Origin of the sequence: Georgenia satyanarayanai (assembly GCF_023715365.1) — a bacterium.
Classification (GTDB): Bacteria; Actinomycetota; Actinomycetes; order Actinomycetales; family Actinomycetaceae; genus Oceanitalea; species Oceanitalea satyanarayanai_B.
On sequence record NZ_JAMBNZ010000011.1, the window covers coordinates 56,371 to 110,761 of the forward strand.

Below are 54,391 nucleotides of genomic sequence, written 5' to 3' on the forward strand. Positions count from 1 at the left end.
ACGTCCTCACGGCCGAGCAGCCGGTCGGCGTGGGTGGAGGCCACCGAGGACAGGTGGGTGATGAGGACCGACACGCGGTCGACGACGGTCGCCCCGGCCATCTCGGCGCTGTGGCGCAGCTCGGTGGGGATCCACTTGCCGGGCAGGCCGAAGACCGGCTCGACGACGGTGCTGCCGGGCAGCCCCTCGAGGCCCTCACCGAGCGCCAGGACTCGGCCGCGTGGCGCCGTGCCGCGTGCGACCTCGACGCCGGAGAGCCGGATCGCGTAGGTGCCGGCGGGCAGGTCGACCGAGTCGCGGGTGCGGACCGGGGGCAGGACGTAGCCCATCTCCAGGGCGGTCTTGCGGCGCAGCGCCCGGACCCGCCCGAGCAGGTCCTGGTCGGCCGAGCCACCGACCATGTCGACGAGGTCGGGGGCGAGCAGCACCTCGAGCGCGTGGACGCGCATCTGCTCGATGAGCGCCTCCGGGGTCTCGGCAACGGGCTGCAGCGCCGCAGCGGTCTCGGTGGCGGCGTCGGCGTCGGCGACCTCCGTCTCCTTGGCCTTGATCCGCTGGGCGAGGACGAGGAGAGCACCACCGACGAGGATGAAGGGGAGCTTGGGGATGCCGGGCACCAGCGCGAGGATGACGGCAGCGCCTCCCGCGATCGTCAGCGCCGTGCGCGACTGCGTGAGCTGGGAGGTGGCCATCGTGCCCATGTCGGAGTCCGACGTCGCGCGGGTGACGACGAGGCCGGTGGCCACGGACATGAGGAGGGCCGGGATCTGGGTCACGAGGCCGTCACCCACGGTGAGGAGGGAGTAGGTCTCGATGGCCTCACCCGGGCTCATGCCGAGCTGGACCATGCCGATGACGAAGCCACCGACGAGGTTGATGACCGTCGTGATGATGCCGGCGATCGCGTCACCCTTGACGAACTTCGCGGAGCCGTCCATCGCGCCGTAGAAGTCGGCCTCGGCGGCCACCTCCGCGCGGCGGCGGCGGGCCTCGTCGTCGTCGATGGCGCCGGCGTTGAGGTCGGCGTCGATGGCCATCTGCTTGCCGGGCATGGCGTCGAGGGTGAAACGTGCCCCGACCTCCGCCGCGCGCCCGGCGCCGTTGGTGATGACGACGAACTGGATGACGACGAGGATGAGGAAGATGACGAGGCCGATGACGATCGAGCCGCCGACGATGATGTGGCCGAAGGCGTTGATGACCTCACCGGCGTAGCCGTCGCGCAGCACGAGGCGGGTGGAGGCAACGTTGAGCCCCAGCCGGAACAGCGTCATGACGAGCACGAGCGCCGGGAAGATCGAGAAGTCGAGGGACTTCTTGATGTACATCGTCGTGAGCAGCACGAGCATCGCGCCCATGATGTTGACCGCGATGAGGACGTCCAGCAGCGGCGCCGGCAGCGGGATGACGAGCAGCATGATGATCCCGACGACTGCGGCCGGGGCGGCGAACTGGGTGACCTTGCCGTTCTTCATCGGCTGTCCTTCCTGGACTGGGGCATGCGGTGGGTCCCGGTGGCGGCGCCGCGACGGCGCAGGGACATGACGAAGGCGAGGACGCGTGCGACGGTCTCGTAGAGGTAGTCGGGGACCTCGTGCCCGACCTCGCACATCGCGTGAAGCGTGCGGGCCAGCGTGATGTCCTGGACGACGGCGACCCGGTGCTGGGCCGCGCGTTCACGGATCTTGGCGGCGACGTGGCCCTGTCCCTTGGCGACGACGCGCGGTGCGCCCTTGCCGGGCTCGTAGCGCAGCGCGACGGCGACGTGCGTGGGGTTGACGACGACGACGTCGGCGTCGGCCACCGCGGCGAGCATGCGGTTGCGGCTCATCGCCCGGGCCTTGGCCAGGCGCTGCCCCTTGACCATCGGATCACCCTCGGAGCGCTTGTGCTCCTCCTTGATCTCCTGCTTGGACATGCGCGTGGTCTTGCGGTTGCGGCGCATGACGACGAGGAGGTCGACGGCGGCGAGCGCGAGGCCCGCGGCCACACCCCACGTGAGGAGGGTCTGGATGCGGGAGCCGACCTCGCCGAGGATCTGCATGACCGACAGGCGGCCGGACTGCGCGACGATCGGGATGAGGCCGACGATGGCGGAGTACAGCACGGCACCGACGACGGCGGTCTTGAGGAACGCCTTGGCACCCTGCCACCACGCCTGCGGGCCGAAGAGCCGCTTGGCCCCCTTGCCGAGGTTGAACTGCTCGAAGCGGGGCTTGAGCTTCTTGGTGGAGACGTGGACCCCGCCCTGCGCGGCGCCCGCGACGACGGCCGCGAGCGCCGCGACGGCGAGGAGCGGCGCGACGGCCAGGATGGCGCTGAGCAGCCCCTCCCCCAGGGCGCGCACCGCGAGTGCCGGCTCGGGCGTCGCGATGATCTCGCGCAGCCCGAGCACGTGGCCCGCAGCGGCGTCGGAGCCACGCGCGACGACCGTCGGCACGGTGAGGACACCCGCCCCGACGACGACCCACGCGGTGAGGTCCTGGGACTTGCCCAGGCTCCCGTCCTTGCGGGCCTTCTTCATCCGTTCCGGAGTGGCCTTCTCGCTCTTCTCACCGGCGCTCTTGCTCATCGCACGACCTCCCCGATGCCGCGGATGGCCTGGTCGGCGAGCCAGTCGACGATGCCGGGAAGCGCTGCGAGCGTGATGGAGCCGAGCGTGAGGGTGATGAGGATCTTGAGCGGGAAGCCGAGGGCGAAGGCGTTGAGGGCGGGGGCGACGCGGGTGAGCAGGCCCAGTCCGACGTCGGCAAGGAAGAGGACGGCGATGAGCGGCCCGGCGACCTGGATGGCGGCAAGGAAGAGCTGGCTCACGCCCTCGGCGAGCTGACCGGCGAGGGCGCCGAGGTCGAGCGTCGCCCCGAGCGGGAGCGCGTCGAAGCTGCGGGCCAGCCCGCCGACGACGAGCTGGTACCCGTCGGAGACGAAGAGCAGGACGACGGCGATGAGCTGGTAGAAGCGGCCGAAGGGGCCGCTGTTCGTCATCGTCATCGGGTCCAGCGCCTGGCCCAGCTCGAAGCCACCGAGCATGTCGATGAGGCGCCCGGCGGACTGGACCGCCGAGAAGATCAACGCGACCAGGACGCCGAGGCCGGCGCCGGTGACGGCCTCCGACAACGCCATCGCGATGAGCGTCGCGGCGGACACCTCGACCGGCACGGTCATGGAGGAGGCGAGCGCCAGGGCCAGGCCCACCCCGAGCATCGCCTTGACGGTCGCCGGGATGGCCCGGTGGTTGAAGGGCGGGGCGATGACGAGGAAGACGGTCACCCGGACGGCCGCAAGAACGACGGGGAGCACCACGAGTGCCGCGTCCACGCCTCAGCCCCCCAGGAGACCGGGGATCCGGTCGAAGAGCTCGTGGGTGGTGACGACCAGCTCGGAGATCATCCAGTTGCCGCACACGACGATCGCGACGGCAACGCCGATCGCCTTGGGCACGAAGCTCAGCGTCACCTCCTGGATCTGGGTGACCGACTGGAGCAGAGAGACGGTGAAGCCGACGACGAGGGCGGTGACGAGGAGCGGCGCGGCGAGCTTGGCGGCCAGCCCGAGCGCCAGGGTGGCGATGTCGATGACGCCTGCGGTGTCCACTAGTAGCTCCCCACCAGCTGCGTGATGATGAGGCCCCAGCCGTCGACGAGGACGAACAGCAGGATCTTGAAGGGCAGCGAGATCATCGAGGGTGGCAGCATCATCATGCCCATCGCCATGAGCGCGGAGGCGACGACGAGGTCGATGACGAGGAAGGGCACGAAGACGACGAAGCCGATGATGAAGGCGGCACGCAGCTCGGAGAGCATGAACGCGGGGATGAGCGTCTGCATGGGTACGGTCTCCGGGCTCCCCGGGTTGGGCATGTCCGCGGCGCGGGTGAGCAGGGCGAGGTCCTCCTCCCGGGTGAGACCGACCATGAACTCCCGCAGCGGCACCTGGGCCGCCTCGAGGGCAGCGCCGAAGTCGATCTGCCCGTCGAGGTAGGGCTGGACGGCGGCGCCGTTCACGTCACCCAGGACGGGGGACATGATGAAGATCGAGAGGAACAGCGCGAGCCCGGCGAGCACCTGGTTGGGGGGCACGCCCTGGAGACCCAGCGCGTTCCGGGTGAGGGCGAGGACGACGAAGATCTTGGTGAAGCTCGTCATCATGAGGAGCAGCGACGGCGCGACTCCGAGCAGCGTGAGCGCGAGCAGCGCGATGATCGACGTCGAGGGGGTGCCCCCCGCGACGTCGACGTCGATGCCCAGGCCGGGCTCGACGGGCGCGGTCGGCGCGGTCGGGTCCTCAGGAGGCACCGGCGCGCCGTGCGCGAGGGTCGCACCGAGGACGAGCAGGGCTGCGGCGAGGGCGAGGACCGCCAGCAGCCGGGGCAGCCAGGCCGCGCGCGGGCGGCAGACCGCGGCGCTCACCGGCGCACCCGGCTTCGCAGGACCTGCCACGAGGTGCGCCACGTGTTCGGGGACAGGACCGAGCCGCCGAGGGCCGAGGGCGGGGTGGACATCGGTGCGGGCACGGTGGACTCCGGGCCCTGCGGCCCGGCGTCCTCCAGGACGAAGGGAGCGGACTCGAGCTCGGTGAGGAGGCGGACCTCGGTGTCACTGACGCCGAGGACGAGGGTCCGCCCGGCGACGTCGACGACGGTGATGCCGGAGCGGCGTCCCAGGGTCTGCCGTCCGAGGACGGTGATCGGCAGCCGCCGGACGGCGCCCCCACCGGCACCCAGCCGGCGGGCGAGGAACCACAGCAGCGCGAGGACGAGTCCCAGCGAGACCGTGACCCGCAGCGCGAGCTCGAGCGTGTCGCTCACTGGGCCGAGGTCTCCGACACGATCTCGGTGATGCGGACGGCGTAGTCCTCGTCGACGACGACGATGTCACCGCGGGCGACGAGGCGGCCGTTGACCATGACGTCGGCCGGGCTGCCGGCGGCGCGGTCGAGCTCGAGGACAGTGCCGGGGGTGAGCGCCAGGACGTCGCGCAGCGGCATCCGGGTACGGCCAATCTCGGTGGTGAGGGTGAGCTCGACGTCGTAGAGGACGCGCATGCTGCCCGGTGTGAGCGGGGCGCTGCTCACCGGGGCGGCGGTGGACACGGTGCGGATGCCGAACCAGGCCTGGACCCCGCTGCCGGCGGTGAGCGCGAAGAGCTGGACGTCGCGACCGGTGAGCGCGTCCCCTGCGGGCCGCTCCTCGGCGGCGCTGAGCACGCCGGTGCCGAGGCGCTGCGAGGCGGCCTCGAGGGCGGGGCGCAGCGCCTCGGCGAGGGTCAGCGCCGCGGCGCCGGCCATCGCCTCCGCGACGGCCTCCTCGGCGACGACGACGAGCTCGGCGCTGCCCTGCCCGACGAAGCTCGCGACGACCGCGACGGCCTCGGCGGCGGGACGCTCTCCGGGCTCGGCGCGGCGGGCGACGAGCGGCTGGGACGACGGCAGGAGCCGCGCGAGCTCCTCGGCGACGGCGTGGGTGTCGACGGTGGTGGTGCTCATGAGTTCTCCTTGACGTTGACGACCAGCCCGGCGAGGCGGGACCCGTTGGTCCCGGCGACTGCCTGGGCGAGGACGCGGTCACCGACCACGACGTCCATGGGCTGGGAGCGGGGGTGGTGAAGCGGGAGGAGGTCGCCCACGGCGAGGTCGACGACCTCCCTGGGGTGGACGGGCACGGGGGTGAGGCGGACGGTCAGCTCGACGGGCGCGTTCTGCACGGCTCGGTCGAGGAGCTCGCGCTGCTCCTGCTCGGCGGCCTCCTGGGAGGCGCTGCGCTGGTCGGGCGCGCTGTTGTCCCGCAGCGCCCCGATGATCCCCTCGGCCGGGGCCATGAGGGTGGCCGTGGCGCGGTGCTCCCCAGCGGAGACTGAGAAGCTCGCGGAGATGACCGCCGTCGTCGCCGTCATCAGCTGGAGGACCTGCGGGGAGTGCTGGAAGCGGCGCAGCTCGACGTCGACGTCGATGATGCCGGCAAAGGCGTAGTTGAGGTCCCCCAGCACACGGACCATGAGGTCGCTGAGCAGCGCCTGCTCGATCTCGGTCAGCTCCCGGTCGGGGACCGCGCCGGGTTTGCCCGGACCACCGAGCATCTGGTCGACCCAGGTGAGCGCAGTCTCCAGGGGGAACTGGACGATCCCTGGGCGGCGGTTGCTGCCGACGGCGCACACGGCGAGCGTCGTGGGCGAGGGCAGGCCACTGATGTACTCGTCGTACGTGCCCATGCCCACCGCCTCGAAAGCGATCTGGGTGGGCACGCGCAGGCGCGCCATCAGCTGGTTGGACCACTGGCGGGCGAAGGTGCCGAGCGCGACCTCGAGGGTGCGGGCGTGCTCGCGCGCCAGGGTCATCGGCCGACGGAAGTCGTACACGACCGTGCCGTCAGCACCGGGAGAGGGGGGAACCGTCACGTATGTCCCCATCGGCGGCGCCCGGGTGATGTTGAGGAGTCGCTGCGCGCCCGGCCGCAGCGGGCAGGGCGCGCGTCGTGTCACTGCGTGACGAAGTCGGTGAAGTAGACCGTCAGCACCTCCCCGTCGTAGGCCTCGACGAGCCGCTCGGAGAGCTCGGACTTCAGCTGCTCTCGCCGGTCGGGGTCATTGACCTCCGCGACGGTGCGGCCGGTGAACAGGGCAATGGCGATGTCCGTCGCGTGCGCCGTCGCGACCTCCTCGACCTCCGCGACGAGCTCGATCGCGAAGCCGAGGCGCAGGTAGTGGCCGTCGGCGAGGTTGATGTTGCGGGGCTCGATGGTGACCGTGTCACCCACCTCGGGCTCCACGGGGGCAGCCGGCTCGGCGGGACGCAGGAAGACGAAGGCGCCGGCAGCGAGCACCGCCACCACGGCCGCGAGGACGATGAGCAGCCGGCCGCGGCCGCGGCGGGAGCCGGGCTCCGGCTCCGGAGGTGTGGGCGCCGGTGCGGCCTGGCCGCCCCCGATCTTGCGGGACTGGCCCCCGATCACGCGCTTCTCAGTCATCTCAGGCTCCTTCCATGTCGTGAGCGGCCTCGGGCAGCAGCGTGCGGACCGACTCGGGCTGGGTACTCAGGACGACGACGTCGACGCGCCGGTCGAGGTCGAGGGCGTCGGGCCCTTCCGCCGCCGGGTAGGCGTCGCCGTAGCCGATGGCCCGCACCCGGGTGGGGGCGATGCCGTCGTGCTCGACCATGCGGCGCAGCACCTTGGTGGCGCGGTCCGCGGAGAGCTCCCAGTTGGTCTCGTAGGGCTCGGTGTAGGGCAGCGGGTTGGCGTGGCCCTCGAGGAGGATGTCGTTGTCCAGGGGCCGCAGGGTCGCGGCGATCGTGTCGACGACCTCGAGCGACGTGCGCGGCATGGCCGCGCTGGCCGGGGAGAAGAAGGTGTTCTCACTGACGAGGCCGATGACGAGCCCGCGCTCGGTGATGGCGAAGCGGACCTCGTCCTCCAGACCGGCCTCGTCGAGCCCGGCGCGGATGCTCTCCCGGACTGCGTCGAGGTTCCTGGCCTCCTGGCGCGCCAGCTCCTGGGGGCTGCCCTGCAGGGGGGACAGGCCGGCCGCCTCGTCGACCGGGGCGATGTCGGCGGACGGGGCGTCACCGCCGTCGAGGACGCCGCTCGAGCCGTCGACGACCGTGACGGACGCGGACGCATTGCCGAAGCCGGCGGCGAGCGACTGGGACAGGTCGTTGAACTTCGCCTGGTCGACCTGGCTGATGGCGAACAGGACGATGAACAGACACATCATGACGGTGACCATGTCCATGTAGCTGACGGTCCAGCGCTCGGAGTTCTCCTCCTCCTCCTCCTCGTGGCCGCCACGGCGGCGTCGCGAGCTCACGCCGCCTGCCCGGTGTTGTCCTCGACCAGCTCGCCGGCCGGGACCATGCTGCGCAGGCGCTCACCGACGGTGCGCGGGTTGGCGCCCGCCTGGAGGGCGAGGAGCCCCTCGAGGCTGATCTCCATCTGGGCGCACTCGAGGTCGGAGATGCGCTTGAGGCGGCTGCCGAGCGGCAGGAAGATGAGGTTCGCGGAGAGGATGCCCCACAGGGTGGCGACGAAGGCCGCCGCGATCATCGGGCCGAGATTGCTCGGGTCGGAGAGGTTCTCGAGCACGTGGACGAGGGAGATGACGGTGCCGATGATCCCGATCGTCGGCGCGTACCCGCCCAGGGAGTTGAAGAAGCCGGAGGCGACGCGGTCCTGAGCGCGCTTGGTGTCGATGCGGTCCTCGAGCATCGTGCGCAGGTCCTCGGGATCGGCGCCGTCGATGGCGGCCATCAGCCCGTCGCGGAGGAACTCGTCCTCGACGTCCTGGGCCGCGTCCTCGAGGGCCAGCAGCCCCTCGCGCCGGGCCCGGTCGGACAGGGCGACGACGGCGGCGATGGTGGCACCGCGCTTGGGGGCCTTGGCGGTGAAGGCCTTGGGCAGCGTCTTGAAGGCGTGGATGGCGTCGCGGAGAGCGCCGCCGGCGATCGAGGCACCGAGGCTGCCGACGAAGACGATGGCGAGCGGGCCGGGCAGCAGGATCGCGGTGAGGTGGACCCCCTCGGCGGTCATGAGGACGAGGACACCGCCGAATGCGACGGCCAGTCCGATGAGAGTTGCCGGATCCATCATTCCCCCTGGAGTCGAGTCGGCAGGGGAACGACGGGGCGCAGCTCGGCGCGGGCCGTGGGGGGCTCCTCCGCCGGCTGCAGCGCGCGGGAGATGACTCCGGCGCGGTACTCCTGGACCATCGCGACGACGTCGGGCATCGTCTCGGCCACGAGGTAGCGCGTGCCGTCCATGAGCACGAGGATCGTGTCGGGAGTGCACTCGATCCGTTCGATCAGATCAGGGTTGATCGCGAACGGTTGTCCGGTGAGGCGGGTCACGGTGATCACGGGTCGGTTCCATCCTGGTTGCTTCGGGCCCATCCATGAGCCCTGCACACTGACTATCGACCGCCGGGCCCGGACCTTGAGAGGTCCGGGCCCGCCGGACGTCAGCGCTTGAGGTTGACGAGCTCCTGGAGGAGCTCGTCGGAGGTGGTGATGATGCGGGAGCCGGCCTGGAACCCGCGCTGGGCGATGATGAGGTTGGTGAACTCCTGGGAGAGGTCGACGTTCGACATCTCCAGCGCACCGCCGGTCAGTGCACCGCGGCCGCCGTCGCCGGCGGCGCCCACCGTGACGTCACCGGAGTTGACGCTGGCGCGGAGCAGCGAGCCGCCGACCTTCTCCAGGCCCTCGGCGTTGGCGAAGCTGCCCACCGCGACCATGCCGACGGCTCGCTTGAGGCCGTTGGAGAAGGAGCCCATGAGGGTACCGTCGGCGCTCATCGAGAAGGACTGCAGGACCCCCGCGCCCTGACCGTTCTGGCTCGCGGCCTCGACCGTGGTGAGGGAGGCGAAGCCGGTGAGGCCGCTCATGTCGAGGTCGATCGGCGCGCCGGCAACGGTCACGCGCGGGACCGTGACGTTCTGCAGCCCGCCGCGTGCGTCGAAGGCGATGCTGCCGGCGCCGAGCTCGGTCTCCCCGTCCAGGACCTGCACGTCCCACGTCGCGCCGGGCGCGGTGGAGCGCAGCGTGTAGCGCACGTCCAGCGAGGTGGCGGTGCCGTCGGCGGCGTGGACGTCGATGCTGCGCAGCAGGCTCGTGCCGGTCTCCGCGTCGGAGGGCAGGTTGCCGGCGAAGGTGACGGTGCTCGTCGCGCGGGCGCCCATCGTCGTCGACACGGGCAGGGAAAGGTTGGTCAGCGGCCCGTTGGGGTTGACGACGCCGTTGGCGTCAGCCGCCCAACCCATGACCTGGGCGCCGGAGGAGGTGACGAGGCGGCCCAGGCCGTCGAGGGTGAAGGCACCGGCGCGGGTGTAGAGCTGCTCCCCGCCCTGGTTGACGACGAAGAAGCCGTCGCCGTTGATCATCATGTCGAGGCTACGGCCGGTCTGCTGGGCGGCGCCGGGCGTGAAGTTCGTGCTGATGCCGGCGACGCGCACACCGAGGCCGACCTGCGCCGGGTTGGTGCCGCCGTTGTTGCCCTGCGGAGCGCCGGGCGCGTTGAGCATCTGGGACAGGGTGTCCTCGAAGCGCGTCTGGGAGGCCTTGAAACCCGTGGTGTTCGCGTTGGCGATGTTGTTGCCGGTGACGTCGAGCATCGTCTGGTGGGAGCGGAGGCTGGAGATGCCGGAGAAGAGTGAACGAAGCATGGTCTGGTGTCCTTCGGGTCAGGCGGCGGGGTCGGTGGGGGTCCCGCCGGCGGGCGGGGTGACGGGCGGCAGGGCACCGACCGTGGCGAGCAGGTTCATCGGGACGACGGCGTCGCCGACGACGGCGCCAGGAGGAGTGACGGAGAAGTCGACGGCGCTGACCACGCCGCTGTGGCGCACGCCGTCACCGTCGAGATAGCTGACCTCCTTGCCGACGAGCTCGGTGGCCGAGCTGCGCATCTGCAGGTGGAAGGCCTCCTGCGTGAGCGTGGTCAGCTCGGTGAGCTGCTCCATCGTCGACAGCTGGGTGGTCTGGGCCATGAGCTCGCTCGTCGAGAGCGGCTCGGAGGGGTCCTGGTAGCGCAGCGAGGTGACGAGCAGCTGGAGGAAGTCGTCCTTCTTCAAGCCGCTCGGCGGCGGCGCGGACGGGGGCGGGCTGACCGGGGGTGTGTGGCCCGCGGAGACGGGGTCGATGGGCATGGTCGTGCTCCTTAGGCGAGGAGGTCCAGGCCGCCGTGGCGGACGGGCGTGGTCGGGGCGGCCGCCGGGGCGGCCGTGGTGACGGGACGCGCGCCGTCCCGCGCCGGCGCGGGTCTCTCGGCGGGGCCGCGCTGGTGGTTCTCGGACCCGAGGTCGAGGTCGGCGCGCAGACCGGTGGCCGCCAGCTCACGGCGCAGGTCGTGCAGCGCCCCACGCAGCGCGTCCTTGGCGGCGTCGGTCATGCCCTGCAGCTCGATGCGCACGCCGTCGGCCCCGATGTGGGCCGAGACCCGGACGGGCCCGAGGTCCTCGGGGTCGACACGGACGTGGAGGACGTGGTGGCCCTCCGGCGCCGTGCGCAGGCGCGACAGGGCCGAGGCCAGCTGCGTGCCGAGCGGCTGCTGCGGCGGGGTGGCTGGCGTGGGGGCGGCGAGCTGCTCGGCGCGGGTGACGCCGTCGGTGCGCGCCGGCTGGTCGACGCGGACGGTGCCCTCGACGGCGAGCGTGGGCGCTTCGGGTGCCGTCCGTGGCTGCTCGACTGCCACGGGCGGCGTGACGACGGGCGGCGCGCCGACGGTCGGCACGGCCGGCGCTGCGGGGCTGGCCGCCGTCGGGACGGACTCGGCGGGCGCGGCGACGACGGCGGGAGGGCCGGGGGTCACCGGCGCCGCGCCCGCAGAGGGCTCGGGCTCCGTCACGATGGCGACGGCGGGGAGGCGCGCGGCGCCGGAGACGGCAGGAGTGGCGCCGTCCGCCGGGCGCGGAGGGACGGGGGCGGGCTCGGGGGGCTCGGCGGGCTCGGCGGGCTCGTCGGGTCCGGCAGGCCGACCGGCAGGCACCTGGGCGGTGAGGGGCGCGGCCGCGGTGGCCGGGTCCGCCGAGCCGGCGGGAGCGGCGGGAGCCGTCGTGACGGCCGGCACGGGAACCGGCACGGTGGTGGGTACGGGACCAGCGGCCGCGCCATCGGCGCCGTCCCCCTGCGCCGTGCCGACGGTCCAGCCGGGGACGGCGGGGAGCTCGAGCACCGGGAGCGGGGTGCCGGTCGCGCTTCCGTCGCCCTCACCGCTCTCGGTTCCCTCCCCCGCGACCGCTGTGGCGGTCTCCGTGGCGGGCGTCTGGGTGCTCGCGGCGTCCTCGGGCTGGGTGGCGGCCGCCAGGCTGGCGGCGAAGGCGTCACCGCTGCCGCTGCGGGCGGCCGTGGGCCGGCCGGGAGCCGTCGGCGCCGGGGCGGGCGCGGTGGGGATGGTGATGCTCATCAGGCCCCCGTCGGCAGGACGCGGCGGATCGTCGTGGGCGGCGTCGTCATCTCGGCGAGCTTGACCTTCTCCCCCGGGTAGGGGGCGTGGATCCACTTGTTGCCACCGGCGTAGATGCCGATGTGGCCGCCGCCGCGGGTGACGACGAGGTCGCCGGGCCGGGCCTGGTCGATCGAGGGCACCTCGGTGCCGATCTTCATCTGGTCGCGGGCCACGCGCGGGACGTCCACGCCGAGGTCCTTCATCGCGAGCTGGACGAGCCCGGAGCAGTCCAGGCCGCCCTCGGAGAGGCTCTCCCCGCCCCAGACGTATGGGACGCCGAGGTACTTCTTGGCGGACTCCACGAGGGCGTCGCCGGTCCCGGGTGCGGCCGGCGTGGCGGCGCCGGTCGCGGCGGCGGGGGTGGCCGCCGTCGTCGTCCCACCGGCGAGGGCGGAGGCGACGGAGGAGGCGACCGAGGACGTCCCGGTGGCGGCCTCGCTGGTGAGCGCGGCGGCGAGCGCGCCGCCGAAGTCGGACGCTGGCTGCGCGGTGGCGGTCGTGGTGACGGGCTGGCTGACGGCGCTGATGGCACCCTGCAGCTCGACCATGCGGGCCTGGACGGCGGCGATGCTCATCGCGCGGCCTCCCGTAAGCGGACGCGCTGGGAGGCGACCTCGTCGAGCGTGAGCTGCTCGGCGTGGTTCTCCTCGTCGAGCTCGGCGAGGCGGTGGCGCTCGGCGAGCTTGCCGATGGTCGTGCTGCGGCGGCGGGCTGCCGACCACTCCCCCTGCGCGGCCTGCTCGTCGGCCTGCGCGAGCTCGGCCACGGTGGCGGCCTCGACGGCCGACGCGCTGGCCGCGGCGCGGGCGGCGACGGCGGCCTGCCAGCTGAGCACGTCCACCTGGGTGGGCAGGCTCGCGCTGTCGAGGGCCGCCAGGGCCTGCACGGTGCGGGAGTCGGCGGTGCGCCGGAACTCGCGGCGCTGCACGAGGGCGGCTGTCGCGCGGTCCTCCTCCATCTGGCGCAGCCGCGCCACGCTCTGCAGCCGGAACGGCTTCATGACATCACTCCCATTCCCGCGACGAGCGCGCTCAGGTGGGCCCAGGACTGCTCCGCGTCGACCGTGTCGGCGACGTCCTGGCGGAGGAAGGCGTCGATCGCGTCGGCGTGTGCGACGGCCGCGTCGACCCTGGGGTTGGAGCCGGCGACGTAGGCACCGACGTCGATGAGGTCCTGCGCCTGGCGGCGGGCCGCCAGGACGGAGCGCAGGGTGGTGGCCGCGGCCCGCTGCTCCGCCGTCGTCACCCGGGAGGCGACGCGCGAGATGGAGGCGATCGCGTCCACGCTGGGGAAGTGGCCGGTGACGGCGAGCTTGCGGTCCAGGACGACGTGGCCGTCGAGGATGGACCGGGCGGCGTCGGCAATCGGCTCGTTGTGGTCGTCGCCGTCGACGAGGACGGTGTAGATACCCGTGACGGAGCCGGTCGAGCCGGTCCCCGCCCGCTCGAGGAGCTGGGCGAGCATCGAGAACGTCGACGGCGGGTAGCCGCGCGTGGCGGGCGGCTCGCCGACCGAGAGACCGATCTCGCGCTGCGCCATCGCCGCGCGGGTGAGGGAGTCCATCATGAGGACGACGTCGGTGCCCTGGTCGCGGAAGTACTCCGCCACGCGGGTGGCGGTGAACGCCGCCCGCAGGCGGACGACCGGGGGCTCGTCGGACGTCGCGACGACGACGACGGAGCGGGCCAGGCCCTCGGGGCCGAGGTCGTCCTCGAGGAACTCGCGCACCTCGCGGCCACGCTCGCCGACCAGGCCGATGACGTTGACGGTCGCGTCGGTGCCGCGAGCGATCATCGACAGGAGCGAGGACTTGCCCACGCCGGAGCCCGCGAACAGGCCCAGCCGCTGACCGCGGCCGGCGGTGACGAGCGTGTCGAGGACACGCACGCCGAGGGACAGCGGCTGGTCCACGCGGGCGCGCTCCAGGGCGGAGGGCGCCTGCGCGGTGACGGGCACGGATTCCTCGACGCGCAGCGGGCCCTTGCCGTCGATGGGCCGGCCGAGGCCGTCGAGCACGCGCCCGAGCAGCCCCTGGCCGACGCCGATGGTGAGCGGGTGGCCGGTGGAGCGGGCGGGAGCGCCGATGCGCAGCCCGTCGACCGGTCCGAGTGGCATGCAGCGGCTGGAGTCGCGGCCCAGGCCGACGACCTCCGCGCCCACGGTCCAGCCACCGGCGTCGATGTCGACGAGGTCGCCGACGGCGAGGGGCAGGCCGGTCACCTCGACGGTGAGCCCGACGACGGAGCGGACCACGCCCACCCGCTGGGGCCGGGCAACGGTGAGGGCGCGCTGCCAGCGGCCGGCGGGCCGGGCGGTGGGCGCCGCGAGCTGGACGGTCACTCCGTGACCCCCAAGGCGTCGCGGACCCGGGAGAGGGCGGCGTCGACGCGTGCGTCGAGGTAGCCCTCCTCGAGCTCGCTCAGCGCGTCCCCTCGTCCGAGGGTCGGGTCCGGGACGAGCTCGACGCCGTCGGGGAGGTGGAGCTCGATCGGGAGAGCACCGAGGGTCGCCGCGAGGTGGGCGAGGTCCTCCGGGTTGAGGCGGACGCGGACCAGGCCCTCGTCGCGCACGGACAGCGCACGCCGCAGGGCGGACCGTGCCGATGCGTCACCGTCCCGCAGCTCCGAGCCCAGCACGGTCTCGGCGAGGTCGACGGCCGCGCGGGTCAGCGCGTCCTGCGCCTCGGTGAGGACGGGGGCGGAGCGGCGGCGGGCGGCCTCGGCGGCCTGGGCCAGCACACCGAGCGCCTCCTGGGCCGCGGTCGCGGCCTGCTGGGCGCGGACGGCCAGCTCCTCGGCGCCCCGACGGCGCTGCTCCTCGGCATCCTGGGCGGCGGCCCGGGCACCGGCCGACCAGCCGGCGGTGTACCCGCTGGAGTAGCCGGCCGCCACGGACGCCGCCTCGGGGCGAGAGGCATGGAGCGGGGTGAACACGGGACCCGTGTGGGTGACCTCAAGAGACATACTCGTCCTCCCCGTCCCGGCGCACGACGATCTGGCCGGACTCCTCCAGCGTGCGGATGACCTTGACGATGGCGCCTCGGGCGTCGTGGACCTCCGAGAGGCGAACGGCACCGGCGATCTCCATCTCGTCCACGAGGTCGAGGCGGGCACGCTCGGACAGGTTGCGCTTGATCTTCTCGGTGAGCTCCGCGGACGTGCCCTTGAGCGCGAGCGCGAGACCGCTCGTGTCGGTCTGGCGCAGGACGAGCTGGACGGCGCGGTCGTCGAGGTGGATGACGTCCTCGAAGGTGAACATGAGGCTGCGGACCTGCTCGGCGAGGGCCTCGTCGCGCTGGCCGAGCTCCTCGAGGATCTGCTTCTCGGTGCTCGGGTCGGCGCGGTTGAGGATCTCGACGAGGGGCTGGATGCCGCCCACCGCCGTCGTCGCCTCACCGGCGGTGAGGACGTGGCCGGCGCGTCGCTGAAGGCTCTCGGCGATGGTCGACACGGCCTCCGGGCTGGCCTGCTCCATGGTGCCAATGCGCATGGCGACGTCCGCACGCTCCGTGGGCGGCAGTCCGGCCATGATGGCCGAGGCGCGCTCAGGACGCAGGTGGGCGAGGACCACGGCCATCGTCTGGGGGTGCTCCCCGTTGATGAGCGACAGGACCTGACGGGCCTCGGCCTGCTGGAGGAAGTCGAAGGGCTGGCCGGCGAGCAGCGTGGTGAGCCGCCCCATGACGAGGCCGGCGCGCTCGACGCCGAGGGAGTCCTCGAGGAGCCGCTGGGCGTACTCGAGGCCACCGTGGCCGGCGACGGGAGCTCCGCCGTTGGCCTGGTCGTAGAACTCGACGAGGACCTGGTCGGCGATGGCGGTCGGCACCGTCTCCATGCGGGCGATCTCGGCGGAGATCTCCTCGACCTCCTGCTCGTCGAGGAGCGCGAGCACCTTGGTGGCGCGCTCGTGGCCGAGCTGGAGGAGCACGACGGCGGCCTTCTGCGGGCTGGTGAGGTTCACTGCTTGACCGCCATCCACTGGCGCAGGCGGTCGGCGACCGCGCTCGGGTCCTCGTCGGCCATCGCGACGACACCCAGGCGGGCGGCCTCGGTCGCGTCCGGCTCGATGACGCGCATCTCCGGGGCGGGCTCGAGGATGCTCGTGTCCGGCTCGAAGGGCTCGGGTGCAGGCAGCTGGCTGACCTCGAGCTCGCCGAGGTCGATGTCCTCCCGGTTCCGGCCGCGGCGGGCGCGGCGCAGGATGGCGAGGAGGACGACGAGGAGGACGACGGCGATGAGCCCGCCCCGGATGAGGGCGTCGCGCTGGGCGGCCGCGGCAGCAGCCGCCTCGACGTCCGCCTGGGCGTCGAGCGCCTGCTGGGCGGCGTCCGCCGTCGAGGTGTCGAAGGCCATCTGCGCGACGGCGACCTGGTCACCACGCTCCGCGTCGATGCCCGCGGCCACCGCGACGATGTCCTCGAGCTCCTCCACGGTGATCCCGGCGGCGGCGACCGAGTCGACGACGACGGACACCGACTGGCGCGTGACCCCGCCGGGGGTGACGGTGGTGAGCTCGGTGACCTTGTTGACGGCGTTGTTGGTCGTCGCGTCCTCGCGGGTGTAGTTACCGGCACCGTCGCCGTTCGGCACCGCGATGTTGTCCGGGCCGAGCACACCGCCGACGGCCTGGCCGCCGCCCTGGTACTCCTCGGTGCTGCGGGTCTCGCTGAGCGGCGGGGTGCCCTCCGCCGGGCTGAAGGTCTCGCTCGTGCGCTGGGTCGCGTCGCGACCGAGCTCGGCGTTGACCGACACGACGGCGTTGCCGGCGCCGACCACCCGGTTGAGCATGGTCTGCACCTGCCCGGCGACGCGTTCCTCGTACTCGGTGGCGCCGTCGGGACCGCCGCCGCCCGGGGAGGTGGTGAGCACGGCGCCCTCGGAGTCGACGACCGACACGTTGAGCGGGTCCATGCCCGCGACTGCGGAGGAGACGAGGTTGACGATCGCCTGCACGGAGCCGGAGTCGATCGTCTTGCCCGTCTCCGCCTGGACGAAGACGGAGGCGGTCGGCTCGGGCGCCGTGTCGGTGAAGACGCTCTCCTCGGGCAGGGCCAGGTGGACCGTCGCGGAGGACACGCCGTCGAGCGCGCGCACCGTCTTGGCGAGCTCGCCCTCGATGGCGCGCTGGTAGCTCACCTGCTGCTGGAAGTCCGAGCTCGTCATGCCCATGTCGTCGAGGAGGCTGTAGCCGCCCTCCTCGGTCGGCAGACCTTCGGCAGCGAGCGCGATGCGCTGGTCGTAGACCGTCTCGGCGGGCACGAGGACCGTGGCGCCGCCGTCGGTGAGCTCGTAGGTGATGCCGGCGGCCGTGAGCTGGTCGACGACGGCGGAGGCGTCCTCGCCGGACAGACCGCTGAACAGCGGGCTCATCGTCGGCCGGTTGGCCCACGACGTCGCGACGACGATGCCGAGGACGAGGGCGGCGATGCCGATGAGGGCGAGCGTCTTCTGGGGGAGGCTGAACTCCGCCACCCGCTCCTTCAGGCGTGTGAACGCGCTGGTGACGGACGCGGGCATCAGGCCTGCATCCGCATGATCTCGTTGAACGCGTCAACCGCCTTGTTGCGCAGCGCGACGGTGAGCTCGAGCGCGACGGCGGCCTCAGTGGCCGCGATCGTGTAGTCGTGGACGTCCTCGAGGTCACCGGTGACGGCCTTGAGGGCGAGGTCGGAGGAGACCTCCTGCTTCTGGCTGACGCCGTCGATGGCGGAGGCAAGCACGGAGCCGAAGGCGCTGCCGTCGCTCGCGGCCGGGTCGACGGCCTCGAGGCCGTCGAGGTAGCCGGTGGGCGAGACGGCGGAGATCGCGTCGATCGCGGGCATCAGTTTCTCCCGATCTGGAGGGCGGACTGGTAGCTCTCCCGGGCTCGGTCCACGACCGCTGCGCTGGCCTGGTAGCCGCGCTGGGCCATGATGAGCTGGGTCATCTGGCTGGACATGTCGACGTCGGGGTAGCGCACGTACCCCTCCTCGTCGGCGAGCGGGTGGTTGGGCTCGTGGACCAGGCGGCCCTCGGCGCTGCCGAGCTCGATACCGGCCACCTGGGCGCCGGCGGGCTCGCCGTAGCTCATCGCGGTGGCGACGACGTAGCGGGCCTGGAAGGCGGCGCCGTCCGTCGAGCTGGCGTTGTTGACGTTGGCGAGGTTGTCGCTGACGGCGTCCAACCACTTGCGGTGGACGGTCATGCCGGTGGAGGCGATGCCGATCGCGTCAAAGGTCATCAGGCGCTCCTGATCGCGGTACGGATGGCGGTGAAGCTGCCGTCGATGGAGCGGGTCGCCACCTGGTAGCGCAGGTTCGCGTCGATGTTCGACAGCGTCTCGGTGTCGAGGTTGACGTTGTTGCCGTTCTCGCGCGTCGGCTCGAGCGAGCGCTCGACGCTCGCCTCGACGCCGGCGTCGCGTCCGGTGCGGACCGCGTTGGCGAGGGCGTCCTCGAACTGCACCCGCCCGGCGAGGAAGCCGGGGGTGTTGACGTTGGCGATGTTGTCGGCGATGACTCGCTGGCGCAGCGAGAGCGCGTCGAGGGCGCTCTTCATCGCCACGGAGGTCACTGAATCGAACACGTGGGTCTAACCCCTTAGTGAAACTGCGGTACGTGCGGCCGATCCATGGCCTGGTGGCGAGCTGTCCGTGCTCACCCATCCCTGATCGGCAGCCGTCGGGGACGTGTGAGGGGTTGATGGGGAGTTCTCCCCATTGAGCAGTGGAGTGCTCTCTGGCTGACTGGGAGCACCCCCGGACGCCGATGGCCGGTGCCTCCCGCTGCCCCCGGGATCCGACTGTCGGCATCCCTGTCGTGACCGCACGCGGACATGCCACAACACCGTGTGCCTTTCGGGTCCCCTGTGAGGACCCGGAAGACACACGGTGTTCGTCGGACGCTGGTCAGCCGGCGGCGTCGAGGTAGACCGGGCGGCGCGGTCCGCCCGCCCGGAGCACCTCGGTGAGCCGGGCCTGGCGCCGGCTGAGGACGAGCGCCTCACCCAGCCGTTGGGCGACCTCGGCCTGACGATCGACGAGCAGCTGGGCGCGCGCCCGTAGCGGCTCAGGCAGCGGCCCGAGGCCGGGCGGCGGCGTCCAGGGCGGGGCCGGCGCGGTGACGTGGTCCCCCGCGAGCATCGCCTCGGTCTCGGCGACGTCGAGCTCGAGCTCGGTGAGCGCGGCCTCCCAGCGGGCGCGGAAGGCGTCCGGCGTCGCGGCGGTGACGTCCATCAGCCGACGGCGACGGCAGCGGTGCCGGTGCCGGGCATGGCGGCGGCCTGGTGCCAGGCGTCGCGGAGGGGGGTGACGAGCGTGCGGCAGGCGGTGACCTTGGCGGCGTCGTGGCCGACGTTGGCGGTGACGAGCTCGGAGTAGAGGTAGTTGTAGATGTCGAGGAGCTGCTGACCGCCGTCCCAGGCGCTGACGTCCAGGCTGCAGCGCAGCTCGTGGACGATCTGCTGGGCGTGCCCCAGCTGCTCGTTGGCGCCCGCGCGGTCCCCCGAGCCGATCGCCGCGATGGCGCGGTCGAGGTCGAGGAGCAGACGGTCGTAGAGCATGGTGAGCAGCTGCGCCGGGGAGGCGGTGGCCAGGGACTCCCGGCGGAACTTGGCGAGCAGTGCGGCCTGGTTCATCGGTTCTCCTACTGCTTGCTAGCGTTGAGGCCGGCGATCTGGTTGGTGAGCCAGCTCTGGGTGGAGTTGAGCCGCGAGAGCCGGACCTCCATCGAGCTGAACTGCGCGACGAGCTGCGCGCGCCTCGCGCTGAGCCGCTCGTCCCACTTGGCGACCTGGGTCCCCAGGTCCTTGACGACGGACTCCTTGGACGTGATCTTGGCGGTCAGCGTGCCCTCGTCCGCGCTGGACGCCCGCTCGGCCACCTTGCCCACGCGCTCGGCGATGGCCTGCACCATCTCCATCGTCCCCTTGGGGTCGTCGGTCATGGCCTTGTCGAAGGCGGCCTTGTCGAGTGAGACCGCACCGTGGCGGTCCATGCTGATGCCGATCGTGGACGGGGACTGCCCGTTCACGGCGCTCGTCATGGCGGACTGGACGTCGTTGGTGAGAAGACGGATGGCCGAGTCGCCCGAGAACAGGCCACCGGTGACGACAGTGTTTCCGGAGGCATCGGTCTCCGTGGTTGTGCGGGAGCGCGAGGCGATCTCGGACAGCACGACGGACACGTTGCTCACGAGCTCGTCGGCGAGTGCGCGCTGTGCGTCGGTGTCGGTGGTCGCGGTGATCGTCACGGGCTGTGCGGAGGCCTTGCTGACGGTGACGTCCACGCCCTCGAGGACGTCGGTGAAGGTGTTGCTCGCGCTGCTGAGGGGGTACCCGCCCGTCGCGGACGACGGCCAGATGGTGATCTTCGCGTCCTGAGCCTTGGTGAGGGCGGTGCCTGCTGAGGCGAGGACCTCCGAACCCGCGCCGCCCGCACGCACGGTGAAGGCGTTGGCCTCACCGGTACGTCCGCTGAGCTGGAGGCTGTAGGTGGGTTCCTTGTCGGTGCCCCCGGTACGCACCCGCGTCGCGCTGATCCCCGTCTTGGCGGTAAGCGTGTTGATGGCGGCAGCGATGTCGTCGGTGTGTGTGCCAGACGGGCTGATCTCGTAGGTCTCCCCACCAGCGTCGAGCGTGAAGGAGGCCGCGAGCTTTGTGGGGTCCAGCAGGGAGACCTGCCCGGAGGCGAGCTGGGTGACGGAGAGCTCGACCGTACCGGGCTTGGCGCTCGCCGAGCCGGCGACGGTCACGGCGTCGGAGGAAGCGGTCGGTTTGGTCACCGTCCAGGACTTGGGATCGGCAACCTTGGTGGCTGCGGTGGCGAGCGAGGCGACCCTGTTGTTGAGTCCCTGCAGCGCCGAGACCAGCTGGGACGCCATCGTCGACTTGTTCTTGAGCAGGACCTGCTGGTTCGCCTGGATCTTGACCAGACCGTCGATGATGGCGGTCGTGTCCAGACCGCTGACCATGCCGTCGATGCCGATCGTCATCCCGGCGACCTCCCGTGCGTGTGTGGTGGGTATGCGGCCGGCGGCCCGCCCAGGAGTGAGCGGGCCGCCGGTCGGTTGGTGCAGTGCTACCGGGCCAGGCCCGGTAGCGGTCAGCGCAGCAGCGAGAGGATCGACTGCGGCATCTGGTTGGCCTGGGCCAGCATGGAGGTGCCGGCCTGCTGGAGGATGTTCGCGCTGGTGTAGCTGACCATCTCGTTGGCCATGTCGGTGTCGCGGATCCGGGACTCCGACGCGGTGAGGTTCTCGACCGAGACCTGCAGGTTGTTGATGGTGTGGTCGAGACGGTTCTGCTTCGCACCGAGCTCGGCACGGACCTTGGAGACCGTGTCGATCGCAGTGTCCAGCGTCGTGATGGCGGTGCTGGCGTTCGTCACGACGTCGAGGGCGTCCACGCCGAGACCGGAGGAGCTCATCGCCGTGGCGATGTTCACCGTGATGACCTCGCCTGCGTTGGCACCGACCTGGAAGGTCTGGCCGGTGTAGGTGCCGTCGAGCAGGGCGCGGCCGTTGAACTGGGTCTGCTTGGCGATGTCGTCCAGACCAGCGGCGAGCTCGTCGACCTCCGCCTGGATGTTGGTCTTGGCCGTGTCGCTGAGCGCACCGGTGTTGGAGGCCTGGACGGACAGGTCACGCATCCGCTGGAGGATGGCGTGCGTCTCGGTGAGCGCACCTTCAGCGGTCTGGACGACGGAGATGCCGTCCTGAGCGTTGCGGACGGCGACGTTGAGGCCACCGATCTGGGAGCGCAGGCCCTCCGAGATCGCCAGGCCCGCGGCGTCGTCGGCCGCGCGGTTGATGCGGAAGCCACTGCTCAGCTTCTCGAGGGAGGAGCTGAGGTCGTTCTGCGTCTGCGAGAGGTTGCGGTACGAGTTCATCGCGGCGACGTTGTTCTGCACGGAGAGTGCCATGGTGTTCCTCTTCTTCCTGAAGTGTGGTGTTCCGACTGCCCTTCCATGGGCGGTCACCCGGTCCTATCGGTCGCTAGGCGGCGGTGATGAGAAGTTTCGATCGAAAGTTCTCAGGCGTGGGAGACGAGCCCGGGCGCGAGCACGTCGAGCTGCACCGCGAGCTCCGGCTCGTCCTGCGGCGCGACCGCGGCGAGGGCAGCCTCCAGTGCCGGGAGCGCGCGCGCGTCGTCGTAGGCGAACAGAGCGAGCGCGGCTGCTCGTGCGCGCTGGGTTGCTGGCACGTCCGCTGCCGTGGCGGTCGCGACGAGCGGGCAGTACTCCGCCAGGCCGGCGCCGCGCTGGCGGGCGGACCACCTCGCTGCCTCCTCGAGGCCGGCGAGGTCGTGAGGGAAGCTCAAGCGGCTACCGCACAGCAGGGTGGCCAGGTCGGTAGGACGTACCTGTGCCATGGCGCCGAGTACGGCGCGCCCGTCCTGGTGGTCCTCCTGCGTGCACACCACGGCCAGCACCTGCCACACGTCATCCGGCAGGGCGTCGATGAAGGCGCGGACGCCCTCTTCCCCCAGCCAGGTCATGAGTTCCCGCGGCCCCCCGGGCAGCACGCCGGCCCGAGCGGCACGTTGCGCCGTGCTCAGCGCTTCCGCCGCGCGGCCGAGCTTCCACAGTGCCCACACCTCGTACTGGGCGTAGTCGGCACGCCGAACGCGCCGGCCGAGGGCGTCGACCATCGTGGCCGGGATGCAGTCGAGGGCGTCGAGGGTGCGCTCGGCGGACCCTTCGCTCGCGGCGACCTGCACGAGGACGACGTCGGCCCACACCCGGTTGCCCGTCACCGCCGCGAGCCGGTCGACCCAGGTCCGGGCAAGCTCAGGCCGGCCGCTCTTGCGTGCCGCCGCAAGCGCCATGGACCCCGCGAGGAGCTCCATGGCGATGTTGGCGAGCGCTCCGCCGTCGTGGATCTCCTCGGCGAGTTCGAGCGCCTCGTCAGTTCGCCCCACGGCACTGAGCGAGCGGGCCAGGTTCGCCTGCTTCATCGCGTACCCCCCGGGTCGCTCACCACGGCTCGGGCCGGCAACCTCGAGCTCCCGCTGCGCGAGCTCGAGGTTGCGGTAGGCGCGCTCGGCCATCGCCTCGGGCCCCTCCGAGTAGCCGGCGTGCCGGATGGACGTTCCGGGCAGCGGACGGATGACCATCGGGCGTCCGGGACGGTTGACCACCTGCTCGTGCAAGGCGCCGGCGTAGGTACCGTCCGCACGGCGGAACAGGCGGATCGAGGCGACGGGAGTGTCGGCGGCACCGGGGGCGACGACTCGCGCCGCGATCGTCACGGTGAGGAAGTTCGCCCGCGGCTCACGAAGGTGGCGCCGGACCCTGCGGGGTTCGCACTCGAAGGTCTCGTCCGCGTCGACCTGCAGGATCCACTCTCCCGTCGCGTGCTCCAGTGCACGGTTCCGGGCGTCGCCGAAGTCGTCGTTCCAGTAGCCCTCGATCACCGTGTCGGTGAACTGACGCGCGATCTCGACGGTGCGGTCGCTCGAGCCGGTGTCGTAGACGACGATTTCGTCCACCCACCGCACCGACTCGAGGCAACGCGCGAGGTAGTCCTCCTCGTCCTTGACGATGAGGACGGCTGAGATGGTCGGGTCAGGCTGTCGCGCCACGGGGGTCTCCTCGAAGGGTGGATTGAGGTCTCCCCCGGTCCCATCGACCAACGTGACGCGATCCTGAGCCGAAGCTAGACCGCTTCGCTGACCACCGCAGCCGCGGTGACCTCGACCACCGTCTGCAGCGCCGTCGCGCTGGCCCGCTGGGCGACGGCGGCGTAGTAGGCCTGGCGGCGCTTCTCCGCGACGCCGGGCTGCTCGGAGGCCACCGGGGCGAGCTCCGGGTCGAGCGCCGTGTTCATCGCATCGCGCAGCATGCCCAGGGCCTGCGTCCGCAGCTGGCTGACCCTGGACTGGGTGACACCAAGCTCGGCGGCGATCTCGACGACCGGGCGCTCCTCGAAGAAGATCCCCTGGACGACGACGCGCAGGTTCTCGGGCAGCTCACCGACGCCGGCGGTGAGGTAGCGCAGACGCTCGTCGACGACGACGCGCTCCTCCGGGCTCGGCGCCCTGTCGCTGATGCTGCCGGTGGCGTCAGTCGTGTCGGCGTCCAGGGAGACGACGCGGCGCTGCGCGTCGTCGCGGATGGAACGCAGCTCGTCGACGCCCACGCCCATGGCCTGCGCCAGCTCGTCCGGGCGGGGGGCGCGACCGAGGTTGCCGGTGAGTCGCTCGGTCAGCTCGGCCAGGCGGCGGGCGCGCTGGCGGGTGCCCCGGGAGGCCCAGTCCATGCCGCGCAGCTCGTCGAGGATCGCACCGCGGATCCGGGTGGAGGCGTACCGCGCGAACGGGACACCCAGCTCGGCGTTGAAGCCTCGGGCGGCCTGCACCAGTGCCAACGACCCGGCAGCGGCGAGCTCGTCGCGCTGCACGTGGGTCGGAACCCGTCGAATCATCTCACTCACGTGATAGCCCACGAGCGAGAGGTGCTGCTCGATGAGTTCGTCCTGCTCGCGACGCTCCAGCGCCATGGTCCTACCCCCAGGTCGGGACCCGTCGCGACGCGAGCAAGTCCCTGCAGTTGTGATCGTTGAGTGTGGCCGTCGTGCCGATCTCGTCCGAGATTGCCCCGACATGTGACGACTACTCCGTCAGCATGCTGGCTCCTCCTCCGAAAGTACAAGGGCGCCGCTTTGTGATGTGGCTCACAGTGGTCTTAACGAATCGCTCCTGCACCGCATCATCGACGCAGTAGTGGGTCAGAGGTCCCGCAGATACGTTGCGTGCCCTGTGACGGCTGTCTCCTGCGAAGGAAGGAAGGCTTGTCGCAAGGAGGAACCGGGGCCCCATCGCTCACACCGGCCCCGGTACTGCCGATGGACAGGACCGTGATGGTGAACGCAACGGCCCCGAACGGAGAAGTGACAATGCTCGGCTCTCTCTCCGACCTCCTCTGGCGCGAGCGCGACATGCTCGAGTCGCTGCGCTACCGGCTGGAGGTCGAGCATCTGCTCCTCGCCGCCGGCCGCACAGAGCTGCTGCCCCTGGCCGTGCGCGAGGTCGACGACGTGCTCGCCCAGATCCGGACGGCAGAGCTGGCCCGCGCGGCCGAGGTCGCCGCGGCCGCCGCCGCGCTCGCCCTGGCCGACGGCGCGAGCCTCCTCGACCTCGCCACCGCGGCCCCGGCGCCGTGGGACGGGATCCTCCTGGAGCACCGCCTCGCCTTCCTCACCCTGACCACCGAGATCGCCACGGTCGCCGAGACCAACCGCGACTTCCTCATGGCCAGCCACCACGCCACGCAGGAGACGCTCATGTCCCTGCACGAGAGCGTCGACGTCTACGACGAACGCGGCAGCACGTCGCGCGGCATGGCCGACGCCCACCTCGTCGACAAGTCCCTGTGAGAGGACACGCATGAGCTCCTTCGCCGCACTCAACGGTGCCTTCACCGCCCTCACCGCCCAGCGCATCGCGCTCGAGGTGACCGGGCAGAACATCTCCAACGTCAACACGATCGGCTACACGCGCCAGCGCGCGGGCATGGAAGCCATCACCGGCACCGCACGCCCGACGATGTTCGCGACGTCCGGCGCCCCAGCGACCGGCGTCCGCGTCACCTCCATCGACCGGCTCGGCGACATCTTCCTCGAGACCAAGCTGCGCACCCAGACCTCCTCCACCGCCCGGCTCGAGGCCGTGGCCGGCAGCTGGTCGCTCATGGAGACGACCCTCAAGGAGCCAGGGGAGAACGGCCTCGCTGCCGGCCTGGACACGTTCTTCACCTCGTGGGACGACGTCGCCAACCGACCCGACGACGCCGCGGCCAGGTCCGTGCTGCTCGGCAACGCCACCGCCCTCACCTCGGCCATCGCCAACGGCTACCGCGCCGCGGCCAAGCAGTGGGACAGCACCCGCGAGCAGGCCGCTGCCATGGCCGTCGACCTCAACACCACCGCGGCCGCCGTCGCGGACCTCAACGGCCGGATCCGCGACGCCCAGGTGGCGGGCGACAACGCCAACGGCCTCATCGACCAACGCGGGGTGCTCCTGGACGGGCTCGCCGCCATGGTCGGCGGTGAGGTGCGCGAGCGCGCCGACGGAAGCGTCGACGTCATGGTCAGTGGCAACGCGCTCGTGCGCGGCGACCGCGCCTACGCCGTCGCCGTCCACGGCAGCGCGACGCTGGCCGACCTGCGCTCCGCGGGGACAGAACCGCCCGAGGGTTGGGGCAGCAAGGAGGGACCGGCACGCCTCGTATGGGCCGCGACCGGCAGCTCCGCGGCCGCGTCCGGAGGCCGGGTCGCGGGCCTCCTCGACGTCATCGCGCCAGATGGGCCGGTCGCCAACCTGGCGAGCTCCTACAACGAGCTTGCCACCACCGTGGCGGCCGAGGTCAACGCCCTGCACTCCTCCGTTCCCGGCGCGGACGGGACCTCGCGCGACTTCTTCGCGTTCTCCGCCGGCGCCACGCCGCCCGCCCTGTCCCTCGGCGTCGCCGTCACCAGCGACCAGGTCGTCACGGGCAACCCCGGCGAGGTCGACGGCACCCTGGCAGCGCGGATCGCCGACCTCGCCGGGGCCCGCGACCAGTGGGCCGGCGCCGTCACCGAGATCGGCGTGAGCAGCCGGTCGGCCACCCGCCGGGCGCAGGCCGCCGAGAGCACGCGGGCCACCGCCGAGTCGCAGCTGCTCTCGCAGACGGCCGTCGACCTCGACGAGGAGAGCGTCAACCTCGTGATGTACCAACGTGCCTACGAGGCCTCGGCGCGGGTGATGACGACCATCGACCAGATGCTCGACACCCTGATCAACCGCACCGGCGTGGTGGGAAGGTAAATCGATGATCGGCCGCGTCACTCAGCAGGGGCTCCAGCGAGCGTCCCTCAACCAGCTCCAGTCCAACCTCTCCGAGCTTGCGCGACTTCAGGAGCGGCTCACCACGGGCAAAATCATCACCAAGCCCTCCGACGACCCCGCGGGCACAGTCGACGCCATGCGGCTGCGCTCGGACCAGCGGACGACGGCGCAGCAGGCGCGCAACACCGCCGACGGCGACAGCTGGCTCACCACGGTGGACAGCGCCCTCAGCGACGCCCTCACCCAGCTGCACGGCGCCCGGGACCTCACCGTCCAGGGCGCGAGCACCGGGTCCCTGGGTCCCACGTCGCGCAGCGCCCTCGCCTCCGGGCTCCGAGCCGCCGCGGACGGCCTGCTCGAGGTCGCGAACACGACGTACCTCAACCGCTCCGTCTTCGCCGGCACCTCCACCGAGGCGGCCTACACGCTGACCGAGGCCGGGACGGTCACCTTCAGCGGCCGCCCCGGCGCCGAGGTGCTGCGCCAGGTATCGGACACGACGAAGGTGCGGGTCGACTCCCCGGGCTCGGAGGTCTTCGGGGTGGACGTCGTCGACGCCGCCGGCGAGCTGGTGCGCGACCCCGCCACGGGCGAGCCGGTCGGCATGTCCGTGTTCACCCTCCTGCGCGAGGTCGCGGCGAAGGTCGAGGCCGGTGACCCGGACGTCGGCCGGTTCCTTACCGAGATCGACTCCCGGACGAACGCCTTCCTCGGTGAGGTCGGCAGCGTCGGCACTCGGCACAAGCAGGTCCTCCATGCGAAGGACGCCCTCGAGACGCGCAAGATCGCGCTGACCACCCAGCTGTCCTCCGTCGAGGACGCGGACCTCGCCAAGACGATCGTCGACCTCCAGCTCCAGGAGGTCGGTTACCAGGCTGCACTCGGGGCGACCTCCCGCGTGCTGCAGCCCAGCCTGTTGGACTTCCTGCGATGAGCGAGGACACCATGACCACGACCATGGCCGTCGAGACCGAGGCCGCCCTTCACTTCGTCACCCCGCCGCCGGGGCTGAGCCCGCTGACCGAGTTCACGCTCAGCGCCGTCACCGAGGAGCTGTACTCGCTGCGGGCGGTGGACGCGGACAGCGTCCGCCTCTTCCTCGTCGACCCCCGCCCCTACTTCCCCGGCTACGCCCCCCGGGTGTCCGAGGAGACCCTCGCGGAGCTCGGGACCCCGGACCCGGCCGTCCTCGTCGTCGTGCGTCCCGGAGAGGGCGGCGCCCCGACGGCCAACCTCCTTGCGCCGGTGCTCGTCGACCTGGCGACCGGAGCCGCGATGCAGACGATCCTCGAGAACAGCGACCAGCCGCTGCGCGCACCACTCCCCCGCTGACTCGGGCCGACGCCGTCCGTAGGACGACGTCGGCGGCGGCGGCTACTCTCAGGAACCACCGGAGACCCCCGCCTCCCCGGGCACCGTCCCCCTCCGCACGGACGTGCTCGACACGAATCAGAAGGGCGTGACCATGCGCGCGCTTTCCGACTTTCTCTGGCACGAACGCGACGTGCTCGACCTCCTGCTGCACCGGCTGGAGACCGAGCGCGCCCTCCTCGAGACGGGTCGTACCAGGCGCCTGCCCCGAGCCGCCCGCGAGATCGACACGGCGATCGAGCAGCTGCAGAATGCCGAGCTCGCACGTGCCGCGGAGGCCGCCGCCGCCACCCAGGTGCTCGGCCTGCCCGCCACCGCCTCGCTGCTCACCATCGCCGGGACCGCGCCTGTCCCATGGGGGGACATCTTCCTCGACCACCGCGCCGGCATGCGGAAGCTGGTCGACCAGATCATCGACCTCGACCACGGCCGACTCACGACCACCACCGAGGTCGGCGGCATGGACATGGGCACGATGGCGGACGCCGACGCCGAGCTCACCGAAGCCGTCATCGAGCTCGAGCTCGACCGGCTCGGACGATCCGCCGCCGACAACCGTGGTGCTGCCCTGCACCCGGGACTGCTCGAGTTCCTCGCCTGAACCGCTCAGGCGTCGCCCAGAGCGGCGCTGACGAAGCGCGTGAACAGAGCGTCGTAGACCGGCTCACGGCCGGCGGCCACGGGCTCGGAGGCAAGCACCAGCGCCTCGGCCAGCCCGGCGCGGTGGGCGGCGAGCACGGCCGCGCCGACGGCCACCGCCTCGCGCTCCCCCACCACCCGTAGCGGCGCCGGACCGGCCGCCGCCTTGGCGCGCAGCCACGCGGAGCCACCCGCAGACGCTGAACCGAGCACGCACACCTGCCCTGCGGCTGGGTCCGCACCCGCCAGCTCGGCCTGCGCTGTGAGCATCCAGCGGGCCTGGAGCGCCAGGCCGTCGAGGACGGCGGCGGCGAGGTCGACGTCGTCGTGCCCGGGGACCCGGCCGACGACGACGGCGCGGGCCCACGGGTCCGGGCACGGCGCCTGCCGGCCGCGCAGGTAGGGCAGGAGCAGCGGTGAGCCGGCGCTGCGGGGGCGAGAGACGGCGTCGTCGAGGAGGGACGCGAGCGCGGGGAAGCCACCCACCCGTTCGGCCCACCACGCGAGGACGCCGCCCGCCGTCGCCGAGCCCGCGACGAGCGCCTCGTGCCTGCCCTCGACCGTGCGGACGAGGCTCATCCCGGCCGTGGCCACCGCCACCGGGTCGGGGCGGGAGGTGAGGACCCGGACGACGGACTCGGCCGTGCCGACGGAGTCGGCGACGTCCCCCGGTGCCCGCACCCCCGCCGCCCACGCGCCGACGGGGTGGTCGTGGCCGGCGACGACAACGGGCGTCCCCGCCCGGAGCCCCCACGTGCCGCCCGCCCGCACCCGGCCGGCCACCTCCCCGGGCGTGACGACGGCGGGCAGCTGCTCGGGGCGAAGGCCGACGGCGGAGAGCAGCCCGACGTCGAAGCCCTCCGGGACCGGCTCGCCGGGCGCGGGGAGCCGGTAGGCCATGGTGCGCCCCGCGAGCGTGTGGTCGGTGGCGAGCCGGCCCGTCAGCGCGAGGACGACGAGGTCCGCGGCTCCCGCCCAGCGCGCCATGCCCGCCCAGCGGTCGGGCGCCTCAGCCCGCAGCTGCGCCCACACCGCGAGCGGCACCTTGCCGCTGGGCCGCACACCGGTCGCGGCGAACAGGGCGCCGGCGCCGTACGTGGTGGCAAGGACGGACGCGTGGTGCTGCGCGCCCGAGGGGTCCCAGCGGACGAGGTCGCCCAGGGGCACGCCGTCGCCGTCGAGGGGCACGCCGGTCTCCGCCATCGACGCCACGCCGACGGCGGCGACGTCGGCCCCCACCTCGCCGACGAGTCGCGCGACGGTCCGCTGGAGCGCGACGCCGCCCGCCGGGGTGGGCGCGGACGCCTGGGCGACGACCGTGGCCCGTCCCCCGGTGATGTCGACGGCGACGGCCTTGACGTTCGTCGTGCCCACGTCCAGCCCCAGACTGCGCATGGCCCCATCCTGCCTGCGTCTGTCCACCACCGTCCCGGCCCGGGGAGGCGCGGGTCGTACGCTGAGGCGGTGATCGAGCTCAAGACACCCTCCGAGATCGAGGCCATGCGCCCGGCCGGCCGCTTCGTCGCCTCGGTGCTCGAGGAGCTGCGCCGCCGCGCTGACGTCGGCGTCAACCTCCTCGAGCTGGATGCCCTGGCGCACGAGATGATCCGCAAGGCGGGCGCGGAGTCCTGTTACATCGACTACCACCCCTCCTTCGGGGCGCGGCCTTTCGGCTACGTGCTGTGCACGTCGGTCAACGACGCCGTCCTGCACGGCCTGCCCCACGACTACCGGCTGCGCGACGGCGACCTCCTGTCGGTCGACTTCGCCGCGAGCGTCGACGGTTGGGTGGCCGACTCCGCCATCAGCCTCGTGGTCGGCACGCCTCGGCCCGAGGACCTGCGGATCATCGAGGCGACGCAGGTGGCCCTCGAGGCCGGCATCGCGGCCGCCGTCGTCGACAACAAGATCGGGGACGTCTCGGCGGCCATCGGCGCCGTCGCGTCCGACTACGGCTACCGCGTCAACGTCCAGTTCGGTGGCCACGGCGTGGGCCGCACGATGCACGGGGAGCCGCACATCGCCAACGACGGCCGGGCCGGGCGCGGCCTGCGGCTGCGCCCGGGGCTCGTCGTCGCGATCGAGCCGTGGTTCATGGCCGGCACCGACGAGCTGCGCACCGACCCCGACGGCTGGACCCTGCGCAGCACCGACGGCTCCCGCGGCGCCCACAGCGAGCACACCGTCGCCGTCACCCCCGACGGCCCGGTCGTCCTCACCGCCGGCCGCAGCGACTGACCGCGGCGGCGCTCAGGCGGCCGGGGCGGCAGTCCAGGCCAGGAGGTCGGCGGGGCGGTCGGTGATGATCCCGTCCACCCCCAGCGTCCTGGCAGCGGCCCAGTCCGCAGGCTCGTTGAGGGTCCACGGCGTCACCGTGAGGCCCGCGGCCTGGGCCCGGCCCGTCACCTCGGGCCGTGTCCGGAGCACTGCCTTGTGCGGGTTGCAGGCGCTCGTCTCCAGCCGCCGGCAGAGCTCGAGCACTCCGTCACCCGCCTCCTTGACGAGCAGACCGCGGCGCAGTCCCGGAGCGACGGTCGCGAGCGCCGCCACCGTCGTGGCGGAGAAGCTCTGCGCCAGCACCCGGTCGTCGAGCCCGCGGAAGGCGACGGCGTCTGAGACTCGGCGGACGTCGTCGCCGTCCCAGGTGCCTTTGACCTCGAGGAAGAGCTCGACGTCGCCGGCGGCCACGAGCAGGTCGAGCACGTCGGTGAGAACGGGGACGCGCTCGTCGACGAACCGCTCCCCGAACCACGCGCCCGCGTCCAGGGCCGTGACCTCTGCGGCCGGCGTAGCGGCGACGGGCCCTGACCCATCGGTCGTGCGGTCGAGCGTCTCGTCGTGGATGACGACGGGCACACCGTCACCGGTGAGCCGGACGTCGATCTCCACGCCACTCGCCCCGCACGCCACCGCCGAGGCGATCGCGGCGAGGGTGTTCTCGGGAGCGGCGGAGGAGTTGCCGCGGTGCGCGACGACCCTCACCGGGAGGCCACCGGGACGTCGTCGTGGCCGGTGCGGCGGGCGACTGTCGAGTCGAGGTCTCCCTGGGGGAAGGCCGTCATGTGTCTCTCCGAGGTGGGGTGCTGATGAGCCACGACCCACGCTACGAGGTCGATCACGCCAAGTGGCCGAAGTTCAGGAAGTTGCCCGCAAGAGTTCACCGACCGTTCACGGGGTGCCGCCCGCCGTCACACGGCCGTCATAGGTCCCACCTGAGCAGCGTGGGGGAGGCTTCTCAGCCCGCGGCGCGGGCGGCCGCGTTGGCGAGCTGGTCGACGATCTCGTTGTAGGTGTCGCCCGCGTGGCCCTTGACCCACTCGAGCTCGGTACGCCCGGTGCGGGCGTCGATGAGCGCGATGATCGTCTGCACGATCTCGAGGTTCTCGGGGACCTTCCCGTCGGCCTTCTTCCACCCGCGTCGCTGCCAGCCGCGCCCCCAGCTGGTGGCGATGTTGATGACGTACTGGGAGTCGGCCCGGACGAGGAGGTCGCCGTCGGCACCTGCGTGCTCGAGGGCGTAGCGCAGGGCGAGAAGTTCGCCGATGTTGTTCGTGCCATGGTCCAGGCCGCCGGCCCCGGTCTCCCCGGTGCGCTGATTCACCCAGGCCCACCCGGTGGGGCCGGGGTTGCGGATGGCCGAGCCGTCGGTGGCGTAGACGTGGTCGAAGGCGGAGTAGTCCTTCGTGACCGGCGGGGCGGTCACTGCAGTCTCCTTGGGGCCACCGAGGAGGGTGAGGACCTCCGAGGTGGACCAGACGTAGAACTCCGTGCCGTCACGCATGGTCGTCTTCTTCGCCAGGCCCTGGGACACGGCCGGCTCGGTGGCTGTCGAGCCGGACTTCAGCCCGAGCTCGGTGAGCCTGGTCCCCACCTGCCGGGCGTCCAGCCCGACCTGCTTGCCCAGCTGTGTCTGTGTCGACCATGCGGCCACGGATGAGTCCCTTCGGTTGGCGGCCCCCTATCCTCCCTCATCCGCGCTCATCAGCTGGGGAGACGACCGGGTCGGGTGCGGGGACTCCGCGTCCACAACCCGTGCTCTCCAGGTGCGTGACGACGTCGACCACCGCCCCGACCATGCTCCGGCGATAGTGAACTCGGTCGGCATCATTGCGAAAGAACCGTGTCGGTGCCGCACGCGGGAGCCCCGGCTCAGCACCCCGTGCCCCCATTGCGCCGAGTGTCGCGGTAACGACTTCCGGCGCCTGGTACGGGAGCGTGCCCATCCGGGCGAGAGCCGACGGCGGAGTGCTGCTCGGAGCCGCCTGTCGGAATCGAACCGACGACCGTCCGCTTACAAGGCGGGTGCTCTACCAGCTGAGCTAAGGCGGCGCGGGCGCAATCCCGTCCACAGGGGACGGAGACCTGCCCACCGGGGCGGGGCCGCGTGGCCCCGCCCCGAGAAGTCTGCCAGACGTCGTGGCCGGGTCAGGCCGCGGCGTCGGTCACGGCCTGGGCAAGGGCGCCCGGTTCCTGCCAGCCGGTGAAGGGCTCGCCGTCGATGAGGATCGTGGGCGTCCCACCGATCTCGTCGCGACGCGCCTGCTCGGTGGCGCCCTGGACCCAGTCGCTGTAGCGGACGTCGCCGAAGGTCTCGATGACCTCCTCCGGGACGTCCACCTCGCGGGCCGCGTCGGCGATCTGCTCGTCGCTCAGCGGGGTGGCCCCGCCCTCGTCCTGTGCGGCGAAGAGCTGGGCGTTGAACTTCGCGAAGTGCTCGGGGGACTGGGTCGCCACCTCGGCGAGGGCGCTGGCGCCGCGGACGTTGAAGTCCGAGCCGCTGATGTAGGCGATCGGGTGGTAGTTCACCGTGACCTCGCCGTTCGCGGCGAGCTCCTCGAGGACGCCCTCGTTCACGGTCTCGAAGGTCCAGCAGTGGGTGCACAGGTAGTCGAGGTAGACGTCGACCACGGGCGCCCCCTCGCTCACCGAGCCGACGCCGTCGGCGCCGAGCTGGATGGCGCCACTCTCGATGGCGCCCGCGGGCTGGGAGTCGACGCCCTCGAGCGGGTCGGCGTTCCGGGAGTTGATGATGGCGAAGAGCGCGGCGGCGACGATCGCGATGAAGACGACGACTCCGGCGATGACGAGGACGCGGTTGCGCTTCTCGCGGCGCTGCTGGGCCTCGCGCAGTTTGCGGGCCTGCTCGCGCGCGGCGTCGCGGCGCTCCTGCTGCTTGTTCACCTTGGCGTTGGACATGAGATCTCCTGGTGTGGGGAGGGCGCGCGTGCACCCGTGGGTCTGGCGGTCCGCCGTGCGGCCGGCGCGCTCGTTCCCGCGGCGGGAGGGGGAGCTCAGGCCGGCAGGGCGGCAGGCGGTCCGCGCAGCAGCGGGACGGCCGCGGGAGTGCGCCACGTGGGCACCGTGAAGGTCCCGACGGCGGCGCCCAGACGGGCGGGCACGACGATCGGCCGCGGGGCCGGCTGCCGATGCCACGGGGTCAGCCGGGCGATCCGCGCCAGCGAGCGCCGGACGACGGCGCCCACTCCCCAGCTGCCGGCGAGCACACCGGCGTGGAGGAGCAGCATCGGCACGGTGAGCAGGACGACGGCGGTGAGCACCTGCTCGCCCTCCCCACCCAGCGCGACGCCCGTCGTCGGGCACTCCGCCGCGGGTCGCAGGAGGGCAAGGTTGACTCCCACGTGCGCGATGCCCCCGGGCACGCTCACGCATCGGGTGACGTGGACCGTGCCGCTGAGCAGCGCCGCGAGGGCAGGCAGCAGCGCGGCCACGGCCATGAGGAGGCCGGGTCGCGCGAGCAGGCGGGTGCGGGGCACCGGGTCAGCGTACGTGTCGCGCCCGCCCCGTGGCGATCATCACGGTGATGACCTCCGGACAGCCGCTTCAGGCGGGCTCGGGCAGCGGGCTCCACACGGGGTCGGGGGCGCTCCCGCCGAGGACGACGGCGCCCAGCACCACCGCCGTCGCGAGCGCCACGAGGACGACTCCGCGCAGCACCGGCGCCGGCAGCCCGCCGAGGACGGCACGGGCACCCTCCCGCGCGGACGCGGACGGCGGGACGACCCAGGCGAGCGCGAGCCCGGCCGCCGCTGCCGCCCAGGTAAGTGCCGGCGTCGTCGTGCCGTCCTCGACGCCGGTGCCGTGCGCCGCCCACCAGCCCCCGCCCGCGACGACGACGGCGAGCAGCAGTCCCGGGAGCGCCGCGCCCGCCGCCCACAGCAGGTGGGCGGGCGCACCGAGCCAGGCACGCGCCGCGTCCGAGCGTCGGGGGCCGCGCCTCAGCCGCACCGCCCGCAACCGCTGGGTCCCCCGTCCGACCGCGCCGAGCACGACGAGGAGCAGCGCCACCCCGACCAGCCACGGGCCTGGCGCGAGGAGCGCGAGCGCGCTGAGCCCGAGGCCGAGGGCCGTCACCGCACCGGTCCGCCGGCGCGGTGGCAGCGCCCACTCAGGGGGCTCGATCGGCACGGCGCCACCCCAGCCGGGTGGGGGCTGCACCGGTGCGAGCGGCTGCTGCTGCACGGGCGCCGGCTGCCACGGCTGGGGCTGCCAGTCGTGCTGCTGCGGCTCCTGCCACGGCGCGGACCGCCAGGGCGCCTCCGGGGCCGCCTGCCACGGCTGCTGGACCGTCTGCGGAAGGGGCGCGTCGGCGACCGCCGGGAGCGCGCGCGTCTCGGCCGCCGGGGGACGGGGCGAGGGCAGCACGGAGGTTCGCGCGACGGCCGGGGGCTGCGGCGGCGCGAGCACAGCCGTGAGCGCGGGCCGGTGCCAGTCGCCGTCAAGGGCGGCCAGCACCTCCTCCGGCGGGAGGCGGCGGGCGGGATCGGGCTCGAGCGCGGCCGTCAGCACCGCCGCCAGGTCGGCGGGCAGGCCCTCGGTGTCAACGAGACCGGTGCTCACCCGGCCGAGCACCGCCTGGATCGTCCCGCGGCCGAAGGGCGGGCGGGCGGTGGCCGCGAAGGTGAGGACCGCGGCCCACGCCCACCAGTCGCCGTCGGGGCCGGGGTCGGCGCCGGCGATGACGTCCGGGTCGAGGTAGCCCGGCGTGCCGGTGACCATCCCGGTCTGGGTGAGGCGCACGTCGTCGGCCACCTGGGCGATGCCGAAGTCGATGATGACGGGACCGTCGGCGGCGAGCATGACGTTGCCGGGCTTGAGGTCGCGGTGGGTGACGCCGGCGGCGTGGATGGAGCGCAGACCGGCGGCCAGCCCGTGAGCGAGCCCTCCGAGCTCCTCGGCGTCGAGCGGTCCGTGCTCGCGGACGTCGTCCTCGAGGGTGGGCCCGTCGACGAGCTCGGTGACGACGAAGGCGGTGACGCCGTCGACCTCCGCGTCCAGCACCCGGGCCACGCCCTGCCCGCGGACACGGTGGAGGAGCTCGACCTCCCGGCGCAGCCGGTCCCGGGCCGCGGGGTCGGCCGCGATCGACTCGTGGAGGACCTTGACCGCCACCCGGTTGCCGTCCGCGTCGAGCGCCTCGTGCACCGCGCCCATCCCGCCGGCGCCGATGCGCCGCACGAGGTGGTAGCCGTCGATCCCCTGCATGACGACAACCTACCCAGCCGACCGGCCGGCGCCGCGGTCCCCATGCCGCCGGGACCGGCCCCAGGTAGCCTCGGCAAAAGGATGACCAAGGAGGAACGAACACCTGATGCCTGCCGGTGAGCACTCGATCGTCGTCGTCGCCAACCGCCTTCCCGTCGACATCACCACGGGCCCCGACGGCTCCGTCGACTGGACCCGCTCCCCCGGTGGCCTCGTCACCGCGCTCGCGCCGGTCATGCGGCAGCACGAGGGAGCCTGGGTGGGTTGGGCGGGCAGCCCCGACCTGTCCCTGGACCCCTTCGAGGCCGACGGCATCCGCGTGTGGCCCGTCGCGCTGAGCGAGCAGGAGATCGCCGACTACTACGAGGGCTTCTCCAACGGCACCCTGTGGCCGCTCTACCACGACGTCATCGTCCCGCCGGAGTACCACCGCAAGTGGTGGAACGCCTACGTGGCCGTCAACCGCCGCTTCGCGGCCGCCGCGGCCGAGGCCGTCTCCGAGGGCGGCACGGTATGGGTGCACGACTACCAGCTCCAGCTGGTCCCCTCCGTGCTGCGGATGCTGCGGCCCGACGTCCGTATCGGCTTCTTCAACCACATCCCCTTCCCGCCGGTCGAGATCTTCGGCCAGCTCCCCTGGCGGCGGCAGGTCGTCGAGGGGCTCCTCGGGGCCGACCTCATCGGCTTCCAGCGCTCCTCGGACGCCTCGAACTTCATGCGCGCGGTGCGGCGCCTCACGCCGCTCACCACCAAGGGCCGGACCGTGACGGTCGGAGCCCGGTGGTCGCGGCCCGAGCGCCAGGTGCGCGCCGGCGCCTTCCCCATCTCCATCGACACCGCCTCCTTCGACGAGCTCGCCCAGAGCGAGCCGGTGCAGCAGCGCGCCGTGGAGATCCGCCAGGAACTCGGCAGCCCCGACGTCCTCCTCCTCGGCGTGGACCGCCTCGACTACACCAAGGGCATCCGCCACCGGCTCAAGGCCTTTGGCGAGCTCCTCGCCGACGGCCGCGTGACACCGCCGGAGACGACGCTCGTCCAGATCGCCAGCCCCTCCCGCGAGCGCGTGGACCAGTACCGGCAGCTGCGCGACGAGATCGAGGTGACGGTCGGGCGCATCAACGGCGACTACGGCGTCCTCGGCAAGCCCGCCGTCCACTACATGCACCACTCCTACCCGGCCGAGGAGATGGCCGCCCTGTATCTCGCGGCCGACGTCATGCTCGTCACGTCCCTGCGGGACGGGATGAACCTCGTCGCCAAGGAGTACATCGCCGCCCGGCGCGACCTCGGCGGCGTTCTCGTACTCAGCGAGTTCACCGGCGCCGCCGACGAGCTCGGCCAGGCGTTGCTCATCAACCCGCACGACGTCGACGGCACCAAGACCGCGATCATGCGGGCCATCGGCATGGAGCCGCGGGAGCGGCGACGACGGATGCGCGCGCTGCGCCGCCGCGTCGTCGAGCACGACGTCCAGCGTTGGGCCGAGGACTTCCTCAGCGCCCTGTCCACCGGAAGGAGCGAGGCATGAGCGAGAACCACGACCCGGGCGTCCCCGGCCCGGGGGTCGACGTCCCCCTGTTCGTCCAGCACATCGAGGAGATCCTCGACCAGGCGCTGCGGGGGCTCGCCGCCCAGCCCTCCATCCTCGTCGCGCTCGACTTCGACGGCGTGCTCGCGCCCCTCGTCGACGACCCCACGGAGTCGCGGATCGTGCCGGCCGCCGTCGAGGCGCTCGCCCGGCTCGACGCCCTGCCCGGCGTCCACGTCGCGCTCATCTCCGGACGCGAGGCCACCTCGCTCGTCTCCCTCGCCGAGGTCCCGGTCGGGACCCGCATCGTCGGCAGCCACGGCGCCCAGCGCGGGCACGTGGGCCTGTCCCCCAGCCAGCTGCCCGAGCTCGTCACCGAGCCGCTCGCGCTCAGCGACGAGCAGGCCACCCTCCGGGCCGAGGTCCTCCGGGAGGCCACCGACCTCGCCGGCCGCTACGAGGGTGCCTGGGTCGAGACGAAGCCGGCGTCCGTCGTCGTGCACTCGCGCCGGTGCAGCCCGCAGGACGCTGCCGCCCTCGCCGACGCCGTCCTCGCCGGGCCGGCCACCCGGTCCGGGCTGCGCGTGCAGGAGGGCAAGTCCGTCGTCGAGATGGCGGTGGTCGACACGACCAAGGGCGACGCCGTCGCCGAGCTGCGCGCCGACGTCGCCCCCCACGCGGTGCTCTTCGCCGGTGACGACGTCACGGACGAAGATGCCTTCGCCGTCCTCGGGCCGCAGGACGTGGGCATCAAGGTGGGCGACGGGCCGACCGCGGCCGGCTACCGGGTGGCCGACCCGGACGAGATGGCCGCCGTCCTCCTGCGTCTCCTGGAGCTGCGCGAGACCGTGTGATCCTGACGACACCGGGACCTGTGACTGTGCCGCCCGACACCCCTGTTGTGTCACACTGGCCCCAGCCCAGCCACGGTGGTCACCGATCTCCGCGGACGGGCCAGTGTCAAGGCAGACACCTGGCACTCTTCACAACGGATCGTCCGGCACGTACCTGCCGGTGAAGGGATGTACACCACCATGGCATCAGTCACGTTCGACAACGCCACCCGCGTCTACCCGGGCACGGAGCGCCCGGCCGTCGACGCCCTGAACCTCGACGTCGCCGACGGCGAGTTCCTCGTGCTCGTCGGCCCCTCCGGCTGCGGCAAGTCGACCTCGCTGCGCATGCTGGCAGGCCTCGAGGACGTCAACTCCGGCCGGATCCTCATCGGTGACCGTGACGTCACCGACGTCCAGCCCAAGGACCGCGACATCGCGATGGTCTTCCAGAACTACGCGCTGTACCCGCACATGTCCGTGGCCGACAACATGGGCTTCGCGCTGAAGATCGCCGGCAAGCCGAAGGCCGAGATCCGCCAGCGCGTCGAGGAGGCCGCCAAGATCCTCGACCTGTCTGAGTACCTCGACCGCAAGCCCAAGGCCCTGTCCGGTGGTCAGCGTCAGCGTGTGGCCATGGGCCGCGCGATCGTCCGCCAGCCGCAGGTGTTCCTCATGGACGAGCCGCTGTCGAACCTCGATGCCAAGCTCCGCGTGCAGACCCGCACGCAGATCGCCTCGCTGCAGCGCCGCCTGGGCGTCACCACGGTCTACGTCACCCACGACCAGACCGAGGCCCTCACCATGGGTGACCGCATCGCCGTCCTCAAGGACGGCGTCCTCCAGCAGGTCGGCACCCCGCGCGACATGTACGACCGTCCCGCGAACGTCTTCGTCGCCGGCTTCATCGGCTCCCCCGCGATGAACCTCGGCACCTTCCGCATCGTGGACGGCGCCGCCGTGCTCGGTGACGTCCGCATGCCGCTGAGCCGCGAGACCGTCAGCGCCATGGGCAACGACGAGAAGGGCGAGATCGTCGTCGGCTTCCGTCCCGAGTCGCTGGACCGCGTGTCCGCCGGCACCGAGGGTGCGATCCCGGTGACCGTCGACCTCGTCGAGGAGCTCGGTTCTGACGCCTTCGTCTACGGCCGCCTGGCCGGCTCGAAGGAGCTCGCGGAGCACATCACCTCGGGCGCCGGTGACTCCCAGATCATCGTGCGTATCGACCCGCGCGACGTGCCGATGAAGGGTGACACCATCCACGCCCGCATCCGCGCGGGCGAGCAGCACAACTTCGCCGTGTCCACGGGCGAGCGTCTGCCCAGCTGACGCGTCAGCGCATCGCAGGGGCGGACCCGATACGGTCGGGTTCGCCCCTGCGGCACGTCACGAGGAGTCGGAGCTGATGGCACAGTCCCTGGAGATCACCGCTGCACGGCTGGACCCTGCCCTCCTCGACCTGCCCTGGGAGGTCCCGCTCGAGGAGTGGCCCGAGTCGGTCCTCGCCGCCCTCCCGCGTGGTATCTCCCGCCACGTCGTGCGCTTCGTGCGGCTCTCCGGGCGGGTCATCGCCGTCAAGGAGATCGGCGAGACCGTGGCCTTCCACGAGTACGAGATGCTCCGCAACCTCAACCGGCTCGACGCGCCGTCGGTGCAGCCCCTCGCCGTCATCACCGGCCGTGCCACGCCGCAGGGTGAGCCGCTGGACTCCGTGCTCGTCACCGAGCACCTCCAGTTCTCCCTGCCCTACCGCGCGCTGTTCTCCCAGTACCTGCGCCCGGACACCGCCACGCGCCTCATCGATGCCGCGGCCGTGCTCCTCGTGCGCCTGCACCTCCTGGGCTTCTACTGGGGCGACGTCTCGCTGTCCAACACCCTCTTCCGCCGCGACGCCGGCGCCTTCGCGGCCTACCTCGTGGACGCGGAGACCGGGGAGTTCCAGCCCGAGCTCACCATCGGGCAGCGCGAGTACGACCTCGACATCGCCCGGACCAACATCATCGGCGAGCTCATGGACCTCCAGGCCGGTGAGATCCTCGACGAGGACGTCGACACGATCGAGGTCGGCAACCGGATCGTCGAGCGGTACACCGCCCTGTGGCGTGAGCTCACCGACTCCGAGTCCTTCGACACCGGCGAACGCTGGCGCGTGGCCGCCCGCATCGACCGCCTCAACGAGCTCGGCTACGACGTCGGTGAGCTGACGATGACGACCGACGTCGACGGCACGAGCGTCCAGATCCAGCCGAAGGTGGTCGACGCCGGCCACCACCACCGCCGGATGATGCGCCTCACGGGCCTGGACGTCCAGGAGAACCAGGCGCGCCGGATGCTCAACGACCTCGACGCCTACCGAGCCGCGACCGACCGGCAGGGCGAGGACGAGGAGTTCGTCGCGCACGACTGGCTCGCCAAGGTCTTCGAGCCCACCGTGCGCGCCATCCCGCGCGAGCTGCGCGGGAAGCTCGAGCCGGCGGAGATCTTCCACGAGGTGCTCGAGCACCGCTGGTTCATCTCCGAGCAGCAGCGCCGGGACGTGCCGCTGCCCGAGGCCGTGCAGTCCTACGTCGACGCCGTCCTGCGCCACCGCCCCGACGAGCGCTCCTTCCTCGGCGTCGACGCCCCCCGCCTCGAGGACCTCTAACCCTCTCTGAGCGGGCCCGCCGTCGCCCGCCGTCGCCGTCCCTGACCATCCCCCGTCGCTGTTCTGCGCACAGGTTCGCGACACGCCGGCGACACGCCGGGACACCTGACGCATAGAGGCGCTTCTGGCGACCTGTGCGCAGATCAGCGACAGTCCACCGGTCTCACGACCCGCCGAGCAGCCCCTTCACAGCGGACACGATCACGCGGGGGTCTTGCATGATCTCCTCCCACGTGAAGCGCAGGACGAGGTAGCCCCTCTCGAGCAGCGCGCGGTCGCGCCGCCGGTCCTTCCGGTACTCCGCCCGGCCGGAGTGGTAGGCGAAGCCGTCACACTCCACGACGATGCGGCCCTCGACCACCAGGTCGACCTCGCCGACTCCGTCGATCTCCACGCCCGCCGACACGATCAGGCCGGCGTCCTCGAGCGCCAGCCGCGCGCGCGTCTCGATGACCGATCGGCTGCGCGGACTGCAACGCTCCAGGGTGGCGAGTGCGGCCGGACTGCCCCTCCCGGTGAGCGTGCGGCGGACCGCCTCCGGTGTCACCAGGCCCTTTCGCAGGGCGGCGTCCAGGACGACGGCCGCTTCCTCCGCCGGCCGGCACCGCAGCACCCGGGCGAGCGCGTCGGCCAGCGGAGCGAGGGGGAAGCCGACAGGTGACGGTGCAATCCAGCTGCCCTCCCCGTGAACGCGCACGGCCATGTCGATCGACCGTCTCCCGCGCCTCCGAGGGAGCGCGACGTGCGGGCGGTCGGGGGCGACGAGAAGGGGAAGGTCGAAGAACTCGGCGATACTCACGCAGGTGATCACCGCGCCCATGCGGCGGGCGACGACGACGGACTCCCGGGCGTCAGCGACGGCGAGCCACCCGGCCCCCAGGTCGCGGATCTGTCCCGCGGCGACCGCCGCCGTCACCGCGCGCCGCTCCGCCGTCGTCCGGGCGATCTGGGTGCGCGTGCCGACGCCGCCGTACGTCCACAGCCTGCTGACCGCATCCATCGGCTGAGCGTCGCCGACCGCGAGTACCCGCCGTCGCCAGCCGCACGGAACGGTGGACGGGACACCCACGCGCGGGGGCTGTGCAGCAACCGAGGTCGCCGCGATGTCGCCGATCTGCGCACAGGTTCCTCGAGGCCCCCCGTACGCGACACCTGTCCCGGCGTGTCGCGCCCGTGTCGCCGACCTGTGCGCAGCATGGCTGCAGCCGGCGGCACGGGGCGCCCGCCCAGCGGCGGGCGCCAGATCAGCGGCAGCGCTCAGCGGGTGGCGCGGATGCGGGCGATCTCGTAGAGGCTGATGCCCGTCGCCACGGCGGCGTTGAGGGACTCCACGCTCGAGGAGATCTCGATGCCGGCGATCGCGTCGCAGGTCTCGCGCACGAGCCGCGACAGGCCCTTGCCCTCGGAGCCGACGACGACGACGAGCGGCTCGGTGGCGAGCTCGAGCTCGGCCACCGTCGTGGGCGCCTCGCCGTCGAGCCCGACGACGAAGCAGCCGGCCTTCTTGTAGTCCTGCAGCGCGCGCACGAGGTTCGTCGCCCGGGCCACCGGCACGCGGGCGGCGGCGCCGGCGGACACCCGCCACACGGTGGCGGTGACGCCGGCGGAGCGGCGCTCGGGGACGAGGACGCCGTCCACCCCGAAGGCCCCGGCGGAGCGGAGCACCGCCCCGAGGTTGTGCGGGTCGGTGACGCCGTCGAGGGCGACGATGAGGGGCGCGCTACCCGGGAAGCGGCCGAGGAGGTCGGAGGGGTCGGCGTACTCGTAGGGCGGCACCTGGATGGCGATGCCCTGGTGGTTGCCGCCGTCGGTGAGCTTGTCGAGGTCGCTCTTGCTCGCCTCGAGGAGCGGGGTGTTGCGCGCAGTGACGGTGCGCAGCACCTCGCCGAGACGCTCGTCGGAGTCGACGCGGGCCGCGAGGTAGACGTGGTCGATCGGGATGCCGGCCCGCACGGCCTCGAGGACGGCGTTCCGGCCGGCCACGAGCTCGCGCCCGGTACTCGTCCGGGCCGCCGCCGGCTTGCGCGCGGTGTCGCCACGGCCCTCTCGCTTCTCGGCCGCCGCCTTACGCGCTGCCGCCGGGTGGTAGGGCCGCTCGGCGGCCTTGGGCGTGGGCCCGCGCCCCTCGAGCGCTCGGCGCCCCTTGCCGCCACTGCCGGCCGTTGCCCCCTTCTTCGATCCAGCCTTGCGTACTGCGCCGCGGCGCTTGGAGTTCCCGGCCATCAACGGCCTCCTCTCGTCCCCAGCTGCCATCTGGCACCGTCGGGTGAATCCTCAATGATGATGCCTGCCGCCTGGAGCTGGTCGCGCAGCGCGTCGGCGCGGGCCCAGTCCTTGGCCTTGCGGGCGTCCGCGCGCTCGGCGAGCACGCAGGGGACGAGCACGTCCAGCGCCTCACGGGCGGCGTCGTCGGAACCGGCCGCGGTGGCCCACGGCGCGGCGAGTGGGTCGAGCCCGAGCACGTCGAGCATGGACCGCACCTGGAGCTGGGCCTGCCACACGACGCTGTCCTCGCCCGCGGCGAGGGCGTTGTTGCCCGTCCGCACCTGCTCGTGCACGGCGGCGAGCGCGGCGGACACGTTGAGGTCGTCGTCCATCGCGGCGACGAAGGCGGGCGGCAGCGCGGAGATCGGCCGCCTCGTCACCTCCTCGGCGGGCACCTGCCCCACGCGCTCGACGGCGCGGGTGACGAAGCCGCTGAGGCGCTCCCAGGTGCTCGTCGCCTCGGCGAGGGAGTCCTCGGAGAACTCCACCGTCGAGCGGTAGTGGACGGTGCCGAGCGCGAAGCGCAGCACGATGGCGGGCACCCGCTCGAGGACGGCGGACACGACGAGCGAGTTGCCCAGCGACTTGCTCATCTTCTCCCCGCCCACGGTCACCCAGGCGTTGTGCATCCAGTGCCGGGCGAAGCCGTAGCCGGCGGCGCGGGACTGGGCCACCTCGTTCTCGTGGTGCGGGAAGCGCAGGTCGATGCCGCCGCCGTGGATGTCGAAGCTCTCCCCGAGGTAGCGGTGGGCCATGGCCGAGCACTCGAGGTGCCAGCCTGGCCGTCCGCGCCCGTAGGGCGTGTCCCAGGCAGCGGACGCCGGCTCGCCGTCCTTGGGGTTCTTCCACAGGGCGAAGTCGCGGGCGTCGCGCTTGTCGCCCGCCTCCTCCTCGTCGAGGGTCGACATGTTCTCGAGCAGCTGGCGGGTGAGCGCTCCGTACGCGGGGAAGGAGCGGACGTCGAAGTAGACGTTGGCGCCCTCACCCCGGTAGGCGTGCCCGCGCTCGACGAGACGGTCGATGAGGGCGACCATCTCGGTCACGTGACCGGTCGCGCGGGGCTCGTAGGTGGGCCGCCCGACCCCGACGGCGTCGTAGGCGGCGGTGAACTCCTGCTCAAAGCGGTGGGCCCAGGCCCACCAGGGGACGCCCGTCTCGGCCGACTTGGTGAGAATCTTGTCGTCGATGTCGGTGACGTTGCGGACGAGGGTCACCTCCAGGCCCCGACGGCGCAGCCACCGGGCGAGCACGTCGAAGGCGATCGCCGAGCGCAGGTGACCCACGTGAGGCGCCCCCTGGACGGTGGCGCCACAGAGGTAGATGCTCACCCGTCCGGGGACGAGGGGCACCAGCTCGCGGTCCGACCGGGTGGCGGAGTCATGAAGTCGCAGGCTCACGTGCCCCAGGCTACCGGCGCAGGGGCCGGACGCCGCGGTGCCGGACGTCACCGCGGGGCGATAACGTCAGCCAGGTGACCACACTGCCCGTGACACCACGCCCCACGCAGCGCCGCCGGGGCTTCGGCTGGCCCGTCTACGCCTGGAGCCTGTGGGACTGGGGGTCGGCGGCCTTCAACGCCGTCATCACCACCTTCGTCTTCACCGTGTACATCACCAACGCCGATCTCTTCGGCCCTGGCGCCTCCCAGAAGCTGGGCTGGGCGCTGGCCGGCGCGGGCGCACTCATCGCCGTGTGCGCACCGGTCGCGGGCCTACGCTCAGACCGCTCGGGGCGGCGGACCTTCTGGCTCGCCGTCAACACGATGGTCGTCGTCGTCATCTCGGCGTCGCTCTTCCTCGTCGCCCCGGACCCGAGCAACCTGTGGCTGGGCCTGGCCCTGCTCGCGGTCGGCAACATCTTCTTCGAGCTCGCCTCGGTGAACTACTACGCCATGCTCAACGAGATCTCGACGCCGCGGACGATCGGACGGATCTCCGGCCTGGGCTGGGGCCTGGGCTACATCGGCGGGATCGTCCTCCTCCTCATCGTCTACTTCGGCCTCATCAGCCCGGACGTCGGCCTCTTCGGGATCACGTCGGACAGCGGCATGGACGTGCGCGTGGCAATGCTCATCTGCGCCGGCTGGACGCTCCTGTTCTCCCTGCCGGTGCTCCTCACCATCCGCGACGACCGCTCCGCCCGCGAGCGCCTGCCCCGGCTCGGTGTCGTCGGCTCCTACCGCCTGCTCTTCCGCTCCGTGCGGAACGTGTGGCGCCAGGACCACCACACCGTCTTCTTCCTCGGCGCCAGCGCCATCTTCCGGGACGGCCTGGCCGGGGTCTTCACCTTCGGCGGCATCGTCGCGTCGACGGTCTTCGGCTTCGAGGCCGGTGAGGTCATCATCTTCGGGGTCGCCGCGAACCTCGTCGCGGGGGTGGCGACGATCGCCTTCGGGGCGCTGGACGACATCCTCGGTCCCAAGCGCGTGATCGTCGGCTCGCTCGTCGCGATGATCCTCGCGGGGAGCGGCGTCTTCATCCTCCACGACCGCGGTGCCGTCGCCTTCTGGTGCCTCGGGCTGATTCTGTGCGTCTTCGTCGGCCCTGCCCAGTCCGCCTCACGTACCTTCCTCGCCCGCCTCATCCCCAAGGGCAAGGAGGGAGAGCTGTTCGGTCTGTACGCCACCACCGGGCGGGCGGTGAGCTTCCTCGCGCCCATGTGCTTCGCGCTCGCGATCAGCATCGGTGCTGCCGTCACCGGCCAGAGCATCGCCGACTCCGAGTACTGGGGCATCCTCGGCATCGTCGCGGTGCTCACTGTCGGTCTGCTCCTCCTGCTGCCGGTGCGCGTCACGGTGCGCAGCGAGAGCGCGCTGCACGAGCCGCCCCCGGCCTGAGCCTCGCTACGCTGGCGACCATGCTGCCGCGCACCGGGATCGGGACCGACGTCCACGCCTTCGCCCCGGAGGGCAGCGACCGTCCGCTCCACGTCGCCTGCCTCGAATGGCCCGGCGAGGTGGGCCTGGAGGGGCACTCCGACGGCGACGTCGCCGCCCACGCGGCGTGTGACGCGCTCCTGTCCGCGGCGGGGCTGGGTGACCTCGGCTCCCGTTTCGGCACCTCCGACCCGCGCTGGGCCGGGGCGTCGGGCGCCGAACTCCTCTCCGCCACCGCCACTCTCGTCCGCGAGGCAGGCTTCGAGATCGGCAACGTCGCCGTCCAGGTCGTGGGGAACCGACCGCGGATCGGCCGCCGCCGCGAGGAGGCCGCCGAGGCGATGTCCCGCGCCCTCGGGGCGCCGGTGAGCCTGTCGGCGACGACGACGGACGGTCTCGGCTTCACCGGCCGCGGCGAGGGGCTGCTCGCCGTCGCCACCGCACTGGTCGTCCGCTGAGGAACGGCGGGCCACCCTCGCGGGTCGGGCAACACGGCCACCGCCGTGCCGCCGGTCACTAGCATGGGCCGGACCCGATCCAGCGAAAGGCCTCACATGACCGAGCCGTCCACCGGAGGTTCCTCCTCCGGCGAGCACCCCCCGCCCTCGGGCTCCACCCCAACGCCCCCTCCGCCGCCCGGGCAGGGCGGCGGCCTCTACGGCCAGCAGGCGCCCGCCGGCCAGACGCCCTACGGCCAGCAGTCTCCCTACGGCCAGCCGTCGGCCGGCCAGCGCCCGTACGAGCAGCAGCCCTACGGCCAGCAGCCGCCCGCGGGCCAGGCGCCTTACGGCCAGCAGCAGTACGGCCAGCAGTCCCCGTACTACGCGCCGCAGGTCCCGGACTTCTCCACCGCCGGGCAGCCGGCGGAGCTCAGCACCCGCGTCCTCGCGCGGCTCGTCGACAACATCCTGCTCACCGTCGTCAACGGGATCGTCGGCTGGCTCCTCGGCGCCGACGCCTTCACGACCGTCCTCATGACGGGCCGGGTGGACTACGACACGCTGGCGCTCGTCACCGTCGTCAGCACCGCGATCACCCTCGGCTACTTCGTGCTCCTCGAGTCGGCCCGCGGGCAGACGCTCGGCAAGATGCTCCTCAACGTGCGGACTGTCGGCGCAGCGGGCGGCAACCCCACGACGACCGAGGCGCTCAAGCGCAACCTGTGGACCGCGGTCGGCATCGTCGGCATCATCCCGGCACTCGCCTGGCTGGGCAGCCTGCTCTCCTTGGCCGCTGTCATCACCATCCTCGTGACGGTCAGCAGCAACACCGCGACCCGTCAGGGCTGGCACGACAGGTTTGCCGGCGGCACCCGGGTGGTCAGGGCCGGCTGAGCAGCTGCTCCGCCAGCTCGAGGTCGGCGGGCGTCGTGATCTTCAGCGCCGCCGCCTCGCCGGGCACGAGGAGGACCTCCTCGCCGAGCGACTCCACGAGACCCGCGTCGTCCGAGACGGCGCGGGTCTCGTCGTCGGCGCGCGTGGCACCCAGCCGGTGCGCCCGCTCGAGGAGTTCGCGGGTGAAGCCCTGCGGCGTCTGCACGGCCCGCAGGGTGGACCGCTCGGGCGTCTCCACGACGCGCGCGCCGCCGCCCGGCAGGTCGACCACGCGCTTGACGGTGTCGGTCACCGGGACTCCGGGCACGACGGCGCCGTGTCCCGCCTCCAGCGCCGCGACGATGCGGCGCACGAGCTCGGGCCCGGCGAGGCAGCGGGCGGCGTCGTGGACGAGGACGGCCTCGCAGGCGGGGGCGACGTCGTCGAGCGCGGCGAGGCCGGCGGCGACGGAGGCCTGCCGGGTGGCGCCACCGACGACCACCCGGACGGGGACCTCGCTGCACGGGACGCGACCACCGGGGAACAGCGAGGCCACCTCCTCGAGGTACCCGTCGGGCGCGGTGACGACGACGGCGTCGACCACACCGGAGGCCGCCAGCCCACGCGCGGCGTGGAGGAGGAGCGGGGTCCCGGCGAGCGGGACGAGCGCCTTGGGCAGGGTGTGCCCCAGGCGGGTGCCGGAGCCGGCAGCCGTGAGGACCGCGGCGCAGCGCACGTGGGTCAGGAGGCGAGGACGTCGTCGAGCATGGCCTCGGCCTTGTCCTCCTCGGTGCGCTCGGCGAGAGCGAGCTCGGAGACGAGGATCTGACGGGCCTTGGCGAGCATGCGCTTCTCCCCGGCCGACAGGCCGCGGTCCTGGTCGCGGCGGGACAGGTCGCGCACGACCTCGGCGACCTTGATGACGTCACCCGAGGCGATCTTCTCGACGTTCGCCTTGTAGCGGCGCGACCAGTTCGTCGGCTCCTCCGTGTAGGGCGCGCGCAGCACCTCGAAGACCTTCTCCAGGCCCTCCTTGCCCACGACGTCGCGCACCCCGACCAGGTCGACGTTGTCCGCGGGCACCTCGATCGTGAGGTCGCCCTGGGCCACGCGGAGCTTGAGGTAGAGCTTCTCCTCGCCCCTGATGACCTTCTTCGAGATCGCCTCGATGAGGGCGGCTCCGTGGTGGGGATAAACGACGGTCTCACCGACGGTGAAGGTCATAGTGGCCATGCTCCTTGGTCGCGAGGAGTACCTATTCTAGCACGCGAAAACGGCGCCAATCCGCGGGTTTGCGCGGGCTCTGCACCGGTGCCGACCGGTCCGCGCACGTGGCCGGGATCGCGCCGGGCGACCGCGCGGACAGGGCCTGTGGCCCGGTAGCCTGGGGGGACACGTCGACGAAGGAGACCGTCTTGGCCCGCAACCACCACCTGCTTCGTGGCGCCGCAGCCGTCGGCGCCGCCGCGCTCGTCGCCGGCTGCAGCGTGATGACCCCGATCCAGACCGCCGAGCCGTACAACGCGAGCGACGGCGTGCGGGTCGTGGTCACCGAGGAGATCCGGGCCGAGAACCTCATGGTCCTGTCCGAGGAGGAGGGCGGCGAGGGGCAGGTCTTCGGCTCCCTCGTCAACGACAGCCAGGAGGACGTCGTCATGTCGGTGACGATCGGCGACGGCGGGATCCAGGTCCCCGTCCCGGCCACCGACCAGGTCCTGCTCGGGGTCGACGAGATCGTCGTCGTGCCGACCGTGCCCGTCGCGCCGGGCGCCAACGCCGAGGGCCTCGTCGAGGCAACCGGCCTCGGGACCGTCTCGGCGAACGTGCCCGTCCTCGACTCGACGCTCCCGCAGTACGCCGACTACGTGCCGTGACCGGCGTCAGCCGGTGGCTGGGCCCTCGATCCGGTCGACGGCGGCCATGACCCGCTCGCGCAGGTCCGCGGAGATCGGCGCAGCGCCCGCGACCTCCGGTGACGCGGCGCGCGCCTGACCGTCCTCGCTGGCGATGTAGCTGAGCAGCGCACGCACCGAGTCGGCCTTCTCCGCGCTGTCGTAGCGGGTGCAGGCGATCGTGTAGGAGATGAGGACCACCGGGTAGGCGCCGGCGGCGTCCGTGTCCCGGTCCAGCTCGATGACGAGCCGGGTGTCGCTCGCCCCCGGAGCAGGCGGGGAGGCGTCGACGACGGCGGCCGCGGCCTCCGGGGAGAAGGGCACGAACTCCTCGCCCACCCCCACCGCGACGGTGCCCAGCTCCTCGGTCACCTGGGAGGCGTCGACGTAGCCGATCGTCCCCTCGGCGGCCTCGAGCGTCGAGACCATGCCGACGTTCTGCTGGCCCGAGTGCGTGCCCGAGCGCGGCCACGTGCCGCTCGGCTCGTGCGGCCACGCGCCGCCGCCGGCCTCGGCGAGGTACTCGGTGAAGTTCTCGGTGGTGCCGGAGTCGTCGGAGCGGTTGACCGGCACGACCTGGAGGTCGGGCAGCTCGACGCCCGGGTTCGTCGCGATGATGGCCGGGTCGTCCCACCGCTCGATGCGCCCGTCGAACATCCCGGCGATCGTCTCCGGCGCGAGCTGGAGGTGCTCCACGTCCAGCCCGGGCAGGTGGTAGGCGATGGCGATGGGAGAGATGTAGAGCGGCAGCTCGAGGACCTCCCCGCCCTCGCAGCGCTCCTCGGCCTCGAGTGCCTCCTCGTCGTCGAGGTGGGCGTCGGAGCCGGCGAAGTCGACGGCGCCGGTGATGAACATCTCGCGGCCCGCTCCGGAGCCGGTGGGGTCGTAGGACGTGAGAATCTCGGGCTGCAGGTCGTGCAGCCCGGCCAGCCACGCCTGCATCGCGATCTCCTGGGAGGAGGCGCCGGCGCCGGCGATCGACGTGCCGTCGCTGCCGCAGCCGGCGGCGGTGAGCGCGACGACTGCCGTCGCGGCAGCGATCCGTCGTCCCCTGATCATCCCGTCCCCTGTCGTGTCGGTGAGGCCTTCAGCAGCCCACGACAGGTTACGGGGTCCGGTCGGGCGCGACGAGCTTGTACCCGAGGCCGCGCACGGTGAGGAGCATCTCGGGCACGGACGGGTCGGGCTCGATCTTGGCGCGGATGCGTTTGACGTGGACGTCCAGCGTCTTGGTGTCCCCGACGTAGTCGGCGCCCCACACCCGGTCGATGAGCTGGCCGCGGGTGAGGACGTGGTCCGCGTTGCGCAGGAGGACCTCGAGGAGCTCGAATTCCCGCAGCGGCATCCGTACCGGCTCGCCGTCGACGAGGAGCTCGTGGCGGCCGACGTCCATCCGCACCCGGCCGACCTCGAGCACGCCCGCCGTCTCCTCCCCGGCCGGCTCGGTCCCGCGGCGCAGGACCGCCCGGACGCGGGCGACGAGTTCGCGGTAGGAGTACGGCTTGGTGACGTAGTCGTCGGCGCCCAGCTCGAGGCCGAGCACCTTGTCGAACTCGTCGTCCTTGGCGGTGAGCATGATGACGGGCGTGCTGCCCTGCCGGCGCAGCTCGCGGCACACCTCGGTCCCGGACATTCCAGGCAGCATGAGGTCGAGGAGGACGAGGTCGGGCGCCGCGCGCTCGTAGGCGGGCAGCGCGTCCAGCCCGTTGTCGACGGCGACGACCTCGTAGCCGTCCCGCTCCAGCTGGTAGGTGAGCGGCTCTCGGTAGGACTCCTCGTCCTCGACGAGCAGGATCGTCGTCATGGCTGTCTCGGCACTCCTGAGGTGGGGACGGTGGCGTCGGGGGACGCCGTCGTCGGTGGGTCGGCGAGCGGCAGGACGAGCGTGAAGGTCGACCCGGCACCGGGCTTGGACCACACCTCGGCCTCACCGCCGTGGTCGGCGGCGACGTGCTTGACGATGCTCAGGCCCAGGCCGGTCCCGCCGGTGCGGCGGGCGCGAGCCGGGTCTCCGCGGTAGAAGCGCTCGAAGATCCGCTCCTGCTGGTCTGGAGAGATGCCCTCGCCCTGGTCGACGACGGCGATGCGCACCTTGTCCCGGTCCCGCGCGACTCCCACCGACACCCGCCCGAGGGGGTCGGAGTGGCGCAGCGCGTTGTCGAGGAGGTTGCGCACCGCGGTGGTGAGGAGGTCGGCGTCACCGAACACGTGCAGGCCTGGCTTCCCGCCGACCGCAAGTGTGATGCGCCGCGACTCGGCCTCGACGCGCACACGGTCGGCGGCCTCGGCGACGACGGCGTCGATGTCGACCAGCTCGGAGCCCACGAGCGCGTCCGGCTCCTGGAGACGGGACAGGTCGATGATCTCCTGGACGAGCACGGTCAGCCGCCGCGACTCCCGCCGCATCTGGGCGGTGAAGCGGCGCACGGCCACGGGGTCGTCGGCCGCCTCCTCGAGCGTCTCACTGAGGAGGGCCAGGGCTCCGACGGGCGTCTTGAGCTCGTGGGACACGTTGGCGACGAAGTCGCGCCGCACCTGGTCGAGGCGGCGCGCGGCAGTGTGGTCGTCCCCGACGACGAGGATGCGGCCACCCGTGAGCGGCACGACGCGCAGTTGGAAGATCATCTCCCCCGCCCCGGCGAGCGGCCCGCGCGGCAGGCTGAGCTCGCGGTCGCGCGGCTGCCCCTCGGTCCGCACGCGCTCGACAAGCTCGGACACGGCCGCCAGTGCCACGCGACCGGAGCGCACGAGGCCGTAGCTGTAGGCCGAGGGGCTGGCCTGCAGGACGTCCCCGTTCGCGTCGAGGACGAGGACGGTGGATCGCAGCGCCCGCAGCAGCTCCCGGGCGTCCCTGCTCACGCCCTGCGAGGTCGGTGTCACGACGGCGGCACGACGTGCCCGCACCGGGAAGAAGCCGCGTACGAGGACGCCGACGCCGACGCCGACCAGCGCGACGACGACGAACGGCCAGATCCCCTCCACGTGTCTGAGGGTAAGCCCCTCGAGGGAGCCGTGAGCGTCCGTCCGGGCGGGCCCCCGACCGTTCACCGGGGCGCCATCTGTCGTTCACCGACCCCTGGAACGCTACGGTGGGATCACGACGAGACCGAGGAGAGCGAAACGTGCGCGAGATCTTCATGCAGGAGCTGGCCCAGGTCGGTGAGGACCTCCAGCGGATGAGCAGGCTGGTCATCGACGCGATCGAGAAGGCCTCCACCGCGCTGCAGACCGCCGACCTCCAGCTGGCCGAGCAGGTCATCCGCGCCGACGAGCAGATCGACGAGATCGAGCGGAGCCTGGACGAGCAGTGCATCTCGCTGCTTGCCCGCCAGGCGCCGGTCGCCACCGACCTGCGCGTCGTCATCGCAGCGCTGCGGATGTCGGCGACCATCGAGCGCATGGGTGACCTGGCCCGCCACATCGCCTACGTGGCGCGTGGCCGCTACCCGGAGGTGGCGCCCAGCCCCGCCATGCAGGAGATCTTCGCGCAGATGGGTGAGGCGGCGACCAAGGTGGCCCACCAGGTCAGCGACCTCCTCGCGACCCGTGACCTCGAGCTGGCCGCCGGCGTGGAGCGCGACGACGACGCCCTGGACGCCCTGCACAAGCAGACCTTCACGATCCTCCTCGACCCCGAGGTCGAGATGACCAAGCAGCAGATGGTCGACGGCGTGCTGCTGGGCCGCTACTTCGAGCGCTTCGGCGACCACGGCGTCTCCGTGGCCCGCCGCACGAGCTACCTCGTCACGGGCGACCTCACGAACTCCGTCGCCCGCGACGAGACCGCCGGCGAGCGCTGACGCACGACGAAGGGGGGCCGGCTCAGCCGGCCCCCTTCGTCGTGTCTCCGTGCTACTTGCCCTGGTTGGCCACGGCCGCGATGGCCGCCTCGGCGGCAGCCGGGTCGAGGTAGCGACCACCGGGGGTGGTCGGCGTGAAGTTCTCGTCCAGCTCGTAGAGGAGCGGGATCCCGGTGGGCACGTTGAGGCCCGAGATCGTGTCGTCGTCGACCCCGTCGAGGTGCTTGATGATGGCCCGCAGCGAGTTCCCGTGCGCGGCCACGAGAACGGTCTTCCCGGCCTTGAGGTCCGGGACGACGTCCGACTCCCAGTACGGCAGCGCACGCTCGAGGACGTCCTTGAGGCACTCACTGGCGGGAATGGGCTCGCCTGCATAGCGGGGGTCGGTGTCCTGGGAGAACTCCGAGCCCGGCGCGATCGCCGGCGGCGGGACGTCGTAGGAGCGGCGCCAGAGCATGAACTGCTCCTCGCCGTACTCCTCGCGGATCTCCTTCTTGTTCTTTCCCTGCAGCGCCCCGTAGTGACGCTCGTTGAGGCGCCAGTGACGCTTGACCGGAATCCAGTGACGGTTTGCCCGGTCCAGTGCGAGGTTCGCCGTCATGATGGCGCGGCGGAGAAGGGAGGTGTGGACGACGTCGGGCTCGATACCGGCGTCGACGAGCAGATCGCCGCCGCGCAGCGCCTCCTCGGTGCCCTTCTCCGAGAGCGGGACGTCCACCCAGCCGGTGAACAGGTTCTTCGCGTTCCAGTCGCTCTCGCCGTGGCGGAGCAGCACAAGGGTGTAGGTCATGCTCCCATCATCACCCATGAGGGGCGCAGCGTCGCGGTGCCTTTCGTCCCGTGGACGCGCGCGAGGGCCACGGGCCGGCCGGTCCGTGGCCCTGTCGCGTCAGTTCGCCTTGGCGTAGGCCTCGGTGACCTCGGCCGGGATACGGCCGCGGTCGGAGACCGTGTAGCCGTTGGCCCGCGCCCACTCGCGCACCTTCGCGGCGTCGCTG

General features: G+C 72.3%; 61 protein-coding genes and 1 tRNA gene (2 of these 62 running past the window's edge). 15 read left to right on the forward strand and 47 right to left on the reverse strand.

Annotated features, from left to right (window positions below):
* The 30 genes from M3148_RS13235 to M3148_RS13380 form a co-directional block, all read right to left on the reverse strand.
* Positions 1–1,475, reverse strand: partial view of a flagellar biosynthesis protein FlhA gene (locus tag M3148_RS13235; RefSeq protein ID WP_251305175.1) — the 5' portion only. It extends 583 nt beyond the left edge of the window; only the first 1,475 of its 2,058 coding nucleotides appear in the window; the start codon lies at positions 1,473–1,475; the stop codon falls past the left edge of the window.
* Positions 1,472–2,572, reverse strand: coding sequence for an EscU/YscU/HrcU family type III secretion system export apparatus switch protein (locus tag M3148_RS13240; protein WP_251305176.1), 1,101 nt, complete (start codon positions 2,570–2,572; stop codon positions 1,472–1,474). Before M3148_RS13240 ends, M3148_RS13235 begins: the two co-directional genes overlap by 4 nt.
* A complete protein-coding gene (locus M3148_RS13245; RefSeq protein ID WP_251305177.1) occupies positions 2,569–3,318 on the reverse strand; it encodes a flagellar biosynthetic protein FliR in 750 nt (249 codons plus the stop codon). Before M3148_RS13245 ends, M3148_RS13240 begins: the two co-directional genes overlap by 4 nt.
* A 3-nt stretch (positions 3,319–3,321) precedes the next feature.
* Positions 3,322–3,594 (reverse strand): flagellar biosynthetic protein FliQ, encoded by a 273-nt coding sequence (locus M3148_RS13250; protein ID WP_251305178.1) that lies wholly within the window; start codon positions 3,592–3,594, stop codon positions 3,322–3,324.
* Positions 3,594–4,409 (reverse strand): flagellar type III secretion system pore protein FliP, encoded by an 816-nt coding sequence (gene fliP / locus M3148_RS13255; protein WP_440136955.1) that lies wholly within the window; start codon positions 4,407–4,409, stop codon positions 3,594–3,596. The genes M3148_RS13250 and fliP overlap by 1 nt, the downstream gene beginning before the upstream one ends.
* Complete coding sequence (locus tag M3148_RS13260) at positions 4,406–4,807, reverse strand: FliO/MopB family protein (protein WP_251305179.1); 402 nt, start codon at positions 4,805–4,807, stop codon at positions 4,406–4,408. The genes fliP and M3148_RS13260 overlap by 4 nt, the downstream gene beginning before the upstream one ends.
* Complete coding sequence (fliN, locus tag M3148_RS13265; protein WP_251305180.1) at positions 4,804–5,484, reverse strand: flagellar motor switch protein FliN; 681 nt, start codon at positions 5,482–5,484, stop codon at positions 4,804–4,806. The genes M3148_RS13260 and fliN overlap by 4 nt, the downstream gene beginning before the upstream one ends.
* Positions 5,481–6,404 (reverse strand): flagellar motor switch protein FliM, encoded by a 924-nt coding sequence (locus M3148_RS13270; protein WP_285884681.1) that lies wholly within the window; start codon positions 6,402–6,404, stop codon positions 5,481–5,483. The genes fliN and M3148_RS13270 overlap by 4 nt, the downstream gene beginning before the upstream one ends.
* A gap of 68 nt (positions 6,405–6,472) precedes the next feature.
* The gene (locus M3148_RS13275) at positions 6,473–6,961 is read right to left on the reverse strand and encodes a flagellar basal body-associated FliL family protein (RefSeq protein ID WP_251305182.1); all 489 of its coding nucleotides are present in this window, start codon (positions 6,959–6,961) and stop codon (positions 6,473–6,475) included.
* A gap of 1 nt (position 6,962) precedes the next feature.
* Complete coding sequence (locus M3148_RS13280; protein WP_251305183.1) at positions 6,963–7,799, reverse strand: OmpA/MotB family protein; 837 nt, start codon at positions 7,797–7,799, stop codon at positions 6,963–6,965.
* Entirely contained in the window at positions 7,796–8,575 is a 780-nt protein-coding gene (locus M3148_RS13285) for a motility protein A (protein ID WP_251305184.1), read from the reverse strand. Before M3148_RS13285 ends, M3148_RS13280 begins: the two co-directional genes overlap by 4 nt.
* Positions 8,575–8,844, reverse strand: coding sequence for a flagellar FlbD family protein (locus tag M3148_RS13290; protein WP_251305185.1), 270 nt, complete (start codon positions 8,842–8,844; stop codon positions 8,575–8,577). The genes M3148_RS13285 and M3148_RS13290 overlap by 1 nt, the downstream gene beginning before the upstream one ends.
* Positions 8,845–8,945: 101 nt before the next feature.
* Entirely contained in the window at positions 8,946–10,148 is a 1,203-nt protein-coding gene (locus tag M3148_RS13295) for a flagellar hook protein FlgE (RefSeq protein ID WP_251305186.1), read from the reverse strand.
* 18 nt (positions 10,149–10,166) lie between these two features.
* A complete protein-coding gene (locus tag M3148_RS13300; RefSeq protein WP_251305187.1) occupies positions 10,167–10,628 on the reverse strand; it encodes a flagellar hook capping FlgD N-terminal domain-containing protein in 462 nt (153 codons plus the stop codon).
* An 11-nt stretch (positions 10,629–10,639) separates the two neighbouring features.
* Positions 10,640–11,884 carry a flagellar hook-length control protein FliK gene (locus M3148_RS13305; RefSeq protein ID WP_251305188.1) on the reverse strand — a complete coding sequence of 415 codons (1,245 nt, stop codon included), beginning with the start codon at positions 11,882–11,884 and terminating at the stop codon, positions 10,640–10,642.
* Positions 11,884–12,501 (reverse strand): C40 family peptidase, encoded by a 618-nt coding sequence (locus M3148_RS13310; protein ID WP_251305189.1) that lies wholly within the window; start codon positions 12,499–12,501, stop codon positions 11,884–11,886. The genes M3148_RS13305 and M3148_RS13310 overlap by 1 nt, the downstream gene beginning before the upstream one ends.
* Entirely contained in the window at positions 12,498–12,926 is a 429-nt protein-coding gene (locus M3148_RS13315; RefSeq protein WP_251305190.1) for a flagellar FliJ family protein, read from the reverse strand. The genes M3148_RS13310 and M3148_RS13315 overlap by 4 nt, the downstream gene beginning before the upstream one ends.
* On the reverse strand, positions 12,923–14,266 hold the full coding sequence (locus M3148_RS13320) for a FliI/YscN family ATPase (protein ID WP_251305191.1): 1,344 nt from the start codon (positions 14,264–14,266) through the stop codon (positions 12,923–12,925). Before M3148_RS13320 ends, M3148_RS13315 begins: the two co-directional genes overlap by 4 nt.
* Complete coding sequence (locus tag M3148_RS13325; protein ID WP_251305192.1) at positions 14,263–14,889, reverse strand: FliH/SctL family protein; 627 nt, start codon at positions 14,887–14,889, stop codon at positions 14,263–14,265. The genes M3148_RS13320 and M3148_RS13325 overlap by 4 nt, the downstream gene beginning before the upstream one ends.
* Positions 14,879–15,886 (reverse strand): flagellar motor switch protein FliG, encoded by a 1,008-nt coding sequence (gene fliG / locus M3148_RS13330; protein ID WP_251305193.1) that lies wholly within the window; start codon positions 15,884–15,886, stop codon positions 14,879–14,881. The genes M3148_RS13325 and fliG overlap by 11 nt, the downstream gene beginning before the upstream one ends.
* Positions 15,883–17,442 (reverse strand): flagellar basal-body MS-ring/collar protein FliF, encoded by a 1,560-nt coding sequence (gene fliF, locus M3148_RS13335; protein WP_251305194.1) that lies wholly within the window; start codon positions 17,440–17,442, stop codon positions 15,883–15,885. The genes fliG and fliF overlap by 4 nt, the downstream gene beginning before the upstream one ends.
* The gene (fliE, locus tag M3148_RS13340) at positions 17,442–17,747 is read right to left on the reverse strand and encodes a flagellar hook-basal body complex protein FliE (protein WP_251305195.1); all 306 of its coding nucleotides are present in this window, start codon (positions 17,745–17,747) and stop codon (positions 17,442–17,444) included. Before fliE ends, fliF begins: the two co-directional genes overlap by 1 nt.
* Complete coding sequence (locus M3148_RS13345) at positions 17,747–18,145, reverse strand: flagellar basal body rod protein FlgC (protein ID WP_251305196.1); 399 nt, start codon at positions 18,143–18,145, stop codon at positions 17,747–17,749. Before M3148_RS13345 ends, fliE begins: the two co-directional genes overlap by 1 nt.
* On the reverse strand, positions 18,145–18,489 hold the full coding sequence (locus M3148_RS13350) for a flagellar basal body rod protein FlgB (RefSeq protein WP_251305197.1): 345 nt from the start codon (positions 18,487–18,489) through the stop codon (positions 18,145–18,147). The genes M3148_RS13345 and M3148_RS13350 overlap by 1 nt, the downstream gene beginning before the upstream one ends.
* Before the next feature lie 322 nt (positions 18,490–18,811).
* Positions 18,812–19,138, reverse strand: a complete 327-nt coding sequence (locus M3148_RS13355) for a hypothetical protein (RefSeq protein WP_251305198.1) — start codon at positions 19,136–19,138, stop codon at positions 18,812–18,814.
* Complete coding sequence (gene fliS, locus M3148_RS13360) at positions 19,138–19,539, reverse strand: flagellar export chaperone FliS (RefSeq protein ID WP_251305199.1); 402 nt, start codon at positions 19,537–19,539, stop codon at positions 19,138–19,140. Before fliS ends, M3148_RS13355 begins: the two co-directional genes overlap by 1 nt.
* 8 nt (positions 19,540–19,547) lie before the next feature.
* Positions 19,548–20,894: a flagellar filament capping protein FliD gene (gene fliD / locus M3148_RS13365; protein ID WP_251305200.1), complete on the reverse strand. Its 1,347-nt coding sequence runs from the start codon at positions 20,892–20,894 to the stop codon at positions 19,548–19,550.
* A 110-nt stretch (positions 20,895–21,004) separates the two neighbouring features.
* Positions 21,005–21,823, reverse strand: coding sequence for a flagellin N-terminal helical domain-containing protein (locus tag M3148_RS13370; protein ID WP_251305201.1), 819 nt, complete (start codon positions 21,821–21,823; stop codon positions 21,005–21,007).
* A gap of 110 nt (positions 21,824–21,933) precedes the next feature.
* Positions 21,934–23,484, reverse strand: coding sequence for a glycosyltransferase (locus tag M3148_RS13375; RefSeq protein ID WP_251305202.1), 1,551 nt, complete (start codon positions 23,482–23,484; stop codon positions 21,934–21,936).
* 74 nt (positions 23,485–23,558) lie between these two features.
* Entirely contained in the window at positions 23,559–24,401 is an 843-nt protein-coding gene (locus M3148_RS13380; protein ID WP_251305203.1) for a sigma-70 family RNA polymerase sigma factor, read from the reverse strand.
* A gap of 396 nt (positions 24,402–24,797) precedes the next feature.
* Here M3148_RS13380 and flgN point away from each other — a divergent pair, with 396 nt between their 5' ends.
* From flgN to M3148_RS13405, 5 genes are all read left to right on the forward strand, one after another.
* Positions 24,798–25,277: a flagellar export chaperone FlgN gene (gene flgN / locus M3148_RS13385; protein ID WP_251305204.1), complete on the forward strand. Its 480-nt coding sequence runs from the start codon at positions 24,798–24,800 to the stop codon at positions 25,275–25,277.
* A 10-nt stretch (positions 25,278–25,287) separates the two neighbouring features.
* The gene (flgK, locus tag M3148_RS13390) at positions 25,288–26,709 is read left to right on the forward strand and encodes a flagellar hook-associated protein FlgK (RefSeq protein ID WP_251305205.1); all 1,422 of its coding nucleotides are present in this window, start codon (positions 25,288–25,290) and stop codon (positions 26,707–26,709) included.
* Positions 26,710–26,713: 4 nt separating this feature from the next.
* Positions 26,714–27,664, forward strand: coding sequence for a flagellar hook-associated protein FlgL (gene flgL / locus M3148_RS13395; protein WP_251305206.1), 951 nt, complete (start codon positions 26,714–26,716; stop codon positions 27,662–27,664).
* Positions 27,661–28,062, forward strand: a complete 402-nt coding sequence (locus tag M3148_RS13400) for a flagellar assembly protein FliW (RefSeq protein WP_251305207.1) — start codon at positions 27,661–27,663, stop codon at positions 28,060–28,062. The genes flgL and M3148_RS13400 overlap by 4 nt, the downstream gene beginning before the upstream one ends.
* Positions 28,063–28,234: 172 nt before the next feature.
* Positions 28,235–28,702 (forward strand): hypothetical protein, encoded by a 468-nt coding sequence (locus M3148_RS13405; RefSeq protein ID WP_251305208.1) that lies wholly within the window; start codon positions 28,235–28,237, stop codon positions 28,700–28,702.
* A 5-nt stretch (positions 28,703–28,707) separates the two neighbouring features.
* Here the strand turns inward: M3148_RS13405 and M3148_RS13410 are convergent, their stop codons facing one another.
* Positions 28,708–30,135 carry an FGGY-family carbohydrate kinase gene (locus M3148_RS13410; protein WP_251305209.1) on the reverse strand — a complete coding sequence of 476 codons (1,428 nt, stop codon included), beginning with the start codon at positions 30,133–30,135 and terminating at the stop codon, positions 28,708–28,710.
* A gap of 69 nt (positions 30,136–30,204) precedes the next feature.
* Between M3148_RS13410 and map the strand changes: the two genes are divergently transcribed.
* Positions 30,205–30,978, forward strand: coding sequence for a type I methionyl aminopeptidase (gene map, locus M3148_RS13415; protein ID WP_251305210.1), 774 nt, complete (start codon positions 30,205–30,207; stop codon positions 30,976–30,978).
* A 12-nt stretch (positions 30,979–30,990) separates the two neighbouring features.
* On the opposite strand, the gene M3148_RS13420 is transcribed toward map, so the two are convergent.
* The 6 genes from M3148_RS13420 to M3148_RS13445 form a co-directional block, all read right to left on the reverse strand.
* Entirely contained in the window at positions 30,991–31,722 is a 732-nt protein-coding gene (locus M3148_RS13420; RefSeq protein WP_251305211.1) for a glycerophosphodiester phosphodiesterase, read from the reverse strand.
* A 253-nt stretch (positions 31,723–31,975) separates the two neighbouring features.
* Positions 31,976–32,671 carry a ribonuclease H family protein gene (locus tag M3148_RS13425; protein WP_251305212.1) on the reverse strand — a complete coding sequence of 232 codons (696 nt, stop codon included), beginning with the start codon at positions 32,669–32,671 and terminating at the stop codon, positions 31,976–31,978.
* Between the two features lie 325 nt (positions 32,672–32,996).
* Positions 32,997–33,069: transfer RNA gene (locus tag M3148_RS13430), tRNA-Thr, on the reverse strand.
* A 96-nt stretch (positions 33,070–33,165) separates the two neighbouring features.
* Positions 33,166–33,936, reverse strand: coding sequence for a DsbA family protein (locus M3148_RS13435; protein WP_251305213.1), 771 nt, complete (start codon positions 33,934–33,936; stop codon positions 33,166–33,168).
* A gap of 95 nt (positions 33,937–34,031) precedes the next feature.
* Positions 34,032–34,514, reverse strand: coding sequence for a hypothetical protein (locus M3148_RS13440; RefSeq protein ID WP_251305214.1), 483 nt, complete (start codon positions 34,512–34,514; stop codon positions 34,032–34,034).
* 67 nt (positions 34,515–34,581) lie between these two features.
* Positions 34,582–36,243, reverse strand: a complete 1,662-nt coding sequence (locus M3148_RS13445; RefSeq protein ID WP_251305215.1) for a serine/threonine-protein kinase — start codon at positions 36,241–36,243, stop codon at positions 34,582–34,584.
* 106 nt (positions 36,244–36,349) lie between these two features.
* On the opposite strand from M3148_RS13445, the gene M3148_RS13450 reads away from it, so the two are divergent.
* The 4 genes from M3148_RS13450 to M3148_RS13465 all read left to right on the forward strand — a co-directional run bounded on the left by M3148_RS13450 (position 36,350) and on the right by M3148_RS13465 (position 41,248).
* Positions 36,350–37,771 carry an alpha,alpha-trehalose-phosphate synthase (UDP-forming) gene (locus tag M3148_RS13450; RefSeq protein WP_251305216.1) on the forward strand — a complete coding sequence of 474 codons (1,422 nt, stop codon included), beginning with the start codon at positions 36,350–36,352 and terminating at the stop codon, positions 37,769–37,771.
* Positions 37,768–38,625: a trehalose-phosphatase gene (gene otsB, locus M3148_RS13455; RefSeq protein ID WP_251305217.1), complete on the forward strand. Its 858-nt coding sequence runs from the start codon at positions 37,768–37,770 to the stop codon at positions 38,623–38,625. The genes M3148_RS13450 and otsB overlap by 4 nt, the downstream gene beginning before the upstream one ends.
* 180 nt (positions 38,626–38,805) lie before the next feature.
* Positions 38,806–39,933: an ABC transporter ATP-binding protein gene (locus tag M3148_RS13460; protein ID WP_251305218.1), complete on the forward strand. Its 1,128-nt coding sequence runs from the start codon at positions 38,806–38,808 to the stop codon at positions 39,931–39,933.
* Between the two features lie 76 nt (positions 39,934–40,009).
* A complete protein-coding gene (locus M3148_RS13465; RefSeq protein ID WP_251305219.1) occupies positions 40,010–41,248 on the forward strand; it encodes a DUF4032 domain-containing protein in 1,239 nt (412 codons plus the stop codon).
* 163 nt (positions 41,249–41,411) lie between these two features.
* On the opposite strand, the gene M3148_RS13470 is transcribed toward M3148_RS13465, so the two are convergent.
* The 3 genes from M3148_RS13470 to cysS all read right to left on the reverse strand — a co-directional run bounded on the left by M3148_RS13470 (position 41,412) and on the right by cysS (position 44,910).
* Positions 41,412–42,248, reverse strand: a complete 837-nt coding sequence (locus M3148_RS13470; protein ID WP_251305220.1) for an endonuclease domain-containing protein — start codon at positions 42,246–42,248, stop codon at positions 41,412–41,414.
* Between the two features lie 257 nt (positions 42,249–42,505).
* Entirely contained in the window at positions 42,506–43,471 is a 966-nt protein-coding gene (gene rlmB, locus M3148_RS13475; protein WP_251305221.1) for a 23S rRNA (guanosine(2251)-2'-O)-methyltransferase RlmB, read from the reverse strand.
* Entirely contained in the window at positions 43,471–44,910 is a 1,440-nt protein-coding gene (gene cysS / locus M3148_RS13480; RefSeq protein WP_251305222.1) for a cysteine--tRNA ligase, read from the reverse strand. The genes rlmB and cysS overlap by 1 nt, the downstream gene beginning before the upstream one ends.
* 74 nt (positions 44,911–44,984) lie before the next feature.
* On the opposite strand from cysS, the gene M3148_RS13485 reads away from it, so the two are divergent.
* The 3 genes from M3148_RS13485 (at position 44,985) to M3148_RS13495 (ending at position 47,722) form a co-directional block, all read left to right on the forward strand.
* Positions 44,985–46,349: an MFS transporter gene (locus tag M3148_RS13485; protein WP_251305223.1), complete on the forward strand. Its 1,365-nt coding sequence runs from the start codon at positions 44,985–44,987 to the stop codon at positions 46,347–46,349.
* A 20-nt stretch (positions 46,350–46,369) separates the two neighbouring features.
* Positions 46,370–46,846: a 2-C-methyl-D-erythritol 2,4-cyclodiphosphate synthase gene (gene ispF, locus M3148_RS13490; protein WP_251305224.1), complete on the forward strand. Its 477-nt coding sequence runs from the start codon at positions 46,370–46,372 to the stop codon at positions 46,844–46,846.
* 96 nt (positions 46,847–46,942) lie between these two features.
* Positions 46,943–47,722: an RDD family protein gene (locus M3148_RS13495; RefSeq protein WP_251305225.1), complete on the forward strand. Its 780-nt coding sequence runs from the start codon at positions 46,943–46,945 to the stop codon at positions 47,720–47,722.
* Here the strand turns inward: M3148_RS13495 and ispD are convergent.
* Both ispD and M3148_RS13505 read right to left on the reverse strand, forming a co-directional pair.
* Complete coding sequence (ispD, locus tag M3148_RS13500; protein WP_251305226.1) at positions 47,709–48,437, reverse strand: 2-C-methyl-D-erythritol 4-phosphate cytidylyltransferase; 729 nt, start codon at positions 48,435–48,437, stop codon at positions 47,709–47,711. The two genes, M3148_RS13495 and ispD, sit on opposite strands and share 14 nt — an antisense overlap.
* Before the next feature lie 5 nt (positions 48,438–48,442).
* On the reverse strand, positions 48,443–48,925 hold the full coding sequence (locus tag M3148_RS13505) for a CarD family transcriptional regulator (RefSeq protein ID WP_251305239.1): 483 nt from the start codon (positions 48,923–48,925) through the stop codon (positions 48,443–48,445).
* Between the two features lie 191 nt (positions 48,926–49,116).
* Here M3148_RS13505 and M3148_RS13510 point away from each other — a divergent pair, with 191 nt between their 5' ends.
* On the forward strand, positions 49,117–49,575 hold the full coding sequence (locus tag M3148_RS13510) for a hypothetical protein (RefSeq protein WP_251305227.1): 459 nt from the start codon (positions 49,117–49,119) through the stop codon (positions 49,573–49,575).
* Positions 49,576–49,581: 6 nt separating this feature from the next.
* Here the strand turns inward: M3148_RS13510 and M3148_RS13515 are convergent, their stop codons facing one another.
* Genes M3148_RS13515 through M3148_RS13525 form a run of 3 tightly spaced genes read right to left on the reverse strand, consistent with a single transcriptional unit; the run spans position 49,582 to position 52,575 of the window.
* Complete coding sequence (locus M3148_RS13515) at positions 49,582–50,652, reverse strand: phosphate ABC transporter substrate-binding protein PstS (protein ID WP_251305228.1); 1,071 nt, start codon at positions 50,650–50,652, stop codon at positions 49,582–49,584.
* Between the two features lie 46 nt (positions 50,653–50,698).
* Positions 50,699–51,397 carry a response regulator transcription factor gene (locus M3148_RS13520; protein ID WP_251305229.1) on the reverse strand — a complete coding sequence of 233 codons (699 nt, stop codon included), beginning with the start codon at positions 51,395–51,397 and terminating at the stop codon, positions 50,699–50,701.
* Positions 51,394–52,575, reverse strand: a complete 1,182-nt coding sequence (locus tag M3148_RS13525; protein WP_251305230.1) for a sensor histidine kinase — start codon at positions 52,573–52,575, stop codon at positions 51,394–51,396. The genes M3148_RS13520 and M3148_RS13525 overlap by 4 nt, the downstream gene beginning before the upstream one ends.
* 140 nt (positions 52,576–52,715) lie before the next feature.
* Here M3148_RS13525 and phoU point away from each other — a divergent pair, with 140 nt between their 5' ends.
* Positions 52,716–53,393, forward strand: coding sequence for a phosphate signaling complex protein PhoU (gene phoU, locus M3148_RS13530; protein WP_251305231.1), 678 nt, complete (start codon positions 52,716–52,718; stop codon positions 53,391–53,393).
* Between the two features lie 52 nt (positions 53,394–53,445).
* On the opposite strand, the gene M3148_RS13535 is transcribed toward phoU, so the two are convergent.
* A complete protein-coding gene (locus tag M3148_RS13535; RefSeq protein WP_251305232.1) occupies positions 53,446–54,183 on the reverse strand; it encodes a phosphoglyceromutase in 738 nt (245 codons plus the stop codon).
* 99 nt (positions 54,184–54,282) lie between these two features.
* Positions 54,283–54,391: the 3' portion of a histone-like nucleoid-structuring protein Lsr2 gene (locus M3148_RS13540; protein WP_251305233.1), read on the reverse strand. 230 nt of this gene lie beyond the right edge of the window; only the last 109 of its 339 coding nucleotides appear in the window; the start codon falls outside the window, past its right edge — the gene reads right to left on this strand; its stop codon occupies positions 54,283–54,285.

What these genes read in the sequence shown, in the direction of transcription:
- M3148_RS13240 (WP_251305176.1), bottom strand. Translation starts at nt 2,572, where the DNA reads ATGAGCAAGAGCGCCGGTGAGAAGAGCGAGAAGGCCACTCCGGAACGG.
- fliN (WP_251305180.1), bottom strand. Translation starts at nt 5,484, where the DNA reads ATGAGCACCACCACCGTCGACACCCACGCCGTCGCCGAGGAGCTCGCG.
- M3148_RS13270 (WP_285884681.1), bottom strand. Translation starts at nt 6,404, where the DNA reads ATGGGGACATACGTGACGGTTCCCCCCTCTCCCGGTGCTGACGGCACG.
- M3148_RS13275 (WP_251305182.1), bottom strand. Translation starts at nt 6,961, where the DNA reads ATGACTGAGAAGCGCGTGATCGGGGGCCAGTCCCGCAAGATCGGGGGC.
- M3148_RS13285 (WP_251305184.1), bottom strand. Translation starts at nt 8,575, where the DNA reads ATGGATCCGGCAACTCTCATCGGACTGGCCGTCGCATTCGGCGGTGTC.
- M3148_RS13295 (WP_251305186.1), bottom strand. Translation starts at nt 10,148, where the DNA reads ATGCTTCGTTCACTCTTCTCCGGCATCTCCAGCCTCCGCTCCCACCAG.
- M3148_RS13300 (WP_251305187.1), bottom strand. Translation starts at nt 10,628, where the DNA reads ATGCCCATCGACCCCGTCTCCGCGGGCCACACACCCCCGGTCAGCCCG.
- M3148_RS13305 (WP_251305188.1), bottom strand. Translation starts at nt 11,884, where the DNA reads ATGAGCATCACCATCCCCACCGCGCCCGCCCCGGCGCCGACGGCTCCC.
- M3148_RS13310 (WP_251305189.1), bottom strand. Translation starts at nt 12,501, where the DNA reads ATGAGCATCGCCGCCGTCCAGGCCCGCATGGTCGAGCTGCAGGGTGCC.
- M3148_RS13315 (WP_251305190.1), bottom strand. Translation starts at nt 12,926, where the DNA reads ATGAAGCCGTTCCGGCTGCAGAGCGTGGCGCGGCTGCGCCAGATGGAG.
- M3148_RS13325 (WP_251305192.1), bottom strand. Translation starts at nt 14,889, where the DNA reads ATGTCTCTTGAGGTCACCCACACGGGTCCCGTGTTCACCCCGCTCCAT.
- fliF (WP_251305194.1), bottom strand. Translation starts at nt 17,442, where the DNA reads ATGCCCGCGTCCGTCACCAGCGCGTTCACACGCCTGAAGGAGCGGGTG.
- fliE (WP_251305195.1), bottom strand. Translation starts at nt 17,747, where the DNA reads ATGCCCGCGATCGACGCGATCTCCGCCGTCTCGCCCACCGGCTACCTC.
- M3148_RS13345 (WP_251305196.1), bottom strand. Translation starts at nt 18,145, where the DNA reads ATGACCTTTGACGCGATCGGCATCGCCTCCACCGGCATGACCGTCCAC.
- M3148_RS13355 (WP_251305198.1), bottom strand. Translation starts at nt 19,138, where the DNA reads ATGGACGTCACCGCCGCGACGCCGGACGCCTTCCGCGCCCGCTGGGAG.
- fliS (WP_251305199.1), bottom strand. Translation starts at nt 19,539, where the DNA reads ATGAACCAGGCCGCACTGCTCGCCAAGTTCCGCCGGGAGTCCCTGGCC.
- fliD (WP_251305200.1), bottom strand. Translation starts at nt 20,894, where the DNA reads ATGACGATCGGCATCGACGGCATGGTCAGCGGTCTGGACACGACCGCC.
- M3148_RS13370 (WP_251305201.1), bottom strand. Translation starts at nt 21,823, where the DNA reads ATGGCACTCTCCGTGCAGAACAACGTCGCCGCGATGAACTCGTACCGC.
- M3148_RS13380 (WP_251305203.1), bottom strand. Translation starts at nt 24,401, where the DNA reads ATGGCGCTGGAGCGTCGCGAGCAGGACGAACTCATCGAGCAGCACCTC.
- flgN (WP_251305204.1), top strand. Translation starts at nt 24,798, where the DNA reads ATGCTCGGCTCTCTCTCCGACCTCCTCTGGCGCGAGCGCGACATGCTC.
- flgK (WP_251305205.1), top strand. Translation starts at nt 25,288, where the DNA reads ATGAGCTCCTTCGCCGCACTCAACGGTGCCTTCACCGCCCTCACCGCC.
- flgL (WP_251305206.1), top strand. Translation starts at nt 26,714, where the DNA reads ATGATCGGCCGCGTCACTCAGCAGGGGCTCCAGCGAGCGTCCCTCAAC.
- M3148_RS13400 (WP_251305207.1), top strand. Translation starts at nt 27,661, where the DNA reads ATGAGCGAGGACACCATGACCACGACCATGGCCGTCGAGACCGAGGCC.
- M3148_RS13410 (WP_251305209.1), bottom strand. Translation starts at nt 30,135, where the DNA reads ATGCGCAGTCTGGGGCTGGACGTGGGCACGACGAACGTCAAGGCCGTC.
- M3148_RS13435 (WP_251305213.1), bottom strand. Translation starts at nt 33,936, where the DNA reads ATGTCCAACGCCAAGGTGAACAAGCAGCAGGAGCGCCGCGACGCCGCG.
- M3148_RS13445 (WP_251305215.1), bottom strand. Translation starts at nt 36,243, where the DNA reads ATGCAGGGGATCGACGGCTACCACCTCGTGCGGCGCATCGGCGCCGGC.
- M3148_RS13450 (WP_251305216.1), top strand. Translation starts at nt 36,350, where the DNA reads ATGCCTGCCGGTGAGCACTCGATCGTCGTCGTCGCCAACCGCCTTCCC.
- otsB (WP_251305217.1), top strand. Translation starts at nt 37,768, where the DNA reads ATGAGCGAGAACCACGACCCGGGCGTCCCCGGCCCGGGGGTCGACGTC.
- M3148_RS13460 (WP_251305218.1), top strand. Translation starts at nt 38,806, where the DNA reads ATGGCATCAGTCACGTTCGACAACGCCACCCGCGTCTACCCGGGCACG.
- M3148_RS13465 (WP_251305219.1), top strand. Translation starts at nt 40,010, where the DNA reads ATGGCACAGTCCCTGGAGATCACCGCTGCACGGCTGGACCCTGCCCTC.
- M3148_RS13470 (WP_251305220.1), bottom strand. Translation starts at nt 42,248, where the DNA reads ATGGATGCGGTCAGCAGGCTGTGGACGTACGGCGGCGTCGGCACGCGC.
- rlmB (WP_251305221.1), bottom strand. Translation starts at nt 43,471, where the DNA reads ATGGCCGGGAACTCCAAGCGCCGCGGCGCAGTACGCAAGGCTGGATCG.
- ispF (WP_251305224.1), top strand. Translation starts at nt 46,370, where the DNA reads ATGCTGCCGCGCACCGGGATCGGGACCGACGTCCACGCCTTCGCCCCG.
- M3148_RS13495 (WP_251305225.1), top strand. Translation starts at nt 46,943, where the DNA reads ATGACCGAGCCGTCCACCGGAGGTTCCTCCTCCGGCGAGCACCCCCCG.
- M3148_RS13505 (WP_251305239.1), bottom strand. Translation starts at nt 48,925, where the DNA reads ATGACCTTCACCGTCGGTGAGACCGTCGTTTATCCCCACCACGGAGCC.
- M3148_RS13515 (WP_251305228.1), bottom strand. Translation starts at nt 50,652, where the DNA reads ATGATCAGGGGACGACGGATCGCTGCCGCGACGGCAGTCGTCGCGCTC.
- M3148_RS13520 (WP_251305229.1), bottom strand. Translation starts at nt 51,397, where the DNA reads ATGACGACGATCCTGCTCGTCGAGGACGAGGAGTCCTACCGAGAGCCG.
- M3148_RS13535 (WP_251305232.1), bottom strand. Translation starts at nt 54,183, where the DNA reads ATGACCTACACCCTTGTGCTGCTCCGCCACGGCGAGAGCGACTGGAAC.